At 66.5% G+C, this 57,671-nt stretch carries 45 protein-coding genes, 1 tRNA gene, 1 pseudogene and 1 riboswitch (2 of these 48 running past the window's edge); of the genes and pseudogenes, 27 read left to right on the forward strand and 20 right to left on the reverse strand.

Going from position 1 to position 57,671, the window contains the following annotated elements; all coding sequences use genetic code 11:
* From OJA40_RS13920 to OJA40_RS13930, 3 genes are all read left to right on the forward strand, one after another.
* Window positions 1–280, forward strand: partial view of a GHMP family kinase ATP-binding protein gene (locus OJA40_RS13920; RefSeq protein WP_208425950.1) — the final stretch only. 503 nt of this gene lie to the left of the window's left edge; only the last 280 of its 783 coding nucleotides appear in the window; the start codon falls outside the window, past its left edge; it ends in the stop codon at window positions 278–280.
* 60 nt (window positions 281–340) lie between these two features.
* Complete coding sequence (locus OJA40_RS13925) at window positions 341–2,422, forward strand: acylase (protein WP_263810921.1); 2,082 nt, start codon at window positions 341–343, stop codon at window positions 2,420–2,422.
* A 126-nt stretch (window positions 2,423–2,548) separates the two neighbouring features.
* Window positions 2,549–3,025, forward strand: a complete 477-nt coding sequence (locus OJA40_RS13930) for a DoxX family protein (protein ID WP_208425952.1) — start codon at window positions 2,549–2,551, stop codon at window positions 3,023–3,025.
* 37 nt (window positions 3,026–3,062) lie between these two features.
* Here OJA40_RS13930 and fdxA read toward each other — a convergent pair whose 3' ends face one another.
* From fdxA to OJA40_RS15635, 3 genes and pseudogenes are all read right to left on the reverse strand, one after another.
* Window positions 3,063–3,407 carry a ferredoxin FdxA gene (gene fdxA, locus OJA40_RS13935; protein WP_011403899.1) on the reverse strand — a complete coding sequence of 115 codons (345 nt, stop codon included), beginning with the start codon at window positions 3,405–3,407 and terminating at the stop codon, window positions 3,063–3,065.
* Window positions 3,408–3,613: 206 nt separating this feature from the next.
* A complete protein-coding gene (ruvB, locus tag OJA40_RS15420) occupies window positions 3,614–5,914 on the reverse strand; it encodes a Holliday junction branch migration DNA helicase RuvB (RefSeq protein ID WP_423816505.1) in 2,301 nt (766 codons plus the stop codon).
* A 57-nt stretch (window positions 5,915–5,971) separates the two neighbouring features.
* Window positions 5,972–6,178 (reverse strand): annotated as a pseudogene (locus OJA40_RS15635) (Holliday junction branch migration DNA helicase RuvB); the annotation flags it as partial.
* Window positions 6,179–6,485: 307 nt separating this feature from the next.
* On the opposite strand from OJA40_RS15635, the gene rpoN reads away from it, so the two are divergent.
* Window positions 6,486–8,000, forward strand: coding sequence for an RNA polymerase factor sigma-54 (gene rpoN, locus OJA40_RS13945; RefSeq protein WP_208425953.1), 1,515 nt, complete (start codon window positions 6,486–6,488; stop codon window positions 7,998–8,000).
* 42 nt (window positions 8,001–8,042) lie between these two features.
* Here rpoN and OJA40_RS13950 read toward each other — a convergent pair whose 3' ends face one another.
* Window positions 8,043–8,843: a hypothetical protein gene (locus OJA40_RS13950; RefSeq protein ID WP_208425954.1), complete on the reverse strand. Its 801-nt coding sequence runs from the start codon at window positions 8,841–8,843 to the stop codon at window positions 8,043–8,045.
* A gap of 163 nt (window positions 8,844–9,006) precedes the next feature.
* Here OJA40_RS13950 and OJA40_RS13955 point away from each other — a divergent pair, with 163 nt between their 5' ends.
* Window positions 9,007–10,521, forward strand: a complete 1,515-nt coding sequence (locus OJA40_RS13955) for an aminotransferase class V-fold PLP-dependent enzyme (RefSeq protein ID WP_208425955.1) — start codon at window positions 9,007–9,009, stop codon at window positions 10,519–10,521.
* A 14-nt stretch (window positions 10,522–10,535) separates the two neighbouring features.
* Here OJA40_RS13955 and OJA40_RS13960 read toward each other — a convergent pair whose 3' ends face one another.
* Window positions 10,536–12,656, reverse strand: a complete 2,121-nt coding sequence (locus OJA40_RS13960; protein ID WP_208425956.1) for an elongation factor G — start codon at window positions 12,654–12,656, stop codon at window positions 10,536–10,538.
* A 289-nt stretch (window positions 12,657–12,945) separates the two neighbouring features.
* Here OJA40_RS13960 and OJA40_RS13965 point away from each other — a divergent pair, with 289 nt between their 5' ends.
* The 8 genes from OJA40_RS13965 to OJA40_RS14000 all read left to right on the forward strand — a co-directional run bounded on the left by OJA40_RS13965 (window position 12,946) and on the right by OJA40_RS14000 (window position 22,540).
* A complete protein-coding gene (locus OJA40_RS13965) occupies window positions 12,946–13,437 on the forward strand; it encodes a DUF411 domain-containing protein (RefSeq protein ID WP_208425957.1) in 492 nt (163 codons plus the stop codon).
* A gap of 3 nt (window positions 13,438–13,440) precedes the next feature.
* Window positions 13,441–14,076 carry a DUF1684 domain-containing protein gene (locus OJA40_RS13970; RefSeq protein ID WP_208425958.1) on the forward strand — a complete coding sequence of 212 codons (636 nt, stop codon included), beginning with the start codon at window positions 13,441–13,443 and terminating at the stop codon, window positions 14,074–14,076.
* Between the two features lie 209 nt (window positions 14,077–14,285).
* Window positions 14,286–15,050, forward strand: a complete 765-nt coding sequence (locus OJA40_RS13975; protein ID WP_263792584.1) for a 3-oxoacyl-ACP reductase — start codon at window positions 14,286–14,288, stop codon at window positions 15,048–15,050.
* A gap of 42 nt (window positions 15,051–15,092) precedes the next feature.
* Window positions 15,093–15,794 (forward strand): tRNA (adenosine(37)-N6)-threonylcarbamoyltransferase complex dimerization subunit type 1 TsaB, encoded by a 702-nt coding sequence (tsaB, locus tag OJA40_RS13980; protein ID WP_208425960.1) that lies wholly within the window; start codon window positions 15,093–15,095, stop codon window positions 15,792–15,794.
* Window positions 15,795–15,907: 113 nt separating this feature from the next.
* The gene (gene accD / locus OJA40_RS13985) at window positions 15,908–16,753 is read left to right on the forward strand and encodes an acetyl-CoA carboxylase, carboxyltransferase subunit beta (RefSeq protein ID WP_013061687.1); all 846 of its coding nucleotides are present in this window, start codon (window positions 15,908–15,910) and stop codon (window positions 16,751–16,753) included.
* Between the two features lie 348 nt (window positions 16,754–17,101).
* On the forward strand, window positions 17,102–19,492 hold the full coding sequence (locus OJA40_RS13990) for a choice-of-anchor B family protein (protein WP_263810923.1): 2,391 nt from the start codon (window positions 17,102–17,104) through the stop codon (window positions 19,490–19,492).
* A gap of 84 nt (window positions 19,493–19,576) precedes the next feature.
* Window positions 19,577–20,650: a YncE family protein gene (locus OJA40_RS13995; protein WP_263810924.1), complete on the forward strand. Its 1,074-nt coding sequence runs from the start codon at window positions 19,577–19,579 to the stop codon at window positions 20,648–20,650.
* A 51-nt stretch (window positions 20,651–20,701) separates the two neighbouring features.
* A complete protein-coding gene (locus OJA40_RS14000; RefSeq protein WP_208425962.1) occupies window positions 20,702–22,540 on the forward strand; it encodes an FG-GAP repeat domain-containing protein in 1,839 nt (612 codons plus the stop codon).
* A gap of 30 nt (window positions 22,541–22,570) precedes the next feature.
* On the opposite strand, the gene OJA40_RS14005 is transcribed toward OJA40_RS14000, so the two are convergent.
* Complete coding sequence (locus tag OJA40_RS14005) at window positions 22,571–22,921, reverse strand: hypothetical protein (protein WP_263792579.1); 351 nt, start codon at window positions 22,919–22,921, stop codon at window positions 22,571–22,573.
* Between the two features lie 360 nt (window positions 22,922–23,281).
* Here OJA40_RS14005 and uvrB point away from each other — a divergent pair, with 360 nt between their 5' ends.
* Entirely contained in the window at window positions 23,282–25,357 is a 2,076-nt protein-coding gene (gene uvrB, locus OJA40_RS14010; protein ID WP_208425963.1) for an excinuclease ABC subunit UvrB, read from the forward strand.
* A 76-nt stretch (window positions 25,358–25,433) separates the two neighbouring features.
* On the opposite strand, the gene OJA40_RS14015 is transcribed toward uvrB, so the two are convergent.
* Window positions 25,434–26,657, reverse strand: a complete 1,224-nt coding sequence (locus tag OJA40_RS14015) for a trans-sulfuration enzyme family protein (protein ID WP_208425964.1) — start codon at window positions 26,655–26,657, stop codon at window positions 25,434–25,436.
* A gap of 93 nt (window positions 26,658–26,750) precedes the next feature.
* A riboswitch (SAM riboswitch) is annotated at window positions 26,751–26,874 on the reverse strand.
* A gap of 178 nt (window positions 26,875–27,052) precedes the next feature.
* Here OJA40_RS14015 and rpmE point away from each other — a divergent pair.
* From rpmE to OJA40_RS14040, 5 genes are all read left to right on the forward strand, one after another.
* A complete protein-coding gene (rpmE, locus tag OJA40_RS14020) occupies window positions 27,053–27,307 on the forward strand; it encodes a 50S ribosomal protein L31 (RefSeq protein WP_208425965.1) in 255 nt (84 codons plus the stop codon).
* Between the two features lie 148 nt (window positions 27,308–27,455).
* The gene (locus tag OJA40_RS14025; protein WP_208427466.1) at window positions 27,456–28,841 is read left to right on the forward strand and encodes a thymidine phosphorylase; all 1,386 of its coding nucleotides are present in this window, start codon (window positions 27,456–27,458) and stop codon (window positions 28,839–28,841) included.
* A gap of 67 nt (window positions 28,842–28,908) precedes the next feature.
* Window positions 28,909–29,697, forward strand: a complete 789-nt coding sequence (locus OJA40_RS14030) for a PspA/IM30 family protein (RefSeq protein ID WP_208427467.1) — start codon at window positions 28,909–28,911, stop codon at window positions 29,695–29,697.
* A gap of 76 nt (window positions 29,698–29,773) precedes the next feature.
* Complete coding sequence (locus tag OJA40_RS14035; protein ID WP_208427468.1) at window positions 29,774–30,241, forward strand: hypothetical protein; 468 nt, start codon at window positions 29,774–29,776, stop codon at window positions 30,239–30,241.
* Between the two features lie 36 nt (window positions 30,242–30,277).
* The gene (locus OJA40_RS14040; RefSeq protein WP_208427469.1) at window positions 30,278–31,228 is read left to right on the forward strand and encodes a hypothetical protein; all 951 of its coding nucleotides are present in this window, start codon (window positions 30,278–30,280) and stop codon (window positions 31,226–31,228) included.
* 25 nt (window positions 31,229–31,253) lie between these two features.
* Here the strand turns inward: OJA40_RS14040 and OJA40_RS14045 are convergent, their stop codons facing one another.
* The 3 genes from OJA40_RS14045 to OJA40_RS14055 all read right to left on the reverse strand — a co-directional run bounded on the left by OJA40_RS14045 (window position 31,254) and on the right by OJA40_RS14055 (window position 34,176).
* A complete protein-coding gene (locus OJA40_RS14045) occupies window positions 31,254–31,856 on the reverse strand; it encodes a hypothetical protein (RefSeq protein ID WP_208427470.1) in 603 nt (200 codons plus the stop codon).
* Window positions 31,857–31,904: 48 nt separating this feature from the next.
* Complete coding sequence (gene moaC / locus OJA40_RS14050; protein WP_208427471.1) at window positions 31,905–32,417, reverse strand: cyclic pyranopterin monophosphate synthase MoaC; 513 nt, start codon at window positions 32,415–32,417, stop codon at window positions 31,905–31,907.
* A 118-nt stretch (window positions 32,418–32,535) separates the two neighbouring features.
* Window positions 32,536–34,176 (reverse strand): amidohydrolase, encoded by a 1,641-nt coding sequence (locus OJA40_RS14055; protein WP_208427472.1) that lies wholly within the window; start codon window positions 34,174–34,176, stop codon window positions 32,536–32,538.
* Between the two features lie 246 nt (window positions 34,177–34,422).
* On the opposite strand from OJA40_RS14055, the gene gltB reads away from it, so the two are divergent.
* Complete coding sequence (gene gltB, locus OJA40_RS14060; RefSeq protein WP_263811025.1) at window positions 34,423–38,997, forward strand: glutamate synthase large subunit; 4,575 nt, start codon at window positions 34,423–34,425, stop codon at window positions 38,995–38,997.
* A 176-nt stretch (window positions 38,998–39,173) separates the two neighbouring features.
* A complete protein-coding gene (locus tag OJA40_RS14065) occupies window positions 39,174–40,652 on the forward strand; it encodes a glutamate synthase subunit beta (protein WP_263810926.1) in 1,479 nt (492 codons plus the stop codon).
* A gap of 45 nt (window positions 40,653–40,697) precedes the next feature.
* On the opposite strand, the gene dtd is transcribed toward OJA40_RS14065, so the two are convergent.
* Window positions 40,698–41,150 carry a D-aminoacyl-tRNA deacylase gene (dtd, locus tag OJA40_RS14070; protein WP_208427398.1) on the reverse strand — a complete coding sequence of 151 codons (453 nt, stop codon included), beginning with the start codon at window positions 41,148–41,150 and terminating at the stop codon, window positions 40,698–40,700.
* Window positions 41,151–41,195: 45 nt separating this feature from the next.
* Window positions 41,196–41,807 (reverse strand): RdgB/HAM1 family non-canonical purine NTP pyrophosphatase, encoded by a 612-nt coding sequence (gene rdgB, locus OJA40_RS14075; RefSeq protein ID WP_208427399.1) that lies wholly within the window; start codon window positions 41,805–41,807, stop codon window positions 41,196–41,198.
* A gap of 134 nt (window positions 41,808–41,941) precedes the next feature.
* Here rdgB and rpsU point away from each other — a divergent pair, with 134 nt between their 5' ends.
* Window positions 41,942–42,154 (forward strand): 30S ribosomal protein S21, encoded by a 213-nt coding sequence (rpsU, locus tag OJA40_RS14080; RefSeq protein ID WP_013061703.1) that lies wholly within the window; start codon window positions 41,942–41,944, stop codon window positions 42,152–42,154.
* A gap of 196 nt (window positions 42,155–42,350) precedes the next feature.
* Here the strand turns inward: rpsU and OJA40_RS14085 are convergent, their stop codons facing one another.
* From OJA40_RS14085 to OJA40_RS14095, 3 genes are all read right to left on the reverse strand, one after another.
* The gene (locus OJA40_RS14085) at window positions 42,351–46,082 is read right to left on the reverse strand and encodes a multifunctional oxoglutarate decarboxylase/oxoglutarate dehydrogenase thiamine pyrophosphate-binding subunit/dihydrolipoyllysine-residue succinyltransferase subunit (protein WP_208427400.1); all 3,732 of its coding nucleotides are present in this window, start codon (window positions 46,080–46,082) and stop codon (window positions 42,351–42,353) included.
* A 127-nt stretch (window positions 46,083–46,209) separates the two neighbouring features.
* On the reverse strand, window positions 46,210–47,229 hold the full coding sequence (locus OJA40_RS14090) for an NAD-dependent epimerase/dehydratase family protein (RefSeq protein WP_208427554.1): 1,020 nt from the start codon (window positions 47,227–47,229) through the stop codon (window positions 46,210–46,212).
* A 290-nt stretch (window positions 47,230–47,519) separates the two neighbouring features.
* Window positions 47,520–48,281: a response regulator transcription factor gene (locus OJA40_RS14095; protein WP_263810927.1), complete on the reverse strand. Its 762-nt coding sequence runs from the start codon at window positions 48,279–48,281 to the stop codon at window positions 47,520–47,522.
* Between the two features lie 178 nt (window positions 48,282–48,459).
* Between OJA40_RS14095 and OJA40_RS14100 the strand changes: the two genes are divergently transcribed.
* The gene (locus OJA40_RS14100) at window positions 48,460–48,726 is read left to right on the forward strand and encodes a hypothetical protein (RefSeq protein WP_263809114.1); all 267 of its coding nucleotides are present in this window, start codon (window positions 48,460–48,462) and stop codon (window positions 48,724–48,726) included.
* Between the two features lie 26 nt (window positions 48,727–48,752).
* On the opposite strand, the gene OJA40_RS14105 is transcribed toward OJA40_RS14100, so the two are convergent.
* A complete protein-coding gene (locus OJA40_RS14105) occupies window positions 48,753–49,190 on the reverse strand; it encodes a ComEA family DNA-binding protein (protein ID WP_263810928.1) in 438 nt (145 codons plus the stop codon).
* Between the two features lie 185 nt (window positions 49,191–49,375).
* On the opposite strand from OJA40_RS14105, the gene recO reads away from it, so the two are divergent.
* From recO to OJA40_RS14120, 3 genes are all read left to right on the forward strand, one after another.
* Entirely contained in the window at window positions 49,376–50,158 is a 783-nt protein-coding gene (gene recO / locus OJA40_RS14110; protein WP_208427551.1) for a DNA repair protein RecO, read from the forward strand.
* Window positions 50,159–50,267: 109 nt separating this feature from the next.
* The gene (gene lexA, locus OJA40_RS14115) at window positions 50,268–50,918 is read left to right on the forward strand and encodes a transcriptional repressor LexA (RefSeq protein WP_263810929.1); all 651 of its coding nucleotides are present in this window, start codon (window positions 50,268–50,270) and stop codon (window positions 50,916–50,918) included.
* Between the two features lie 57 nt (window positions 50,919–50,975).
* Window positions 50,976–51,602 carry a class I SAM-dependent methyltransferase gene (locus OJA40_RS14120; RefSeq protein ID WP_208427549.1) on the forward strand — a complete coding sequence of 209 codons (627 nt, stop codon included), beginning with the start codon at window positions 50,976–50,978 and terminating at the stop codon, window positions 51,600–51,602.
* 224 nt (window positions 51,603–51,826) lie between these two features.
* Here the strand turns inward: OJA40_RS14120 and OJA40_RS14125 are convergent, their stop codons facing one another.
* Window positions 51,827–53,278, reverse strand: coding sequence for a DASH family cryptochrome (locus OJA40_RS14125; protein ID WP_263809113.1), 1,452 nt, complete (start codon window positions 53,276–53,278; stop codon window positions 51,827–51,829).
* Between the two features lie 84 nt (window positions 53,279–53,362).
* Window positions 53,363–53,524, reverse strand: coding sequence for a DUF2256 domain-containing protein (locus tag OJA40_RS14130; protein WP_081580681.1), 162 nt, complete (start codon window positions 53,522–53,524; stop codon window positions 53,363–53,365).
* A gap of 246 nt (window positions 53,525–53,770) precedes the next feature.
* Here OJA40_RS14130 and OJA40_RS14135 point away from each other — a divergent pair.
* Window positions 53,771–53,843 (forward strand) — tRNA-Ala (locus OJA40_RS14135).
* Between the two features lie 122 nt (window positions 53,844–53,965).
* Here OJA40_RS14135 and OJA40_RS14140 read toward each other — a convergent pair.
* Window positions 53,966–54,637 (reverse strand): SAM-dependent methyltransferase, encoded by a 672-nt coding sequence (locus OJA40_RS14140; RefSeq protein ID WP_263810930.1) that lies wholly within the window; start codon window positions 54,635–54,637, stop codon window positions 53,966–53,968.
* A 39-nt stretch (window positions 54,638–54,676) separates the two neighbouring features.
* On the reverse strand, window positions 54,677–57,671 hold the 3' portion of the coding sequence (locus tag OJA40_RS14145; RefSeq protein ID WP_208427317.1) for an efflux RND transporter permease subunit. The gene runs 137 nt beyond the window's last position; 2,995 of the gene's 3,132 nt are visible here — the last part of the coding sequence; the start codon falls outside the window, past its right edge; it ends in the stop codon at window positions 54,677–54,679.

Consider the following 57,671-nt stretch of genomic DNA (forward strand, 5'->3'; position numbering starts at 1 on the left):
GGACGAGGGCACCCTGGGGCAGGTGACCGCCGCGGGCCGGGCCGCCCTGTTGGGCATCGATCCCGACGGGCCGATCGCAGACCTGCTCGAAGCGTCTTGGGAGTTTGCCCAGGCGACCGGCCTTGCCACCGACCGTGTGGCGGAGGCCGTCGCGTCGGTGCGGGCGGCGGGCGGCACGGCCACGATGGCGATGATCGGAGAAACGGTCGTCGCGGCCGGGGCCGAGGGCGGGCTCGACCACGACACGCACATCACGCCGGAGGGCGCGGCCCTTGCATAGTCGACACCACCCTCACGCATCTACTCCACCATGCGAGTTTTGACGGCTCAACGCGCGTCCTTGGCCCCCGCAATTGTCCTCGCCCTGCTCGTCGCGGCGGGGCTCTCGGGGTGTGGTACGGGGCAGGGGCCAGACGAGACGGAAATCCTGTGGGACACCTGGGGGGTGCCGCACGTGTACGGTTCGAACACCGACTCGCTGATGTACGCCTTCGGCTGGGCGCAGATGCGGGCCCACGGAGATCGCGTGCTTCGCCTGTACGGGGAGGCCCGAGGGCGGGCCGCTGAGTACTGGGGCGCAGAGCATCTCGCGTCGGACCGGCGGGTGCGCACCCTGGAGCTTCCGGAGCACGCGCGGCGGTGGGCCGGAAACCAAGACATGCCGTTCGGGGGCTACGTGGAGGCGTTCGTGGCCGGCATGAACGCGTACGCCGAGGCGCACCCGGACCGCATTTCCGAGTCCCGAACGGCCGTCCTGCCCGTGACGCCGAAAGATGTGTTTGCCCACACCCTGCGGACGGTCCACGCGACCTTCGTGGCCGGGCGGGACCTGCGGCAGGCCCAGCGCTGGCGGCGCGCCGGCTCCAACGCGTGGGCCGTGGGGCCGTCCCGGAGCGCAAGCGGCAATGCGATGCTCCTCACGAACCCACACTTGTCCTGGGGCGACCGGTTCACGTGGTTTGAGGCGCAGCTCACGGGGCCGGACATTGACGCGTACGGGGCGGCCCTCCTCGGCATGCCGTTTCCGGCCGTCGCGTTCAACGATCACCTCGGGTGGACGCACACCGTGAACCCCATTGACGCCTCGGACCTCTACCGCCTCCCGCTTGCCGGGGACGGGTACCGGTGGAACGGAGGGGAGCGCCCCTTCAACACGGACACCAAGGTGCTGAAGGTAAAGCAGCCCGACGGCTCCCTTCGGGCCGATACGCTAACGGTGCGCCGGTCGGTACACGGGCCGGTGGTGGGGCAGCGGGACGGCGCGGCGCTGGCCCTGCGCATTGCGGGCCTCACCCAGTCGAAGCTGTTCGAGCAGTACTGGCGCATGCTCCGGGCCACCAATCTGTCGCAGTTTGAGGCCGCCCTCCGTCGGCAGCAGATGCCGATGTTCAACACCGTCTACGCCGACGAAGACGGGCACATCCTGTACCACTTCGGTGGGCGGGTGCCCAAGCGCGACCGTGGGGGGTGGTCGTACTGGCAGGGTGTGGTGCCGGGCGACACGTCGGCCACGCTGTGGAACGCCGTCCACGACTACGAGGAGCTCCCCCGGGTGGTGGATCCCCCGAGCGGATGGGTGCAGAACGCCAACGAGCCGCCGTTTACGTCCACGCTGCCGTCGCGCGTAGACTCCGCCGAGGTGCCCGGCTACATGACGCCGCGCGCCCCCGCACGGCCGGCGTACATGTTCCGCCCCCAGCGCTCGATCGAGATGCTTGCGGGGGATTCCTCGATCACCTTTGCCGAGCTGCAGGCCTACAAGAACGACACCCGGATGCTTGCCGCCGACCGGCTCCTCGACGACCTGCTTCCGGCGGCGCGGGCCTCAGACCGCGAACGGGCCCGGCGTGCCGCGGACGTGCTCGCCGAGTGGGACCGGACCGCCGACGCGGCGAGTCAGGGGAGCGTGCTCTTTGCCCGCTGGCTGCGCGCGACGGTCGGCGGGGCGGAGGCCCCGTTTGCCACCCCGTACCGGCCCAGCGCCCCCCGCACGACGCCGGACGGGCTGGCCGATCCGGCGGCGGCCGTCCAGGCCCTCGCGGCGGCCGCCCGGACCGTCGAGGACCGTCACGATTCGCTCGATGTGCCGTGGGGGGCTGTGCACCGGCTGGTGGGCCCGGAGGGGTCGCATCCGGCGTCGGGGGGAGATGGGCTTTTTGGCCTCTTCCGGGTTCTCCGATTTGACGAGATGGAGGGGGGGCGGCGGCGTGCCACGTTTGGGGACTCCTACGTCGCCCTCACCGAGTTCACCGAGGACGGCCCACCACGGGCGAAGGCGGTGCTGCCCTACGGCAATGCGTCCCAGCCCGGCTCGCCGCACCGGGGCGATCAGCTCCAGCTGTACGCCGAGAAGAAGATGCGGCCGATCTGGCTGCGCCGGGATAGCGTACGCGCCCATCTTGAGCGCAGGGTGACGTTCTGAACGTCCCTCCCCGGTGGTTTGAGAAAAAGCGTCAACCGGGCGTGAATTAAAGAGGGAGTCGGGACGATCTGACGGCGCGCTGATACCACTACAAGCATCCCCTACGCATCGGCACCGGAGCACGCTATGTCCCTGGAAGATCGTCTCATCAAACGGCTCGGCCTCGAACCGCTGGACCGCCATATTGCGGGGTGGATGCAGCGCAATGGGCTGTTTGTGCTCCGGGTGGGACTGGCCGCGGTCTTTATCTGGTACGGGATCCTGAAGCCCTTCGGCATGAGTCCCGCCGCGGAGCTGGTGCGTCGGACGGTGTACTTCGTCCCGCCGGACCTCTTTATCCCCATCCTGGGCTGGTGGGAGGTGGCCATCGGGGTCGGCCTCCTGTACCGCCCCCTCAACCGGACCGCCATTTTCCTGCTGTTCCTGCAGATGCCGGGCACGCTCCTTCCGCTCGTGCTGCTGCCCGAGGTCTGCTTTACACACATCCCCTGGGGACTGACCCTGGAGGGCCAGTACATCGTGAAGAACGCCGTCTTGATCGGCGCGGCGCTCGTGGTGGGGGGCACCGTCCGGGAGCGTGCGGGGGAGCGGGAACGGGCGTGACGCGAGAAGGAGCGGCACGGCCCTACGGGCCCCGTGGCTACACGTCCCACGTCAGGATGTCTTCCTCGGACTTCTCCTCGTCCTCCCACTCCTCGGCGTCGTCCAGGGGGCCGGTCTTCTCGGTCACGTTGTAGCCCAGCTCGCGCCACTGGTTGGACAGGTACTCGTTCCACTGGATGTAGTGTTCGTACTCCTCCGGCAGCTGGTCGTCCGGATAGATGGCCTCCACGGGACACACCGGCACGCACGCGTTGCAGTCGATGCACTCGTCCGGCTGAATGGCGAGGAAATTGGGGCCCTCGTAAAAGCAGTCGACCGGGCAGACTTCCACGCAGTCGGTGTACTTGCAGTTGATGCAGGGCTCGGTGACGACGTAAGGCATACAGAAGGGAAAGGCCAGTAAGAGCGCGCGGATACAGCGGACGCCAAATTGCTACAGTGTGGTAGATCAGTTGGGGAGAGCGGTTCCGAGTGCGCCCGCCCGGGCCGGACGTTTCCGCAGACGTCACGGCCCCGTTGAGTCTTGTCCGTGTCGGCCGCCATTCGTCCCGTGCCCGGCGGGACGGGTCCTCGTTGGTTGCGATTGAGCTATTCCTGATCGAAGAGGTCCTGATCGGCGGCTGGGGAGGAGCGGTCGAAGTGGTCGTACGCCCGCTGGAGGGCGACGCGCCCCTGCGGCGTGCGCTCCATGAAGCCCTCCTGGATGAGATAGGGCTCGTAGACCTCTTCGAGCGTGCCGGACTCTTCGCCGACGGACACGGCCAGGTTCTTGAGGCCGGTGGGCCCGCCGTCGAAGTTGTCGATGAGGGTGAGGAGGATGCGTGTGTCCATGTCGTCGAGGCCCTCCTCGTCCACATCGAGGGCATTGAGGGCACGGTCGGCGATGGCCTTCGTAATCTCGCCGTCGCCCTCCACCTCCGCAAAGTCGCGGGTGCGGCGCAGCAGGCGGTTGGCGACGCGAGGGGTCCCGCGGCTGCGACGCGCAATCTCGTAGGCCCCGTCGGGGGTGGTCTCCACGTCGAGAATGCGGGCGGACCGTTGCGTGATCTCCTGGAGGAGGTCTGCGGTGTAGTAGTCGTAGCGGAAGTCGATCCCGAAGCGGGCCCGGAGGGGGGCGGTCAGGAGGCCCTTGCGCGTCGTCGCGCCCACCATCGTAAACGGGGGCAGGTCGATCTGTACCGTGCGGGCGTTCGGGCCCTGGTCGATGACGATGTCGATGCGGTAGTCCTCCATCGCCGAGTACAGGTACTCCTCCACGACGGAGCTCAACCGGTGGATCTCGTCGATGAACAGGAGGTCCCCCTCCTCCAGGTTCGTGAGCACACCCGCGATGTCGGCCGGCTTTTCGAGGACCGGGCCGCTGGAGGTGCGGATGCGGGCGCCCATCTCATTGGCGATGATGTGCGCGAGGGTTGTATTGTGGTTGTAGAAGCCGTTGGCGACGAACGAGTGCGTGCCGGGAACGACGAAATCGTACGTCTCGGCTTCCGATTCCTCCACCTCAGCTACAGGATCCCAAAATACATCAGGGCGCGTCAGGGCCTGAAGGGTCTCATACTCCGGTTCATCTTGAACGGTGTCTGGCAGCAGTGAGAGGCGCCGCTGGATCTTCTGCCGCGTCGGGGTTCGGTCCTTTTGTTTGACATGCTCGAAGGCCCGATGAACAGATCGCGAGTGGGGCGTGGTCTTCTCCAAGAGGGCGTGCATGAGATCGTTTGCGTGTGGCACGAGCTCGCTCCGCGACCACCCGCGGCTCCTCTCCGATAGTTCGTCGACCCGGTCCTGCTTGCGCTTCAGGCGGAACCCGACAGTATCGTAGAATTGGAGCGCATCCCGACTTCCAATGAACAACTGCCAGAAGGGGGTGCCGGCCCGCATCTTCTCGGATCGGTACGCGACAATGCCAAGGTTGGCCAGGAGAAGCTGGATCTGTCGACTAAGCGCCTCCGAACGTGTCCCCCACTCGACGCCGTCCGACCGAGCGTGTCCATCGGCGTCGAAGAGGCCCTGTAGAAATCCGATCACAACCTCGCGGGGGCTTCGGAGGACCCCAGAGGGAACTTCCTTTTCGTGGGCTCCTGCTCCTTCGAGGCCGAGGGACCGCAGCGCTTTTCCTTTATTCTGGCTGAGCCGGACGCGAGCCGAGCGGTTCTCGTACGTTTCTACGCGGGGTGTTTGCTGAAAATGGGTTTGAATAATGTCCTGCAACGTCCTCTGGAGCGCCGTTTCGTCGCAGGTGATGACAATGCCCGAAGACGCGTCGCCGCCCTCGAAATGCCCGTCCCCGGTGATTACGCCCATCAGGTAGGCGAGGTCGGTGTCTAAAACGAGTGGCTGCTCCCGTGACTGCCCGGGGGCGGTGACGAATGACTCGGGGTGATCCGTCGTGCTGATGGTCCGCCCATCGGTAAATGGGAGATCCAATCGGTGAGCCGTGTTTTCCGCCGCACACGAGTCCGTGATGCCTCGCAGGTCGCAGTACGCAGACCGCAGTTCAACGACAGCTGGAGAGCGCCCCAAAGCCTCAGAAAGTTCAGTGTGAATGTGCTTGACGAATCGCTCCGTCCGGCGGCGACGGTCACACGAGGCATCGGGAATCCAGGTCGTTTCTTGCCGCTTAGATCCCCACATCTCCATCCCGGACCCGATGGCGACGTGATCCTCAGTGGTGAGGTCATCAAGTTTCTTCCACTCGGGGCCGTCCGAGGATGCGACGAGAACGGGGTGATGGAGCGTTCCTTCAAGAACGAATCCGGAGCGTGTTTCCACCCGTCGCGTGGGAGTGTGGCCGCTCGAATACACATGAGAAGTCGATTCGGGACCCTCCAGGCCGTAAACGGTCGTCTCCTGAGGCTGAGTCGTGTCGGGCGAAAGATCGTCCGGGAGCACGTCGTCGAAGCGAAGGAGCCCCTCATCGGTAAAGACAAGACTATCGTGCGTGATGCACTTCCCGAGGCCCGGCGGCCCCGAGAGCAGCACGTGATCGAGCGTTTCGCCCCGCTGGAGCGCCGCTTTCATAAATACGCTCAGGTTCTCCTTAATCTTCTCCTGGCCGGCAAACTCATCGAGGGACTGTGGGCGCAGGAGCTTTTCGACGTCGTTGTCCGAGCGGTCGGCCTCGGCCTTAAGGGCGTCGGAGCGCGATGTGCTCATGGGCGGAAAGGGGGAGACAAGGGAGTGAAGAAGAGGGACCTACCGGACGGCTGTTGGGAGGAGAGGGTTTCATGTGTGCCCATTGTGTCCGAGGGCGTCTGGGCGAAGAAGGGACGAGGGGGAACGCCCGTCGCAAACTTCTGCCGGTCGTCTCAGTAGAAAGAGTCCGAACAATCGGAATGAATTTTGCTACGACGTATAGCCGAAAGCGAAAGGAGGCGCCCTGCGCCCGCGCACCCTCCAGCCCGCGCACCCTCCAGACGGCACTTCACGTTCGTCACACCAGGCCGGCCTCGCCCACAGACGTATGAGCAGCAACGTCCTCGAGCTCAAGCAAGAGCAAGACCTTCAGCAGAAGCTCTCGCCGCAGCAGATTCAGTACATCAAGCTGCTGCAACTGGATACCTTTGACCTGGAGCGGCGCATCGAAGAGGAGCTTGAAGAGAATCCCCTGCTCGAGGAGGGGCTCGGCGAAGAGGAGCAGCGGGAGGAGGACGAGATCGACGCCACGGCCGAAGAGATGGAAAACGAACTGGAGACGGAAGACGACGAGGAGAACTTTGACGTGGAGGACCTCCTCAACAATACCGACGACATGTACGGCTACAACGCCAGCCCGGGCTATCAGGGCGACGACGAAGACCGCGATCGCCCGATGCCGGCGGATCAGTCGCTGCCCGAGCAGCTCCAGGGACAGATCTCGTTCCTGAACCTCGACGAGACCGACGAGATCATCGCCGATCAGATTATCGGGTCGATCGATGAAGACGGATACCTGAAGCGAGAAATCAACTCGATCCTGGACGACATTCTGTTCAACCACGGCATCGAGATTGAGGAGGAGGACGTGCAGAAGGTGCTGCGGCAGGTGCAGTCGCTTGAACCGGCCGGCATCGCCGCCCGGGACCTGCAAGAGTGCCTGCTTTTGCAGCTCCGGCGCATGCCCGACGACGTGGACGGGCGCGACACGGCCATCGCCATGCTGGAGGACGAGTACGAGGCGTTCACGAAGAAGCACTTCGACAAGCTTCAGACGCGGCTCGACGTCGACGAGCGGGGGCTCAAGACGGCCTTTGACCTCATTCGACAGCGCCTCGACCCGAAGCCGGGCGAGGGCGAGTTCTCGGAAGAGACCAACTACATCACGCCCGATTTCTCGGTGCGGTACGTGGACGGGGAGTTCGTGATCACCCTCAACGGCCGCAATGCCCCGGACCTGCACGTCTCGCGCCACTACCGCAAGATGCTCGAAAAGCTAAAGGCGCAGAAGAAGTCGGACGACGTGGACGAGGTCGACGAGGAGACCGAGGAATTCCTCAAGGACAAGTTCAGCTCGGCGCAGTGGTTTATCGACTCCATCAACCAGCGGCGCCACACGATGTATCTGGTGATGGACGCCATCGTGCAGCTGCAGGAGGACTTCTTCCGGTACGGGGAGGGGCACCTGAAGCCGATGATCCTGAAGGACATCGCCGAGATCATCGACATGGACATCTCCACGGTCAGCCGCGTGGTGAACGGCAAGTACGTGCAGACCGAGTGGGGCGTCTACGAGCTCAAGTACTTCTTCTCGGAAGGGCTGGAGACCGTCGACGGGGAGGAGGTCTCCAACAAGGAAGTGAAGGCCGAGCTCCAGCGGATCGTAGACGCCGAGGACAAGACCGATCCGATGTCCGACCAGAACCTGGCCGACGCCCTCGAAGAGAAGGGCTTCAAGATTGCCCGTCGCACGGTGTCGAAGTACCGGAAACAACTGGGCATCCCCGTCGCACGCCTGCGCCGGGAGATCGTCCTCAGCGAGGAGGCGTCCTCGGAGGGCTGATTCGGGGCCGCAGCCCCTGTGAGGGGCGGGCTGTTCATCCCCCTAGCGGCCGTAGGAGAGCGAGACCGTGAGGCCGGCGACCGCCGCGAACCGGCCGTCCTGAACGAGCGGATCGAGACCCGTGCCCACCAAAAGCCCAGGCTGCACGCGGGCCCCATCGAGCATGACCGACACGACGGCGCGGTGGGTGGTCCGGTCCGGGCTTGAGCTGGAGAGGCGGGGCCGTCCCGCCACGCTCAGCCCCGTCATGAACCGCTCGCCGTTCCACCAGAGCTGGGCGCTGTAGGGAAGCCGCCAGCGGTTCTCCGTCCCGTCCGCGCCGGTGCGCTCGGCCGAGGCGTACGTAAGTCCGGAGCGGAGGCGGAGGGAGGCGCGTCGCCCGAGGGGAAGACGGCCGTTGAGAAGGACGGAGGGCGCGACGGATTCGTCGCGGAACGCCGCGGTGCGCCCCATGTCTGCGCGCTGCCCCGCCTGCAGGGCCTCGTTGGTGGGGGTGGCCGGAATGCGGAGGCCGAGCTCAAGCAGGATTGGCAGAGAGGAACTACTCAGACCGAACCCTACGTACGGGTTGCCCACGGCCGTGGAGGCGGCGGCATCGGTGGCGTAGCGGGCCACCGGCAGCTCGGCCGCCAGCTCCACGTTGTCGTTCAGAGAGCGGGTGGCCGTGAGGAACGCGGCGCCCGACGCCACCGACGCGTCGTCGGCTGGGAGGTCCGGAACGATCGCCTCCAGGGCGATCTGGTTGGGCTGATAGGGGCGAGACCAGATGGTCTGGCCCTGGGCCGGGACGGCGAGTACACTCATCCCGGCGATTGCGGTCAGAAGAACGAAAAGGTCGCGCATGGGAGCGTCGGCGGCGGTGAGGGAAACGAGAAGAGATGGAGGATCCTCCTTGAGGTGAGCGTATCTCTCGACGGGCAGACTGCATCTCTCGTTCGCAGTTCCTACATTATCGTGTGGAATTCAACCAACGACTCGGTCTTTTCGTCGCCCGCGACTGATTGCCATGCTCGATTCCGTTTCCACCTCCTCAATTGCCGCACGCGCGCCCCGTTCGGACCGGCAATCGCAGCTGGACGCCCTCCGCCGCGCTTTTACCGGGCTCGACACCGAGTACCCGCTGGCCGACGGCACGACGGCCCCGCGCACCTACCTCGACAGTGCCGCATCGACCCTGCGCTGCAGCGCGGCCGACGACATCGTCCGGCGGGCCCTCCGCCACTACGCCAACACACACTCGACGCTGCACGCCGGGGCCCGCATCATGACCCACCTCTACGAACAGGCGCACGAGATTGTGGGGCGCTTCGTGGACGCCCCGGACGACTACACAACGGTCTTCACCGGGAGTGGGGTGACGGGCGGCCTCAACCGCATGGCCCGCGTGCTGGCCGAGCGGCGGCCCGAGCGTGACCTCGTCATCACCACCCTCATGGAGCACCACGCCAACGACCTGCCCCACCGCAAGCACGTCGGCGAGGTGGTGCACGTGCCGTTGGAAAACGATCCGGACGGGGAGGCCGGACGCGTGGACCTTTCTGCGTTGCGGGCCGCCATCGACGAGCACGCCGACCGGCTGAACTACGTGGCCGTCACGGCGGCGTCGAACGTGACCGGCATCGTCAACCCGGTCCACGAGGTCGCCCGGCACGCCCACGCGGCGGGCGCCCTGTGTGTGGTCGACGCCGCCCAATCGGCCGCCCACGTGCCGATCAGCGTGCAGGGACCCGACGCGGCCGAGGCGCTCGACGTCGTGTGCATGAGCGGGCACAAACTCTACGCGCCCGGCAGCCCCGGTGTGATCGTGGCCCGGGAGGCCCTTTTCGAGGGGCTGGAGCCGCAGGTGGTGGGGGGCGGCATCGTGGATCGGGTGGAGACGGACCGCTACAAGATTACAGACGCGCTGCCGGAGCGGGAGGAGGCGGGCACGCCCAACCTGCCCGGGGCGCTGCGGCTGGCCGCTACGCTGCAGCTGCTGGGCCGCATTGGCATGGACCTCGTGGCGGAGGACGAGCGCGAGCTGGCCCAGTACGCGCTGGAGCGCTTCGCGGCGATCGACGGCCTCACGATCTACGGGTCCCACCGGCTGGAGGTGGCCGACCGGATCGGGGTCATCGCCTTCAACCTCGCGGACCTGCCGCACGGCCTCGTGGCCGCGGCGCTGAACGACTACTTCGGCGTCGCCGTGCGCAACGAATGCTTCTGTGCGCAGCCCTTCGTGCGCGACTTGTTGGGCCGAGCGAGCACTCCCGGAGGGGCCGCCGGCGGCGCGGAGTGTGGGCCCGAGACGCAGCCGGGCATGGTGCGGGCCTCCCTCGGCCTGTACAATACGGAGCAGGACATCGATGCGGCCGTCAAGGCGCTGTCCGACCTTGCCGCCCGGCCCGACTGGTACCGGGAGCAGTACCGCCCCCGCCTCGACGGCAGTGGCGACTGGGTCCACCGCTCGTTCGAGCACCCGCCCGGGCAGGCGTTCTCGTTGGAGGAGGAGGTGGACGCGTGGCTTCAGTCGGCCACCTAGCGCCCCGCCTCACCCTACGCTGCAGCCGCAGCGGTCGCCTCGTCGACGACCTTCTCCTGCACGTGGCCCGGCATCTGCTCGTAGTGGCTGAACTTCGTATGGTGCAGGCCCCGGCCCTGGGTGAGTGAGCGCAGCGTGGTGGAGTACTGGTGGAGCTCTGCCTCCGGCACCTCGGCAGTGATTTTTTGGAACGCCCCCTGCGTGTCGATGCCCTGCACGCGTCCCCGCCGCGTGTTGAGGTCGCTGATAATGTCGCCCGTGTAGTCGTCCGGGGTGGTGATGGTAACCGTGCGGATGGGCTCCAGGAGGACCGGGCCGGCCTTCTGAAAGGCCTGGCGGAAGCACTCGAAGGCGGCGCGCTTGAAGGCCGCCTCGTTCGAATCGACCGGGTGCATGTCGCCGTCGTGGATGACGATCCGCACGTTTCCGACGGGAAACCCGGCCACCGGCCCCTCCTCCATGGTGTTCAGGACGCCCTTCCGGATGGAGGAGAAGAACTTGTTCATGTCGATAACCCCGCCGACGATGGCGTCGACGAAGTGGATCTCGGCGCCCCACTCGGTTTCGACCGTCTCCTCCCCCCGCACCTCAATCGCGTCCGGCGGGTCGAACGCGCCGTCGAGGGGCTCGACGAGCATCGAGATGTCGGCAAACTCCCCGGCGCCGCCCGACTGCTTCTTGTGGCGGTGCTCGGCGGCCGCCCGGTTCTGGATCGCCTCGCGGTAGGAGATGCGGGGGGCTACGAACGCGACCTCCACGCCGGCCTGCCGCTCGAGGCGCGACTTGGCGATCTGGAGGTGCATCTCGCCCACGCCGCTAAGGGTAAGCTGGTTGAGCAGCGCATCGTGGTTGAAGACCAGCGACGGGTCTTCGTCGGTGATTTGATGGAGGCCCCGGGCGAGCTTGTCCTCCTGCCCCTCCTGCACCGGCCGCACGGCCATCCGGTAGCGGGGGGCGGGAAACTGGATGGACGGGATGACGACGTCGGACGTCGGGGCCCGGAGGGTATCGTTCGTGGTGGTGTCCTCCAGCTTCACGAGCGCGCCAAGGTCGCCGGCAATGAGGCGGGGGACGTTGTTGCGCTCCTCCCCGTTGAGCGCGTAGATCTGACCGACGCGTTCGGTGGCGCCGGTGCGCGCGTTTTCGAGGTCCTGGCCCGACTGGAGGGTCCCGTCGAACACGCGGACGTACGAGTATTCACCGACGTGCTCCTGGGCCATCGTGCGGTAGACGAAGGCCACCGGGTCGTCGTCGGGGTCGGCCGTCAGCTCCTGGCCGCCCTCGGTCTGCAGCAGCCGGCTGGCGGGGGAGGGGCACACCGACCCGATGAAGTCGAGAAGGCGGGAGACGCCGACCTCCTCCGTCGCGCTCGTGACGAAGACGGGATATAAGTCCCGCTCAATGATGGCCGCCCGGAGCCCGTTCCGCATCTGGTCGTCCGTCAGCTCGCCCTGTTCGAAGTAAGCCTCCATGAGCCGGTCGTCACTGGCGGCGATGTCCTCGACGAGCGTCTCGTGGAGCGTGCGGGCCTCGTCCTCAAAGGCGCCGTCGATCGGCTGCACCTCCGGCTCGGTCTCGCCCTCCGGGTAGTACAGCTGGCGTATGCGCAGCACGTCGATCAGGGTGCGGGTGCCCTCCCCCGCGGGCAATTGGACCACCGTCGCCCCCGGCCCGAACCGGTCCTCAATCTCGTCGACGATGCTCCGAAAATCGGCGCTCGCCTGGTCGATGTGGTTGAGGACGAACAGGGAGGGGGTCTCGGTCTGCTCCCCGTAGGACCAGGCCATTTCGGTCCCGACCTCGACGCCCGAGCGGGCGTCCATTACGTAAAGCGCCGTGTCGGCCACCCGGACGGAGGCGATCACCTCGCTGGCGAAGTCGGGGTAGCCCGGCGTGTCGAGGATGTTGATCTTCGTGTCGTCCCACGAGGCGTGAAGCAGCGTCGCAAAAATCGACATCTGCCGCTCCTTTTCGCTCTCGTGGTAGTCGCTCTGGGTCGTGCCGTCGGGCACGGAGCCGACGCGCGAGATGGCGCCGCTGGCGTGGAGCAGGGCCTCGGTCAGGGCGGTTTTGCCGCTGCCCTGGTGGCCGACCAGGGCAATGTTGCGGATCTGTTGGGCGTCGGAAACGGTCATGGGGACTGGGGGGATTTCCGCAGAACGGCTGAGAAGAGACGGCGGGGCAGAAGCGGCTGATCCACATTCGGACTTCCCCGATTCTTTAAGTTCAAAAAAAGAAAAGGCGGAATCAAGATGGGGACCGGGGCAGAACGGGGCATCCCCGACTGCCAAACGCATGAACCCAGAAGCATGGCCCTCGGCGGCCGAATGGACGTGAAGAACAACCGGGGCCCATTGCGAAACACGGGTTTGGGGGTTGGGGTTCTGAAATTGTCCATTCCCCACAGACTGTGCCCTCACCGCCATGGCTTCGTTCGCATCGTATCAGACTCACCTCAAGGCGTTTGGGATTGGCATCGTCCTCGCCGCGCTGGGCGTGGGGGCCTACCTGCAGTTTGGCCCGTCGGCATCGGCGGGCCTGCCGACAGTGACGGTGTACAAGAGCCCCTCGTGTCAGTGCTGTTCGGAGTGGGTCGCCCACATGAAGGAGGAGGGCTTCGAGGTCGAGGTGCAGTCGAAACTACGCATGAAGCCTGTGAAGAAGCAGGTGGGGCTTCCCGCCTCGCTTGCGGCCTGCCACACGTCCGTGGTGGGCAACTATGTGGTCGAGGGGCACGTGCCGGCGCAGGAGGTGAAGCAACTGCTCCGGGAGCAGCCGGACGTCCGAGGCCTCAGCGTGCCGGGCATGCCCGTCGGGTCCCCGGGCATGGAGCGGGGGAATCGGGTGGAACCGTACGAGGTTGTGACGTTCACCCCATCGGGGGAGACCACGGTGTTTGCCCAATACGGACAGTAGGCCATGTCTCGTCCCCCTTCCCGCCGCCGGATGATGTGCGCTCGGGTTCTGCTACTGCTGTCCGTGACCGGGCTCGTCCTGGCCTGCGGGACGGGGCCATCGTCGGGGGGCTACGAGCAGGCCGTCATGCAGGACCGCGTGCAGCGGGACATGCAGATGCGGGAGAAGGAGAGCGTACTGCCCCCCGGCCGCCGGGAGGCCTTCCGAGGGCTCAACTTCTACGAGGTGGACCCGGCCTACCGGTACACAGTGCCGCTCCGGCGGTTCGAGACGCCCGACACGGTGATGATCCCCGAGAGCACGGGCGATCTGCGCCCCCAGCAGCGGGTCGGGGAGGTCACGGTGCCGCTCCCGGAGGGGCCGGAAGAGCTGGTCGTGTTTCGCGGCGAGGGCGATATGCCGCGCGGGCGACTGTGGATTCCGTTTGCCGACTCCACCAACCGCCACGCCACGTACAAGGGAGGGCGCTATGTGGACCTGCGCCCGACCGATTCGGACTCGGTCGTGGTCGACTTCAACCGGGCGTACAATCCCACCTGCGCCTACAATCCGGACTTCGCGTGCCCGCTGCCGCCCCCGAAGAACCGAATCGCCGTGCCGGTGGGGGCGGGGGAGAAGCGCCCCACCTTCGGAGGATAGGGCGAATTGCATCTGCGAGCCGAGGCAAATACCTTGCAGGCCTGGCCAGGGGTACCCGTTGCTCGTCGAGCACGGGCTGAGACATACCCTTCGAACCTGATCCGGCTCGCACCGGCGCAGGAAGTGCTTCGGCACCGTCCGGAGACGCGTGCATGAGCGACGTACCGTCTGGCTCTACCGTATTCCTCGTACCAGGAAGCCAGTCTCTCATGCGTGATCTCGACTCGCAAGTTGTCGTCATCACCGGGGCCAGCCGTGGGCTCGGCGCCGCCATTGCCCGGGCCTTCGGGCGGGAGGGCGCCCGCGTGGTGGTCAACTACTACCAGAGCCCGGATCGGGCCGAGGCCGTCGCCGCCGACATCGGCGACCGGGCCCTGCCCGTCCAGGCCGATGTGCGCGACCCGGACGCCGTGCAGGCGATGATCGACACCGCCACGGGCCACTTCGGGGCGCCCGTCACGACCGCCGTCCACAATGCCCTGATCGACTACCAGTTCGACGCGGCACATCGGGAGACCGCCGATACCATCGACTGGGCGGACTATCAGGCGCAGGTGGAGGGGTCGGTGAAGGGGGCCCTGCACCTGCTCCAGGCCTGCCTTCCCGAGATGCGGGCGGCGGGGGAGGGGCGGTTTGTGGGCATCAGCTCCAACCTCGTACAGGCCCCGGCCGTCCCGTACCACGACTACACCACCGGCAAGGCGGCCCTTCTCGGGTTCACGCGCAACATGGCGGGCGAGCTCGGAGCGGAGGGCATCACCGTGAACCTGGTGTCGGGCGGGCTGCTCGACGAGACGGACGCCAGCGCGGCCTCGTCGGACGCCGTGTTCGACGCCATCCGCCAGAACACCCCGCGCGGCACGGTGACCACCCCGGAGGAGGTGGCCGACGCGGTGCTCTTCTTCGCGTCCCCCTGGGCCCGGGCCGTCACGGGGCAGAACCTGATCGTGGACGGCGGCCTCGTGATGCAGTAGCCCCCGCCCGAATCGTGCTCCCCTCACCTCCATCCCGCGCTCGTGATTCTTCTTGCCCTCGAAACCGCAACTTCCACCTGTGGCGCGGCCGTCCTGGACGGCGACACGGTGGTTGCGGAGGCCCACCTCCACCGCCCCCGTGTGCACGCCGAGCGCCTGACCCCGCTGGTCGAAGATGTGCTCGACCACGCCGACGCGACGCCGGCGGCCCTGGATGCCGTGGCCGCATCGATGGGGCCGGGGTCGTACACGGGCCTCCGCATCGGGGTGAGCACGGCAAAGGGATGGGCGCTGTCCACCGACGCGGCGTTCGTGGGGGTGCCGACGCTGGCGGCCTACGCCGCCCAACTGCGTCCGGTCGCCGCGCCCGGAGATGTAGTGTGCGCACTGCTCGACGCCCGTCGGGACGAGGTGTACGCCGGGGCGTACCGGCGAACGATCGAGGGAATGGAGGAGCACGCGTCCCCGACGGCGCTGCCGGTCGACGACCTGTCCGGCTGGGTGGGGAGGGTGGACGGGCGGCTGTGGCTCGTCGGGGACGGGGCGCCGAAGAGTCGGGCGGCTCTCGGCGACGCGTTCACGTGCACGGTGCTCCCCGCCGACGAGAGGCCCCCGTCGGCGGGGGGGGTGGCCCGCTGCGGCCGCCGGCAGCTTGCGATGCACGGCCCCGACGACATGGCGACGGTCGAACCGTTGTACGTAAAAGACGTGCATGCCACCCCGGCCCCGTCCCCCTTCGACTGAGTTTCGTTTGGACTTTACGGGCGGCGTTTCTGATTTTCTGCTAGGGCGATCCCCGCCCCCTGGGCCCCCTGCTGGTTCGCACACGATTTTTCCCACTCGTCACCTCCCCTGCTATGCCCTGGTTTCGGCGCGAGAAGGCCGGCATTCGTACCACCCGCGAAGAACAGAATGAAATGCCGGAGGGGCAGTGGGTGAAGTGCCCGGAGACCGGCGAAATCACCAACCGGCGCGAACTGGAAGAAAACCTGCTCGTCTTCCCCGGGTCGGGGTACCACTTCGGGATGGACAGCCACCAGTACTTCGGCTTCCTGTTTGACGACGGCGACTACGACCTGCACGACACCGACCTCCGCTCGGTGGACGCCCTCAATTTTGAGGACCGCAAGCCCTACAGCCAGCGGCTGGAGAGCGCCGTGGAGGAGACGGGCCAAAACGAGGCCGTTCAGGCGGCCACCGGCTCCGTTGGGGGACATCCCGTGTCGATGGCGGGCATGGACTTTAGCTTCATTGGGGGATCGATGGGATCGGTCGTTGGGGAAACTGTGGCCCGGGCGATCAAGCGCGCCTACACGGAGGGCATGCCGCTTATTACCATTGCCCAGAGCGGCGGGGCCCGCATGATGGAAGGGGCCCTCAGCCTCATGCAGATGGCCAAGACGAGTGCGCACCTTACCCGGCTCGACGAGGCGGGGCTGCCGTTCATCTCCATCCTAACGCACCCCACCACGGGCGGCGTCACGGCCTCCTTCGCAATGCTCGGGGACATCCACATCGCCGAGCCGGACGCGCTGATCGGGTTTGCCGGGCCGCGCGTGATCCGGGAAACGATTGGGTCCGATCTGCCGGAGGGGTTCCAGAAGTCGGAGTTTTTGCAGGAGCACGGGTTCGTCGACATGATCGTGGACCGGCGTCGCCTCCGCCGTCGCATCATCCGGCTGCTCAACCTCCTGATGGAGTAGGCTGCCCCCTCCATTTTCGCCCCGTCTTGGTGCCGGCCTCCGCTCGTTGAGACCGGCCCTTTATTTTTTTGTGCGGCGAAACGTTATCCTTCCCGACGGGCAGAGAAGATTGGTCGGGTCCCGTCCCGACCCGCCACCTCCAGACCGGGAGGCCCTCTGCGTGGGGGCCGGACATCAGGCCACGATCGGACCGTGAAAGGCCTTCCCGAGCGCCCAGGTCTCATTACGAGGGTGTGAAGAATGCCTGGTGGCATCTCCGAAACCCCATCGACGGAGATGGCTATCATGGAATGTCGTTCGGTCTTGATTCTCGCTTCGTACTTTCCGCGGATACCTCCTCCGATCCTCATGAAACGAATATCGCTCCTCCTCAGCATCGCACTTTGTCTCGTGGTCTGGGGCCTCCCCGCTTCGGCCCAGACGACGCCCACCGGTTCGGCCGTTCAGATGAACGGCTTTAGCCGTGCCCTGGATGTGGAGGGCGACCGGGTGTTCGTTGGGGAATCGCAGAACATCCACACCCCTGGGCGGGTGTACGTCTACGAAGACGAAATGGACGGCTGGACGGAAGCCGCCTACTTCGAGGCGACCGACGGTGAAGTCGGCGACAGCTTTGGCTCGGCCCTCGACGCGGCGGGCGATCAGGTCGTTGTGGGGGCCCCGTCGGCCAACGCTGCCTACGTGTTTGAACCGGGCGCGGACGGGTGGGCCCAGAGCGCCCGCCTGACGGCTGCCGACAGCACCTCGGACTTCGGGCAGAGCGTGGTGCTGGACGGCGATCGGCTCTTCGTCGGTACCTCCGCGACCGTGTCGATGACGGAGGGGGACACGCTGACGACTGGTGCCGTCCACGTCTTCGAGCGGCAGGACGGGACTTGGCAACAGACCGAAACGCTCCGGAGTGAGAAGGTGGGGGCGGACGCCGGGTTTGCGAGTGCCCTGCTCACGTCCGGGGACCACCTGCTCGCCACGGCGCCGCAGCACGAGGGAGGGGCCGTCGTGGCCTTCCACCAGGGCACCGACGGCTGGACGGAGCTCCAGACCATCACGCCCGGAGAGCTAAGCAGCAACGCCCGATTTGGTACGGCGATCGAGGCGGTCGGGGATCAGGTGCTCGTCGGCGCCCCGCGGGCCTACGACGCAACGGGGCTGGCGTACACCCTCTCGTTCGACGCGGAGGCGGAGAGCTGGACCGTCGACGGCCGGCTTCTTCCGTTCGACGGTGCATCCCGTCACCTCTTCGGGGCGGCCTTCGCCTACAACGGCACGGACCTGTGGGTCGGGGCGCCGGGCGCGTCGGACCGGAGCGGGGCCCTCTACCGCTACGGACACAGCGAGGGGGCCTGGACCGGCGTCACCCGGGTGACGCACCCCGGGACGGAATCCGGCAATGGACTGGGGGCTACGCTCGCAGGCAATGAGGACGTGCTTGCGACGGGGCTGCCAGGGGACGACCACGGAGCCGGCACGATGGGGCTCTACGCCATCGCGTCCGGCGAGTGGACTCGCACGACCCCCATTGCCCCCTCGACCGGACAGGCCCTCAGTGCCATGACGGGCGAGGAGCGAGACTGCACGGACGGCAGCGTCGCCCAGTTCTCCTGTGAAGGCGTCGACATGAAATCCTTCCTCCCCATCAAGGCCATTGGCGGTGAGCGCGGCATCAGCCTGAACGACATCTGGGGCTGGACCGACCCGGAGACGGGAACGGAGTACGCCCTCGTAGGCCGGACCGACGGAACGGCCTTCGTGGACGTGAGCAACCCAACCAATCCGCGATTCGTGGGCGAACTGCCGCTGACGGAGGGCGCCCGGATTAACTCCTGGCGGGACATCAAGGTCTACGACAACCACGCGTTCGTGGTGGCGGACAACGCCGGGGATCACGGCATGCAGGTCTTCGACCTGACCCGTCTCCGCGACGTGGACGCCGACCAGATGCCCGTGACGTTCGACCACGACACCCTCTACGATCAGGTCAACAGCGTCCACAACGTGGTCATCAACGAGCAGACGGGCTACGCCTACGCCGTGGGCAGTAGCGGCGGCGGCAAGACCTGTGGCGGCGGGCTCCACATGATCAACATTCAGGACCCACTCAATCCCACCTTTGAGGGCTGCTTCTCCGACCCCTCCACGGGCCGCTCCGGCACCGGCTACAGCCACGATGCCCAGTGTGTCGTCTACGAAGGCCCGGATCCCGAGTATCAGGGCCGCGAGATCTGCGTCGGCTCCAACGAGACGGCGATCAGCGTCGCGGACGTCACCAACAAGGACAGCACCTCGGCCATCTCGACGGCCTCGTACCCGGATTACGGCTACGTTCACCAGGGCTGGTTCGACGAACAGCAGCGCTACTTTTACCAGAACGACGAGCTGGACGAGCTGCAGGGCAAGGCGGGTCAGACCCGGACGCTGGTGTGGGACATGAAGGACCTCGACAACCCGAAGCTGGTGAACCAGCTGTACCTGTCCAACGAGTCCTCCGACCACAACCTTTACGTGCGGGGCACCACGATGTACCAGTCCAACTACAAAAGTGGACTGCGCATCCTCGACATCAGCGACCGCGAAAGCCCAGAAGAGGTGGCCCACTTCGACACGCAGCCGTACGACAGCAATGAGGCGGGCTTCCAGGGCTCCTGGAGCAACTACCCGTACTTCGAAAGCGGCATCATCATCGTGTCGAGCATTGGCGAGGGCCTGTTCGTGTTGGAGGAATCACAGCAGGAGCTCTAGAACAGGGTGTCGGGGCCCGCGGCGGCATCGTCCGCGCGGCCGCACTGGTTTGATTTTCCCGAACCGATATTCTCACGCGTGATCATGCGTCGTTTCCTTTCGCTTTTGATCGTCGGCATGCTCCTGTGCGCCACACTTCCGGCGTGGGGGCAGGCCTCAAGCCCGAAGCTGTACGTGTGCAATCAGGGCGAGGCCACCGTCTCGGTGATCGACATGGCGTCGATGGCCGTCGAGACGACCGTTGACCTCAAGGAACGCGGGTTCTCGGAGAACGCGAAGCCGCACCACGTCGTGGCCGAGCCCGACGGGAGCCACTGGTACGTGAGCCTGATCGGGGCGAACACGATCCTCAAGATAAACCGGCAGAATGAGATCGTTGCGCGCCTCGACGACTTCGAGGTGCCGGGGCTTCTGGCCCTCGATCCGTCGAAGGACGTGCTGTACGCGGGCCGATCGATGAGCGCCGTGAACCCGCCGAAGAGCCTGGGCATGATTCAGCGGTCCGACATGGAGATCATGGAACGGGTCGGGACGTTTTTTCCGCGTCCTCATCCCCTGGCCGTGACGCCAAACGGGGAGCACGCCTTCATTGCGAGCCTGGGCACCAACCAGTTGATGGGCATCAACACGGACACGCGCGAGACGCAGCTGACGCGGCTGGAGGGGACGACCCAAACCCCGGTCCAGTTTGCGGCGACGGCCGACGGGGCAACGCTCATTGCCGGGGGCCAGAAGACGGGCCAGCTCCTCGTGTTCGACGCCAGTGAAGCCCCGTCCCTGTCCGTGACCGACACCCTCGCGGTGGGGAGCCAGCCGTGGCATCCCGTCATCGGTCGCCAAAGCGGCCTGGCTTACGTCCCGAACAAGATGTCGAACTCGATTAGTGTGGTGGACGTCGACAACGCGTCGGTGCAGGCTACGATTCGGGGGGACGGCCTCGCCCAGCCCCACGGCACGGTCCTCTCGGCCGACGGACGGCATCTCTTCGTGTCCAACAACAACCGCGAGGGCACCTACGAGCCCCGTGGAGACAATCCCGAGGCCGGAACGGTGACGGTGATCGACACGCGAACCAACGAGATCGTGAAGGTAATCGAGGTGGGGACTTATCCCACCGGGGTTGGCACCTTTGGCGGGGCGCAGCCCACTGGCTCCTAGCGGCCGGTCGAATCCTCGTGCTCCGCTGACGTGACTGCCCTTGTCGTCTCGATGCCACATGCTCGTGCCTTCCTCGTCGGCCTCATCGGAATCTTCCTGGTGGGCTGTGCCGGGTCCTCGCAATCGGTGTCTCCGGACGCCTCGTCGGCCTCGTTTCCGGACGACTACCAGCGCGTAGTGGCGCCGTCCATTGAGGTCGCCGACACCGACGGCGCCCTCATTTCGAACCCGTTCTACGGCGGCTTCAACGCGCCGCGCCCGCAGTTTGTGGACATTGACGGGGACGAGGACTCGGATCTCTTTGTCCAGGAACGTCCCGGCCAGCTCGCGTTTTTCGAGCACGTCACCGAGGGGGACTCCTCGCGCCTCGTGTGGCGCACGGACCACTACCGGGACCTGCAAATCGGCGAATGGTACCGGTTTGCGGACCTTGACCAGGACGGGGTGCCCGATCTGCTCACGGAAGAGCCGTACAGCCATCTCCGCGCCTATCGGAACGTCGGCTCGGCCACGGCGCCGACGTTTGAGCTGTACGCCGACACGTTGCGGACCGTGGAGGGGGAGCCCATCTTCTCGGACCGTCAGAACATCCCGAACGTCACGGACCTTGGCTGCAACGGTCGGCTGGACCTCTTCCTGGGGCGGCTCGACGGGACCATCACCCGCTACGAGTCGGTCGACGGGACGGAAGGCATGCCCCAGTTCGCCCACGTGACGGACGAGTTTGAGGGCATTAGGATTGTCGGGGGGACGGGCCAGAAGGGGCCGTCGCTTCACGGGGCCAACACCCTCACCTTTGCGGACGTGGACGGCGACGGCGATTCCGACTTGTTCTGGGGCGACTTCTTCGAGCCTGGACTGCTCCTCATCGAGAACACGGGGACCTGCGGCAACCCCGTTCTCAGTGGACAGCCGGAGCGCTTTCCGTCGTCGAATCCGCTTTTGACCAGCGGGTACAACGCCCCCGCCTTTACCGACTGGTCCGGCAACGGACGCCCGGATTTGTTCGTGGGGGTCCTCGGGGGATCGAGCGGGTCCAACAGCAGTCTCGCGGACAACTTCTACTTCTACGAGCACACGGCGGACGGATATCAGCTCCGGACGCGCCAGTTTGCGGGGGGAATCGACGTGGGGAGCGAAAGCACCGTCGCCCTCGGGGACATTCAGGGAGACGGCCAGACCGACGTGCTCGTGGCAAACAAAATCGACCCGACCCAGGGCGAGACTTCTCTGGTGTACCCGCTGACCCCCACCGGTGACGACGGCCCCCCTCGCCTCCGGAAACGTTCGCCCCTGGACCTGCCGGACGCGTACCGTTACGCCCCGGCCCTCGCTGACCTGAACGGCGACGGGACCGACGACCTCATTCTCGGGACCTGGCAGGGCGCCCTCTCCTACCACGAGAACCAGGGCGACGGCACGTTTGACGCGGTCGATGGGGCCCTGGAAGGCCTGTCGGGCGGGAGCAACGTCGTGCCGGCCCTGGGAGACGTGACGGACAATGGCGCGCCGGACCTCGTGCTGGGCACTGCCAGCGGGACCCTCACGCTCCACCGCAACACGGGGGGGGAGGCGTCCCCGAATTTCGCCTCGGAGGGCGTCACGCTCGCAGAGCTGAACGGACGGGCCGCCCCCACGCTCCACGACGCGACCGGCGATGGGCGGTTGGACCTGCTGGTCGGGACGAAGACGGGGCTGGTCCTGCTTCGCAACCAGGGCGGCACCGATGGCTTGAAGTTCGGGCCGCCCACCTCAGTTAACCTCGACGGCATTCCCCGAAATGCTACGCCAGCCTGGGGGGACCTGGACGGGGATCGCAGAACGGACCTCGTCGTGGGGGGGAAGCGTGGCGGGCTTGTCCTCTTCCAGCCCTCGTCCGCCACGGAGTAGAGGGACTTGGGGCGCTCGTGCCCGGGATCATCACCACAGCCCCGTGAGCACATCCCCGAGCGAGGTCGACGAGGAGGTGCCGTCGTCCGGGGGGGACGCCCCTGCCTCGTCCAGTGCCTGATTCAAGGCGCGCAGGCCAGAGCGGAACTGATTCGTAAGCCGATCGCGCGTCTCCTCCGATAGGGCCTCGTACGCCCCGTCCCGAAGGGCCGTCAGGGCGCGGCGGTGGTGTTTCCGGGCCCGTTGCAGTTCCTCCTCGGGCCGGCCCTGCAACTGCTCGACCGCCTCCTCAAGACTCGATGCGGGACGGTCGAGAGGCAGCTTGGCGGGCGAAAACGAGCCCTCGGAATCGGGAGACGCCTCGTCAGACTGAGCGGACACCGTGGGGGCAAGCATATTGGAAAGAGCGCAGGCGATGGGCGACGTACCGACGGGCATGCGAATTCGCGCCGGCCTGCTGACTTAGGCCGACACAGAATAGAAATAGGCATCCTTTAAATATGGAACCGCTTCCAAACTAGGAGTGCGCCCACATCTTTTTGTCAGAAACCGGTCAAGATTCAGCGACGAGTTCTGGAATGTACGGTACCTCTCCGTTGAACCGCCTGATAGAGCCCCCGACTGGACCGTGACGCGGACGATGACGTCGGTGAAATTTCTGAAGGACCGGTCAAAACCCAACAGATGCGAGCGGATTCAATTCCTTTGTGACTCTTCTCTGCAAACAATCGCGATGCGGACATGACGGAGGTCCTGAACGACCGGACGGATCAGTTTCAGCTCGAGTCGGACTTTGAGCCCATGGGCGACCAGCCGCAGGCGATCCGCGAGCTCGTGGACGGGGTTGGGCGGGGCGACGAGCACCAGACCCTGCTCGGGGCCACGGGGACGGGCAAGACCTTCACCGTGGCAAACGTGATCGAGGAGGTGAACAAGCCGACCCTCGTCATGAGTCACAACAAAACCCTGGCGGCCCAGCTCTACGGGGAGCTGAAGCAGTTCTTCCCCGATAATGCTGTTGAGTATTTTATCTCGTACTACGACTACTACCAGCCGGAGTCGTACATCGTCCCCAACGACACCTACATCGAGAAGGACGTGGCCATCAACGACCGCATCGAGCGGCTGCGGCTCCGGGCCACGTCCGAACTCGTCAGCGGGCGGGACGACGTGATCGTGGTGGCGAGCGTGTCGTGCATCTACGGCCTCGGTTCGCCCGCGGAATTCCAGAAAGAGATCCTGCCGCTGGAGCGGGGCCTGGAGGTGGAGCGCAACGACCTGCTGCGCCGTTTCATCGACCTGTTCTACGAGCGCAACGACATCGAATTCACGCCCGGCACCTTTCGGGTCCGTGGGGACGTGGTGGACATCTTCCCGGCCTACCGCGAGGAGATCGCCCTTCGAATCGAGTTCTGGGGCGACGAGATCGACCGCCTGGCCCTGTTCGAGCCGGAGAGCGGGCGCGAACTGGAGGAGGTGAACCAGTTTACCCTGTACCCGGCGCAGATCTTCGTCACCCCGGACGATCGCCTGGAACGGGCCATCGAGGACATCAAGGAGGAGCTGCGCTGGCGGCTGGCGGTGCTGCGGGAGGAAGGCAAGATGGTGGAGGCCCAGCGCCTGGAGCAGCGCACCATGTTCGACCTTGAGATGATGCAGGAGGTCGGCTACTGCTCGGGCATTGAGAACTACTCGCGGCACCTGACCGGCCGCGAGCCGGGCGAGCGCCCCTACTGCCTGCTCGACTACTTCCCCGACGACTTCATGCTGGTGGTGGACGAGAGCCACGTCACGATCCCGCAGGTGCGGGCCATGTACAACGGCGACCGGCAGCGCAAGCTGAAGCTGGTGGAGCACGGCTTTCGCCTCCCGTCGGCCCTCGACAACCGCCCCCTCACGTTCGAGGAGTTCGAGGAGCTGACGCCGCAGACCATCTACATGAGCGCCACCCCGGCCGACTACGAGCTGGAGCAGAGTGGGGGCGTCTTCGTCGAACAGGTGGTGCGCCCCACCGGCATTCCCGACCCCGAGGTCGACGTCCGGCCGACCGGGAATCAGGTGGACGACCTGATGGAGGAGATTCGCAAACGCGCCGAGAAGGGCGAGCGCGTGCTCGTAACGACCCTTACGAAGCGGATGACCGAGGACCTGGCCGACTACCTCGACAGCTACGGGGTGGACGTCCGCTGGATGCACTCCGACATCGACGCCCTCGAACGGGTGGACATCATTCGCGGGCTGCGCCTGGGGGAGTACGACGTGCTCGTGGGCGTGAATCTCCTGCGGGAGGGGCTGGACCTGCCGGAGGTATCGCTCGTGGCCATCCTCGACGCGGACCAGCAGGGCTTTCTGCGCTCGGAGACCTCGCTGATCCAGACGGCCGGCCGTGCCGCCCGCAACGTGAACGGGGAGGTGATTCTGTACGCCGACGAAATCACCGACGCGATGCAGAAAATGATCGACGAGACCGAGCGGCGGCGCGAGCGGCAGCTTGAGTACAACGAGACACACGACGTAACGCCGGAACCGATCCGGAAGTCCCCCGACGAGATCAAGATGGGCACGGCGATCGCCGACGAGAAGAGCGAGGGAGAAGAGTCCGGCTCCCGGCACCACTACGGCAGCCCGGATCAGCTCTCCAGCGAGGTGGCCGACCCGGTGGTCGAGTACCTCTCGGAGGACCAGAAGGAGGACCTCGTCGACCAGATGCGAGAAGAAATGGAAGAGGCCGCCGAGAACCTCGAGTTTGAGCGGGCCGCCGAGCTCCGAGACAGCATCGAAGAGCTGGAGGAGGAGCTCGCCGAGAGCGGAGAGTAGAATGTCGAGGCGGGGGAGCAGGGAGGGCAACGGCCGCTCGCTTCCGACCCCCCGCCGGGACCGTGGATGCAGCCTCTCAGCACGCTCCCTCTGAGGACGGGACTTGGGCCTCTGCGGGAGCGGGCGTGTCGTGCCCGCTCGCCGCCGCCTCGGCGCCTGCCGTGAGGGCCTGACTCAGGTCCGCCCGGAGGTCGTCGGTCGACTCGATGCCCACGGAGAGGCGGATGAGCCCGTCGGTGATGCCCGCGTCCTCGCGCTGCTCGGGGGCCATGGAGGCGTGGCTCATGGTGGCGGGGTGCTCGATGAGCGACTCCACGCCGCCTAGCGATTCGGCAAGCGCAAAGACGTCGGTGGAGCGCAGCAGTTCGTTCACGTCGACCTGCTCCTCGTCCACGAAAAAAGAGACCATGCCGCCGTATCCGTTCTGCTGGGCGCGTGCGAGCTCGTGGCTGGGATGGGTGCGGAGGCCGGGGTAGCAGACGCGGTCCACCGCCGAGTGGTCGTCCAAGAAGTGGGCGAGGGCTCGGGCGTTGGTCTCGTGCTGGCGCAGGCGGACCGGCAGCGTCTTCGCCCCGCGCTGCACGAGCCAGCTGTCGAACGGGGCGGCGACGGTGCCGTGCGCGTTTGCGGTGAAGTCGAGTTGGTCGGCCAGAGCCTCCGTGCGGGCGATGATGGCGCCGCCCACCACGTCCGAGTGGCCGTTCAGGTACTTCGTCGTCGAGTACACCACGAGGTCGGCCCCGTAGTCGAGGGGCCGCTGCAGGAGCGGGGAGAGGAACGTGTTGTCGACGATGAGGCGCAGGCCATGCGCGTCGGCAAACTCGGCGAGCGCCTCCAGATCGACGATGCGAAGGAGGGGATTAGAGGGCGTTTCCACCCAGAGGGCTTCCGTTTCGGGGCGCACGGCGTCCGCCAGCGCGTCGTGGTCGGACAGGTCCTCGTACGAGACCGAGAGCTTGCCCTGGTCGTCGAGGTGGGAGAAAAGGCGCTCCGTGCCGCCGTAACAGTCGTGGGCACAGATCAGGTGCGCATCGGCGCCGAAGAGCGAGGTGACCGTCGACACGGCGGCCATGCCCGTGGCACAGGCCACGGCGCCCGCCCCGCCGTCGAGCTCGGCGAGGGTCTCTTCCAGGGAGGCACGTGTCGGGTTGCCGCTGCGCGTGTAGTCGTAGCCTTTCGTCTCGCCGACGTCCTCGAACTGAAAGATTGCCGACTGATAGAGGGGCGGGACGACGCTGTTGTAGGAATCGTCGACGTCTTGGCCCGCCAGGGAGAGAATGGTTTCCGGGTCCAGGTCCATAAGAAAAGTCGTCTCGGTGAGCAGAAGCGTGGAGCCTCACCAAGACGACAGAGGACGAGCCCTGGAACGCAGATGGCCGCGGCCGAAGCACTCCTCTCATCTGTCCCCAGAGGCGTTCGGGGCAGGAGTTGGCACCAGGACGATCGCTCCGATGGGCGAAGCGATCCGGTTGCCACGACGTCGACGGGCCTGTTCCCTCGGTCGTTCTTGATGAGACACCATAACTCTAAGGAACGGGAGGCGGGGTGTCAAGAAGCCGATGCGTTGGGGCGCGTGGCCCTCGCTCGTTCTTCACGCACGGGCGACACGTCCCCGAAACTTTCGGGGGACAATGTCGTGCACCAATGTCGACGATGCTTCTTGACTGACTGAGCGAGTCCACCGACGGCCCCATTATGCAAAACGACCTGCATCCTGAGTACAGCGAAGTCACCATCCAACTCGCGGACGGAACCGAGATGACGACCCGGTCCACCATGGAAACCGACTCGTACGAGACCGAGGTCGACTCGACAAACCACCCCTTTTACACCGGCCGCCGTCAGTTCGTCGACACGGCCGGCCGCGTCGAGAAGTTCAACCGCCGGTACGGGCTTACCGATGACGACGAGGGAGACGACGAAGAGACGGAAGACACCGCCGACGAGTAGGCCACGGGTCCCATTTCGAATGGCGAAGGTCACCTGCGCCCAGCGGGTGGCCTTTTCGTTTTTCAGGGGAGAGCCTGTCGGAGGCCGGCGGTCGGAATCCAGGCATGCCCCCGCCCCTCGTTCCACCCACCCACCATTCTCCAGTCGTATGAGCAGTGTCAACCCCGTCCCCCTCATCGCGGCCAAACGTGACGACGAGTCGCTGTCGAAGGCCGATCTCAGGGCCCTCGTGGACGGCTACACCGAAGGCACCGTCCCCGATTATCAGATGAGCGCGTTTTTGATGGCGGCGTACCTCAACGGGCTCTCCGCCGCGGAGGCGGCCGCCCTGACCGACGCGATGCTCCACTCGGGCACCCACATCGACCTCTCCTCGGTGCCGGGCACCAAGGTGGGCAAGCACTCGACGGGCGGGGTGGGCGACAAGGTGTCCCCGATTCTCGTGCCCCTCGTCGCCAGTTGCGGCGTGCCGGTGGCCAAGCTCAGCGGGCGCGGGCTCGGCCACACCGGCGGCACCATCGACAAGCTCGAATCCATTCCCGGCTTCGGTACGGACCTGGGCGTGGAGCGGTATCGGCGGCAGGTGGAAGAGGTGGGCGGGGTCATTGCCGGGCAGACCGGGGCGGTGGCCCCCGCCGACAAGAAGATTTACGCGCTCCGCGACGTCACGGCCACCGTCGACTCGATCCCGCTCATTGCCGCCTCGATCATGAGCAAGAAGCTCGCGGAGGGCAACGACGCCCTCGTGCTCGACGTGAAGTGCGGGCGCGGGGCCTTCATGAAGACGGACGCCGACGCGCGAACGCTGGCCGAGACGCTGGTTGCCATCGGGGCCGAGCACGACACGCCCGTCGTGGCGGTCATGACGAACATGGACGTGCCGCTGGGGCGGGCCGTGGGAAACTGGCCCGAGATTCGAGAGGCGATTGCCTGCCTGCAGGGGGAGCACGCCGACTCCGCCCTCATGGAAATTGTCCGCGGCCTGGCCGGCGAGATGATTGTTCTGGGCGGCGCCGCGGAGACGCCGGCGGAGGGCCGGGAGAGGGCCCGCGCGGCCATCGCGAGCGGGGCGGCGCTGGATCAGTTCCGGTCCCTCGTTGAGGCACAGGGAGGAGACCCAATGGTCCTCGACGATCCGGACGGGCGGCCTGACAGTGCATCGGTGGCCGAAGTAACCGCGCCGCCCGAGGCGGGGGGCTACGTCGCGGATCTCGACGCCCTGTCGATCGGACAGGCCGCCGTAAGGCTCGGGGCCGGACGCCAGACGAAAGAGGCGTCGGTCGACCCGATCGCCGGCCTGAGCCGGCTCAAGAAGCCGGGAGATCCGGTCGACGACGGGGACGTGCTCGCCCGGCTCCACGCCGGCGGAACGCCCGACCTGGAGGCCGTTCGGGCCGCCGTGCGTAGCGCGTACACCTTCTCCGACACACCTCCGTCCGCCGCCCCGGCCCTGCAGGCCCGCTACGACGCCGAGGGCTGGACCCGTCTGTCGGAGGGCGCCGCGGAATCGGAGGGCGCCGCGGAAGAGGTGTAACAATCCACTTCCGTGCAAAGTATATGAACTGCACATTCGCCGATCCTTCGATACCGCTCCCCGTGCCATGTCTATCTGGTCCCGATTCAAGCGTGCAGTAAAGTCGCTCTTCGGCGGCGCCGTCTCGGCGATGGAGGATCCGCGGACGATTCTCGAACAAAACATCCGGGAGCTCAACGATCAGGTCCCGGAGATGAACGAGAACATCGCCACGGTGAAGGCGAACAAGATCATGCTCGAGAAGGAGGTCAAGAAGACAAGAGACCGGGTCGAGCAGCTTTCCAACCGCATCAAGACCGCCCTCAAGTCCGACCGCGAAGACATTGCCAAAAAGTACGCGAAGCGGCTGGAGGACCAGAAGGAAAGCCTCGAGCGGACGGAGGAACAGCTCACGGGCGCCGAGCGGGCCTACGAGAAAGCCCTTAAGGTCAAAAAGGCCTTCATGCGCGAGAAGGAGCAGAAAATTCAGGAGGCGAAGGATGCCCTCCGCCAGCACGAGCGGGCGCAGTGGCAGGCCGAGATTGCCGACACGATGGAGCAGTTTGAGGTGTCGGGGCTGGACCAGACCCACGACGAGATGGTGCGGCGCCTGGATGAGGAATCCGCCAAGAACGAGGCCCGGATGGAGATGGCCCTCGATTCGGTGGACACCGAGGCCCTCCAGATTGAGGAAGACGCCGAGGAGCTGCGGGCCCAGCAGGTCGTCGACGAGTTCAAGGCCGACATGGGCATGGTCGAGGAGGAGGAGTCGCTGGACTCGGAGTCCGTGGAGGAAGAGACGATCGACCTGCCCGAGGACGAAGAACTTGAGGAGCCGTCGAAGACCATCGGCAAGCAGCGCAACAAGTCGGAGTAGTTCGGTTTCGGGCGATTGCTGATTGACAAGTCTGAACGCCCCGACCCAGCGCGCACAACCCGCCCTCGACCTAGCCATGACCGACGACGAATTTCAGCGGCTGAAGGAGACCGAGAAGCGGCACCTGCGGGCCAAAAAACGCCTCCAAGCGACCCTCGACCAACTGAAGCAGCAAGAGGAGGTCCAGGGCGTCGTGCGGCGCATGACGCAGGGCGCCCGGCGCCTGCTGGCCGAGACCGAGTCGCTCGTGGATCGGCTCCGGGGGGCAGTCGCGGAGCAGGAGGCCCGCTTCGAGGTGGCTCTCGACGACGAGTGGGAGGAGGATGAAGGGCTCCGCGAGGCCGAAGAGGCCCTCCGGGACGAGCGCGCCGAGCAGCTCGTCCGTCGGATGAAGGCGGAGGAGACCGAATCGTCCACGCGTCCGGGGGCGGCGCCCGATGCCGACGAATCGGCTGCCTCCGAGGCGGCAGACGAGCCGCATCCGGAGGGGCCCGACAAAACCATCGGCCGCATGGGCGACCTCCGTGCCGACGACGCTTCGTAGCCCGAACAGCTTCGTAGCCCGAACAACTGCCCCGTCATGGACGACGACATCAACTACACGAAGGAGGCCCTCTTCAACACCTGGAATTTGGTGTTTCTGATCACGGTCGTGGCCGTGGCGGCGGGCCTCGGGTTGATCGGGGTTCTTCCCGCCTGGCTGCCGGAGCTCCTCCTGTTGCTGGGGGGCGGGGCGGAGCTCCTCTACCTGGGGGTGATGCCGCGGCACGACCGGTTCCAGCGGTACGTTCGCGCCGAGAAGCGCTCCGAGCAGCACCAGGCCCCGTCCCAGCGCGAAATTTTCAGCCAGCTCCGCAACCAGAGCCAGCGCCGCTACGCCAAGCTCCGGAAGCTCAAAGAGCAAATCCAGGCGAACTACCAAAAGCTCAGCTACGCCTCGCAGGGCCTTTTGGGGAGTCACGTCGACAAGATTGACGGCCTGCTGGACTCGTACCTCGATCTGCTTCACCAGCGGGAGCGGTATCGGGCCTTTATGGACAGCGCCACGGAGGCGCAGATCCTCGAGTCCATCGATGCGCTGAAGAAGGACATGGCCGATGACGCCGAGCGGGTGCGGGCCGTCAAGCAGCGACGGCTGAAGGTACTGGAGCGCCGGCTGGCGCGCCTCCGCAAGGCCCACGAAAACCTGGAGATCATCGGTGCGCAGCTCAGCACCATCGAGGACGTGGTGCGGTACATCCACGAGCAGTCCTGGACGCTGCAGAACCCGGAGGAGGTGACGGCCCAGCTCGACACCCTGCTGCAGGAGGTGGAGGAAACCCAGAGCTCCATCCGCGAGATCGAAGACGTATTCGCCGCCCCCACCGACTACCTCGACGACGAGATGGCGGAGGACCTGGATGCGCTTGACGCGGAGCTGGATGGGGCCACGGACGGGGCACTTGACGTGCCCGACAGCGCCACTGGGGCCCCGTCCGATCCCGAAGACACGGCGACGGAGCGGGCGTCCCAGTCCCGAGTCCGGGAGTAGCCGTTACGGGGGGCTACTGGCAGCCTCATTCAGACGATTCGGCTGCGGACCCGAGGGGCGGTACCCCTCGTCGCCCGTAGGCGAGCACAAGCTTGAGGTGAGCGACCGTCGGGTCGACCAGGCCGAGCGAATCCAATCGTTCTTGAGGGGTCTCTGGAAGCTTTGGGGGACTCACGCGCCCCATCCACAGCTCCATCTTGTCGCCCAGTGCGTGGGGCCCGGGAAATTGGCCGTCGGGCAAGTGCGTGGTGTAGAAGGCACGCTTTTCCTCAAGCCGGGCGCGCACCTCCTCGGCCACCTCCGAGAGCTCCGGCCGCTCCTCGGCCACCATTGCCTTCCCGAGGAGGTAGTTCCGGTACGTGAACGGAAGGTCGAGCAGCGTTTCGATGATCGTTGGGGCCCGGTCGGGCTCCTCTTCGAGCCCGACTTCGGCGGCCCGCGCGGTGGCCGTGGCGATGAGGCAGAGCGTCTCCTCGGCCACGAGCTCCGGGTCGGCCCCCTCCATGTCGCCGATGCTTTCGAGCACGGCGTGGGTCAGGTCCTGCGTGAGGCCCAGGGTGCCAACCGTGGCGAACGACGTGAAGCGGGCCACGCGGTTGAGGGCGGCGTCAGGGGCGTCGGAAGACATGGGGCGGCCGGCTGAGGGAAAGGAAACCGTGGTCGGGCGGAGACAGGGCTAGGATTCGGCGGGGGACGTGTCCTCAGACTTGCTCTTCCAGTTCCCACTTTGTCCGCCGGTCTTGGCGCGCAGGTGCACGTCGCCGATGCGGATGTTCTTGGTGACCGACTTGCACATGTCGTAGATCGTAAGGGAGGCGACCGAAACCGCCGTCAGCGCCTCCATCTCGACCCCCGTTACGCCGAAGGACTTCGTAAAGGCCCGGACATCGATGGCCTGCTCGTCCTCGTTGAACGTAAAGTCGACCTCCACGCCGTTGATGGTGGCATCGTGGCAGAGGGGAATGAGCTTGTCGGTCTGTTTGGCCCCCATGATGCCGGCGATCTGGGCGGTCGTGAGGACGTCGCCCTTCTCGATGTCGTGCTCCCGAACGCGCCGGAACGCCTCCTCGCCCAGGTGAACCCGTCCGGCGGCGACGGCCGTCCGGGCGGAATCCGACTTCTGGGACGCGTCCATCATGCGGACGCCTCCTTCGGGATCGGGGTGGGTAAGTGTAGAAGGATCGGCCATAGGTCAGTCAGCAAAAGCGAAATGAATGCGTACACACGGAGCAAGACCCGGGGAGGATGCTCCGTCCGTTCGAATCGGGAGGGGGCCCGTTGGTTTCAAAACGCGAGAGGGGGAGTGATTAGTGTGCGTCCGGCCAGTCGGGGGTTGTGTGCACCGGAGTGCCCCCCAGATACGTCGCCACGACGTCCGTGTCCAGTAGATGGTCGGACGGCACCGTCATGAGGTCCTGAGAGAGTACCACGAAGTCGGCGCGTTTGCCTACGGATATGGATCCGATCTCGCCCTCCTGAAACGCAGCGTACGCGGCGCCCTGGGTGTGGGCGTAAAGGGCCGTGGCGCGGGACAGCCGCTCGTCGGGCTGCCAGCCCCCGTTGGGCGCTCCGCCGGCGTCCCGGCGCGTGACGGCGGCGTAAAAGCCCCGGATCGGGTCGGGGGGCTCGACCGGCGCATCGGACCCGAAGGCGAGGCGGGCGCCCGCCTCCTGCAGGCTTCGCCACGCGTAGGCGTCGGTGAGTCGGTCTGGGCCGAGCCGCGCCGGGGCCCAGCCGTGATCGCTCGGCGCAAATGCCGGCTGGACGGAGGCGATCACGCCGAGGCGGCCGAAGCGGGGGCGGTCGTCGGGGGCCACGACCTGGGCGTGTTCGATCCGAGGCCGGCGGAGCGGACGGGTGCTCTCCCGGGCGACGTGTTCGTACGCGTCCAGCACCTGACGGTTGGCCCGGTCGCCGATGGCGTGGGTGTTGACCTGAAACCCACACTCGTGCGCCACCCGCACGTGCTCCCGGAACGCGTCGCTGTCGTGGAGAAGAAAGCCGCGGGTGCCCGGCGCATCGGCGTAGTCGTCAAGGAGGGCGGCGCCGCGGCTGCCGAGCGCGCCGTCGGCGAAGAACTTGACCGACTCCACGTCGAGGCGGCCGGACGCGTGGTGCAGCGGGCCCCGATCACAGAAATGCTCGAGCGTCTCCCCGCCCCCATTGATCATGGCGTACAGCCGGAGCGGGAAGCGATCCTCCTCAAGGAAGTCCTGAACCCGCTGGAGGGCCGAGAGCCCTACCCCGGCGTCGTGCAGGCTCGTGATGCCGCGTCGGGCAGTATGGCGGAGGGCGGCAGAGAGGGCGCGGTCCTGTTGTGTCTCGCTGGGGGGCGGGATGTGGTCCTCAACGAGGGCCATCGCGGCATCGATCAGCACGCCCGTAGGGGTGCCGGTGCGGTCGCGGTGGATGTGCCCGCCGCCGGGGTCGCTCATCTCGTAGAGGCGGTCGAGGCCCACGGTGGCCTCCAGGGCAGCCGTGTTGGCCCACCCGGCATGAACGTCCGTGCGCGTGAGCCAGACGGGACGCTCCGGAAACGCGGCATCCAGAACGTCACGGGTGGGGAGGCGAGCGGGCGTCCACTCGGTCTGGTCCCACCCGTGGCCCCGCAGCCACGTGGCGGACGGAGGGTCGTGCTCGGCGACGAATGCTTGGAGCTCTTCAACAACCGCGTCGGGAGAAGCGGCGGTGGTGAGGTCGGCCCGCCGAAGGGCCAGCCCGAGCTCTTGCAGGTGGGCGTGGGCGTCGACGAAGCCGGGCACGATGGTCCGTCCCTCGGCGTCAATGCGCCGGGCCTCCGGAACGGCCGTCGAGGCCTCTGCGGGCGAGCCCACCCCGGCAATACGGCCGTCGCGGACGGCCAGGGCCGAGGCGGGGACGGGCCCGCCATCACCGCCATTAACGGGGTACACGCGGGCATTCGTGATCAGGAACTCGGAAGGGGACATCGGAAGAAAAGCGAGCAGTAGGAGGTATCAAAAGACGATAGGTCCAAATCAGGTGATTTTATGAAAGCGCTTTTCGTAAAGAACGGGTGACTGAAAGCGCTTTACACAAAATCATGATTTGATACTCACAGTTCTTTCACTGACATAAAGATTCCCTTTACACGGAATATAAAAAAAGAGGCCGTTCCGGACGGCTGCCCGGTCCGCATGGGCAGCTCCCATTGCGGCGCGACCCGCGACACGACCATGGGCTCCTCCCTCCCACCCCCATCCCTCGTGCCATCCCCAGACCGTCCGTCACTAGGCCCCCGGCGAGAGCGATCCAACTGTGGCGTCGGGGTCCTTATGGACCTCAACGGCACGAAGAGCCACGCAATGGTCGACGAGGCGCTCGGCCTGCTTCGCCGGCTGGACCACCGTGGGGCGCGCGGCGCCGAAGAAAACACGGGGGACGGGGCGGGTGTCCTGATTCAGAAGCCCCACGCGTTCTACCAAGACGTCGTGCCGCGCCTGGGTCCTGCGGACTCCTACGGGGTCGGCCAGTTTTTTCTCCCGACCGACAAGCACGTCCAATCGGCGCTCCGCGACTTCGTCGATCAGCAGGTACGGGCCGAAGGCTTTGAATCTATTGCGTGGCGCTCTGTGCCGACCGACGCCTCCGACCTCGGCCCCACGGCCCGCGCCACGGAGCCCGACGTGTGGCAGCTCTTCGTCCGGCCCACCGAGTCGCTTTCGCCCGAGGCCCTGGACGCCCGGCTGTACGTCCTGCGTCGTCTCCTCGAATCGGCGGTGGCGAACAGCGGCTTCGACGACAATGAGACGTTCTACGTCTGTTCGTTGGATCGGCGCAGGGTGGTCTACAAGGGACTCCTGACCAATGCGCAGGTCGCCAGCTACTACCCGGAGCTGACCGACGATCGGGTGCAATCGACCCTGGCCCTCGTCCACTCGCGCTTCTCCACGAACACGCTGGGCGCGTGGCGGCTCGCCCACCCCTACCGCACCGTCGTCCACAATGGAGAGGTCAATACGCTCCGTGGCAACTTCAACTGGATGCGGGCCCGGGCGGCAGACCTGCACACCGACGCCTTTGGGGAGGACCTGGAGCGAATCCGGCCCATCACCACGGCGGCGCAGAGCGATACGGCGGTGCTCGACAATGTCCTGGAGCTGCTCGTGGAGAGCGGCCGCTCCCTGCCCCACGCCCTGCGGATGCTCATCCCGGAGGCCTGGACCAAGGACGCCCGCATGAGCGCGGCCCGGCGGGCCTGGTACGAGTACCATTCGACCCTCATCGAGCCCTGGGACGGGCCGCTCCTCGTGGCCTTTACCGACGGGGACAGCGTGGGGGCAGTGCTCGACCGCAACGGCCTGCGGCCGTGCCGCTACTGGGTCACCCACGACGACCGGATCGTGATGGCCAGCGAAGCGGGCGTCGTGGACCTGCCGCCCGACCGGGTGGCCCGGAAGGACCGCCTCCAGCCCGGCCAGCTTTTCCTCGCGGACGCGGCGGCGGAGCGCATTGTGCCGGAGGACGAGGTGTTCGGGCGACTGACCGACGAAAAGTACGGGCGGTGGCTCGGCGAGGCGCGCGTGCGGCTCCGCACACTGGTGTCCGCCGATCCGTCCTCGGGCGGTGCGATGGCGTCAGGGGCGCCAGGCTCCCTGGACGGAGAGTCGGATGCCGTGCCCCGGCGACAGCGGGCCTTCGGCTACACGCGGGAGCACGTCCGGCGCCTCGTGCAGCCGATGGTAGACGACGGCACGGACCCGGTGGGCGCGATGGGCAACGACACCCCGCCCGCCGTGCTCTCGGACCAGAGCAAGACGCTCTTTACCTACTTTAAGCAGCTGTTTGCGCAGGTCTCCAATCCGCCCCTCGACTACATCCGCGAGGAGCTGGTCACCTCGCTCGAAAGCCACATCGGGCGCAAGGGCAACCTGCTGACGGAGGGCCCCGAGCACTGCCGACAGGTGCACCTCAACTCGCCCCTCCTGAGCGACGCGGAGCGGGATGCCCTTCACGACATCGACACGAACGGCATCCGGTCGACAACGATCGACACGACGTTCGGGGATGAGACCGGCCTGGAGGCCGCCGTCGAGCAGATGTGTCGGGACGCGCGGGAGGCCGTAGCGGCGGGCGACGAAATTCTCCTCCTGTCGGACCGCGGCACGGGGCCGGATCGCCTCCCAATCCCGAGTTTGCTCGCCGTGGGGGCCGTGCACCACGACCTGATTCGGGCGGGCCGCCGGACGCACGCGGCGCTCGTGGTCGAAAGCGGGCAGCCCTGTGCGGTGCATCACGTCTGTACGCTCCTGGGCTACGGGGCCGACGCCATACATCCTTATCTGGCCTACGCCACTGTGCGCGACTGGGCGGGGCGCAGCGACGCGGTCCCCGACGCCGAAACGGCCATCGAGCGATACGTCGGGGCCCTCGAACAGGGCCTGCTCAAAGTGATGGCCAAAATGGGCATCTCCACCCTCGAAAGCTACAAGGGGGCGCAGGTCTTCGAGGCGGTTGGCCTCGACTCGGAATTTGTAGAAACGTACTTCTGCGGCACTCCCTCACGAATTGAGGGGGCGGGCATCGACGAGCTGGAGGCCGACCTGCGCGATCGTCACGAGAAGGCGTTTGGGAACGCGTTGCCGGGCGCGACGGACCTGGAGAGCGGGGGCGAGCTGTACTGGCGACGGGATGGGGAGCACCATCAGTGGAACCCGCAGACGATCGGCAGGCTCCAACATGCGGTGCGGCAAAACGACCGCGCGAGCTACGACCAGTTTGCGGCCCTCGTGAACGAGCAGGCGAACCGCCATCAGACGCTCCGGGGCCTGCTCGACTTCGACACGGACCCCGACGGGGCCATTCCGCTCTCCGAGGTGGAGCCCGCCGAGTCCATCGTCCAGCGCTTCTTCACGGCCTCCATGTCGTTTGGCTCCCTCAGTCCGGAGGCCCACGAGACGCTCGCCGTCGCGATGAATCGGATTGGCGGGCGGGCCAGCACCGGCGAGGGCGGCGAGCAGGTCGACCGCTTCGGCACCGAGCGCGAATGTGCGATCAAGCAGGTGGCCAGTGGGCGCTTCGGGGTGACGAGCACCTACCTCAACAGTGCCGACGCCATCGAAATCAAGATGGCGCAGGGCTCGAAGCCGGGGGAGGGCGGCCACCTGCCGGGGGAGAAGGTCAACGACCTCATCGCCGAGACGCGCTACACGACCCCGGGGGTGTCGCTCATTTCGCCGCCGCCCCACCACGACATTTACTCGATTGAGGACCTCGCGCAGCTCATCCACGACCTCAAGAGCGCCAACTCGGCGGCGGACATGCACGTGAAGCTCGTGGCGGCGGCCGGCATTGGGGTCATCGCCGCGGGCGTGTCCAAGGCGAAGGCCGATGCCCTCCTCATCAGCGGACAGTCCGGCGGGACGGGCGCGTCGCCGAAGACCTCCATCAAGTCGGCGGGCCTCCCGTGGGAGCTGGGCGTGTCGGAGGCGCAGCAGGTGCTTCTCGAAAACAACCTCCGCTCCCGCATCCGCCTCCGGGTGGACGGCGGCCTCAAAACCGGGCGGGACGTGGCCGTGGCGGCGTTGTTGGGAGGCGAAGAATTTGGCTTTGGCACCGCGGCCCTCGTCTGTCTGGGGTGCATTATGCTGCGGAAGTGTCACTGCAACACCTGCTCGGTGGGCATCGCCACGCAGGACCCGGAGTTGCGCGAGCAGTTCGTGGGCGAGCCCGAGCACGTGATGCGCTACATGCACTTTGTGGCGGAGGAGCTGCGCGAGATCATGGCGGATCTTGGGGTGCGCACCGTTGACGAGATGGTGGGGCGTACCGACTTGCTTCGGCAGCGAGACACTGACCCCCCGAAGGCCCGTCGGCTGGACCTGGGATCGATTTTGCACCGCCCGGCCAGCGACGACGATCCGCGGAAGACGACAGAACAGGACCACAAGCTGGACGACAAGTTGGACCACGCCCTCATCGAAGAGGCCCGCCCGGCCCTCGATCAGCAAACCCCGGTCCAGATTGCCCACGACGTTCACAACTGGGACCGGGCAGTCGGGGCCATGATCAGTGCCGAGGTGACCGGTCGCTACGGGCCGGACGGGCTCCCCGACGGCACCATCGAGATCGATCTGGAGGGGGGGGCGGGGCAGAGCTTTGGGGCCTTCCTGGCCTCCGGGGTGACCCTGCGGCTCGTGGGAGAGGCCAACGACTACGTCGGGAAAGGCCTGTCCGGGGGCCGGATCATTCTGCGCACCCCAGAGACGGCGGGCTTCGAGGCGGACGAGAACATCATCCTGGGCAACGTGGCCCTCTACGGCGCAACCCGGGGGGAGGCGTACGTCAACGGCCAGGCCGGTGAGCGCTTTGCGGTCCGCAACTCCGGCGTACAGGCGGTCGTGGAGGGCGTGGGCGACCACGGGTGCGAGTACATGACCGGCGGTGTGGTCGTCGTGCTTGGAGGCACAGGCCGCAACTTCGGGGCGGGCATGAGTGGGGGGGAGGCGTACGTGCTCGACGAGGACGGGACCTTCGAGGACACGGTCAACCGCGGGATGGTGTACGTTGAGGCGCTGTCCGACGAGCGGGACCGCCGCCTCGTTCGCCGCCTCGTGGAGCACCACCTGCACCACACGGGCAGCGCCAAGGCGGCCCGCGTGCTGGACGCGTGGGACACGCGCGTCGACCAGTTTCGCAAGGCCATGCCCGACGCCTTTGCCCGACAGGTGGAGGCCCATTTGGAGAACGGGGAGGACATCCGGCCCTCCGTGCCGCCCGCACCGGGGGCCTCCTCCACTGTTTTGGCCTAGCTCCCTTGGTTGAGCCGTTCCCCCGTGAAGCGCATTGCGTAGTGCGTATCGCGTAGGTTCGTCATCGACCTCGTGTGACGATACGCAACACGAAATACGCAATCCCCCGAGTCCGGCGTGGCGCTCCCTGCACGTAGCCCACCAGCGAACCTCTCCTCACCGACCCCATCTGCCCTATGCCCCGCGAACATCACCCCGACGGATACCGGAAGCACCCGCGCCGTCCCATCGGCAAGCGGCCGGCCCCCGAGCGCACGGCCGACTTTCGCGAAATTTGGGCGCCGGAGTGGAGCCCCGAGGCCCTGCAGGATCAGGGCGAGCGCTGTGTCGACTGCGGCGTGCCTACCTGCATGAGCGGCTGCCCCATCGGCAACCGCATCCCGGAATGGAACGACCTCGTCCACAAGGCGGACTGGAAGGAGGCCCTGCGGCAGCTCCACGCCACAAACAACTTTCCGGAGTTTACGGGCTACACGTGCCCGGCCCCGTGCGAGGACGCCTGTGTCCTGGCCGTCAACGACGATGCCGTGGCCATCAAGAGCATCGAGCGGGCCATCGTGGACAAGGGGTGGGAGGAGGGCTGGATTCAGCCGGAGCCGCCGGCCGAGCGGACGGGCTTTCGGGTGGCCGTGGTGGGGAGCGGGCCGGCCGGCCTTGCCGCCGCGCAACAGCTCAATCGGGCCGGCCACCGCGTGACGGTCTACGAGCGGGACGACGCCCTCGGCGGCCTCATGACGTACGGCATTCCGGACTTCAAATTCGCGAAGCGGCGGGTCGACCAGCGGATCGATCAGCTCCGGCAGGAGGGCATCACGTTCGAGATGAGCACGGAGGTCGGGACCGACCTCGCGGCGGATCGGCTCCACGACGCGTACGACGCCACCTGCCTCGCCCTCGGTGCCCAGAAGCACCGCGAGCTTCCGGTGCCGGGCACCGACCTGGACGGCGTACGGCCGGCCATGGAGTTCCTCCCGCAGGAAAACCGTCGCCAGCAAGGCCAGGCCGCCCCCGGCGGGGGCACGGCCGCCCATAAGAACGTCGTCGTGTTAGGGGGTGGGAGCACCGGGGCCGACTGCGTCGCCACGGCCCACCGGCAGGGCGCGAAGCAGGTCGTCCAGATCGGCATCAACGAGCGCGGCCCGACTGAGCGGACGGCGGACAACCCCTGGCCGGAGGCCGCGCAGGTGTACACCAAGACCTACGCGCAGGAGGAGGGCGGGGCGCAGGAGTTTGCGGTCAATACCCAGGCGCTGGTCGACCTCGACGGCGACGGCCGCGTCGACGAGCTGCGGGCCGAGCGCGTGGACTGGACCTACGAAAATGGCGCCCGCGCCGACAAGACGGTCGTGGACCCCGACGTTCGGGTGCCGGCCGACCTCGTCCTCGTGGTCATCGGGTTCGTGGGGCCGGAGCGCAATCCGTTTGTAGACCTCGGCGTCCGGCAGGCCGACGACGGCACGGTCGCGACCGACGACCGCCTCATGACCGATGTCGAGGGCGTCTTCGCCGCGGGGGACGCCCGGATGGGGGCCTCGCTCGTCGTGTGGGCCATTGGGGAGGGGCGCGATGCGGCCCGCCAGGTCGACCGGTACCTTACCGGCGATACAGCGCTTCCGGCGAGCCTCCAGACCGCCAACCCGCCGCTCGGGCGGTAGGACGGACCGACACGACCGATCGCCGCTTGTCAACGATCTGCCCAGCTACTCGTCCGCCCGGCGCTCCACCCAGAGCGTCACCGGGCCGTCGTTTGTGAGGCGGACGTCCATCATCGCGCCAAACTTGCCGGTGGGGACGTCTTGACCGAGGTGCCCTTCGAGCTCGCGAACGAAGTGCTCGTAGAGCCGGTCGGCCCGGTCGGGCGGCGCGGCCTCCGTAAAGGAGGGCCGGTTCCCCGCACTCGTGTCGCCGTAGAGCGTGAACTGGGGCACCACCAGGGCGTCGCCTCCGGTGTCGAGGAGCGACTCGTCCATCTTGCCGTCGGCGTCGGGAAAGACGCGGAGGCGTGCGCACTTCTCGGCGCACCAGGCGCTTTCGGTGCGGGTGTCGTCCTCGTGCACACCGAGCAGGATCAGCAGGCCGTGTTCGATGGCCCCAACCGGGGTGCCGTCGATCTCGACGGCGGCCTCGGAGACGCGCTGGACGAGGGCAACCATACGGAATGACGTGTAAGCGTGACAGACAGAGACGAACGGCGGGGGTCAGTGGCCCCGGTCGGATTTCAGGCCCGAAAGGAAGGTCCGAAGGGCGTCGAGGGCCTTTCGGCGGTGGCTAATCTCGTTCTTCTCTTCCGCCGGCATCTCGGCGAACGTCTGGTCGGAGCCGTCCGGGCGGAAGAGGGGGTCGTACCCAAAGCCCCCGTCGCCGTGGGACGCAGTCGTGATGGCGCCTGCACAGCGGCCCTCGAAGGTGTGTGCGGTTCCGTCCGCGTCGATGAGGGCCACCACGGTGCGAAAGCGCGCCCGTCGGTCGTCCACCTCCTCCAGGACTCTCAATAGCTTCTGCTTGTTGTCTTCCGGGGTGGCGTCGGCACCGGCGAATCGGGCCGTATGGACGCCCGGCCCGCCGTTGAGTGCCGCCACCTCCAGGCCCGTATCGTCGGCGAGGGCGGCATGGCCGGTGTGTTCGTGGTACGCCCGGGCTTTCTTCTGGGCGTTGCCGGCGAGGGTGTCGGCGTCCTCCACCACGGTGAAGGAGTCGTCGAGGTCGCTGGCGGGGAGGAGCGTCAGGTCGAGGTCGGCCAGCAGGGCGCGGAGCTCCTCGACCTTTCCGGCGTTGCCGGTTGCCAGCACCAGGGGAGAGCGGGTCGTCATGCGGAAAAGGGATTGGGGGGAAGTGACACCGGAACACGGAAAAGAAACATGCCTCTCACATTCGCGTTTCCACTTCGCAGTTTGATTAACATCCACTCTATTTCAAAACCAAACTCCCTACGGAGGGATCTACCTTGGCTGTTGGTGTAAAAGTCCGAAACAACGAAGACATTGATCGTGCGCTCAAGCGCTTCCGGCGTCAGGTGAACCGGAGTCGTGTGCTGCAGGAGTATCGGCAGAACATGACCTACATGAAGCCCTCGGAGGAGAAGCGGCTCGAAGAGAAGCGGTCCCGCCGGCGGCGCCACCGCCAACGGAAGCGGGGCGACAACCGGAAGCGCAAGTAGAGCGCCGCCCATTTGGCCGCCGGCGTCGGTGAATCGGCGTCCGGCACCGTTGTTGGGGACGGGCCCGAGCGGGTCCGTCCCTTTTTCTTTTGGGACTTCTTCGGGCCCCTCAAGCCAAAGGGCCCCGTCAACACAAAAGCCCCACCGCACGGGGTGGGGCTTTCGCTGTTGACAAGAGAGTGACAAGAGGGGGGTGTTAGAGGCCAAGGGCATCCCCAACCAGTTGCTCCTGTTCCCGGTCGTGCACCTTGGCCGATCCGGTGGCGGGACTGGCACTGGCGGGCCGCCCCACGTACTGGATGCGCTGCTCGCAGGGGCCGTGAATCTCGTCCAGGAGCGTCTCGAAGCGGGGAGACACGAACGACCAGGCGCCCATGTTCTGAGGCTCCTCCTGCACCCACACCGTCTCGTCCGCCTCAGAGTAGCGTTCCAGCTCCTCCTGCAGGTCCGATGCGGGGAAGGGATAGAACTGCTCCAGGCGCGTGATGGCGATCGCGTCGCGCCGATCGGAGTCCTCCAACGCCGTCACGAGGTCGTAGTACACCTTGCCACTGCAGAGAATGTGCCGCGTGGTGCCTGCAGGGTCCGCCTCGGCCGGAATGATCTCCTGCACACCGCCCGCCATGAGGTCCTCGGGCGTCGAGACGCACTTCGGGTGGCGCAGCAGGCTCTTGGGCGTCATGATGATGAGCGGCTTCTTCACGTCGCGCTTCACCTGCCGGCGCAGGGCGTGAAAGTAGTTGGCCGGCGTGGAGAAGTTGGCGACGATCATGTTCTGCTCCGCACAGAGCTGCAGAAAGCGCTCCAGGCGGGCCGAGGAGTGCTCCGGGCCCTGTCCTTCGTAGGCGTGGGGCAGCAGGGCCACGAGGCCGGAGGTCTGGCCCCACTTCTCCTCGGCGGCGCTTACGAACTGGTCCCACACGATCTCCGCTCCGTTCGCGAAGTCCCCAAACTGGGCCTCCCAACAGGTGAGGGCGTTTTTGTCCACCACCGAGTAGCCGTACTCGAACCCGGCCACGGCGTACTCCGAAAGGAGGCTGTCGTAGATGAGGAGCCGCTCCTGGTCGTCGCTCAGGTTGTTGAGGGGCGTGTACTCCTCGCCGGTCTCCTGGTCGATGAGGACGGCGTGCCGCTGGCTAAAGGTGGCGCGGCGCGAGTCCTGGCCGCTCAGCCGGACGCGCGTGCCCTCCTGCAGCAGCGAGCCGAACGCCAGGGTTTCGGAGAAGGCCCAGTCGATGCGCTTCTCGTCGTAGAAGAGGTCGTCGCGCTTGCCGAACAGCCGCTCGAGCTTCCGGTGGACGTTGAAATCGTCCGGAAAGTCGGTGAGGACCGCCACGACCCGTTCCAGGTGCTCGCGCTGGGCCGTGGTGTCGACCGTGGGCAGGCGATCGTCGGCCGTGCGCTGGACCCGCTCCTCCAGCGCCTCGTCGGCGTCCTTTTCTTCCAGGTCCTTGGTGCGCTCGAAGGCTTCCTGCAGCCGGCCCCGGTAGTCGTCGAGCATCTGCTCGGCCTCGTCCGGCTCAATCTCGCCGCGCCGGAGCAGCATCTCGGTGTAGAGCTTGCGCGGCGAGCGCTTCTCTTCAATTTTCTCGTAGAGGAGCGGCTGCGTGAAGGTCGGCTCGTCGCCCTCGTTGTGCCCGTGAACGCGGTAGCACATCATGTCGATCACCACGTCCTTGTTGAAGCGCTGGCGGTACTCGAACGCCAGCCGCGCGATGCGGACGCAGGTCTCGGGGTCGTCGCCGTTGACGTGGAAGATCGGCGCCTCGATGGCGCGGGCGAGGTCGGTGGCGTAGGTCGAGCTGCGGGCGTCGCCGGGCGGCGTGGTAAAGCCGATCTGGTTGTTGATGACCAGGTGGACGGTGCCGCCGGTCGTGTAGCCGCGCAGCTTGCTGAGGTTGAGGGTCTCCGCCACCACGCCCTGTCCGGCGAAGCCGGCGTCGCCGTGGATCAGGAGCGGCATCACGGCGTCGTGGTAGTCGTCCTCCGCCGCCTCGGGGTGTTCGTCGCGCAGCAGATTCTGCTTGGCGCGGGACATGCCCTCCACGACCGGGTTGACGGCCTCCAGGTGACTGGGGTTCGAGGCGAGCGTCACGGAAATCTCGTTGCCGTCGGGCGAGGTCACGTCCCCTTCGGCCCCCAGGTGGTACTTCACGTCGCCCGAGCCCTGGGTCGTGTTGGGGTCGATGTTGCCCTCGAATTTGGAGAAGATCTCCTCATAGGGCTTGCCGATGATGTTGGCCAACACGTTGAGGCGACCGCGGTGGGCCATGCCCATCACCACCTCCTCCACGCCCTCGTCGGCGGCGTCGGAGAGGAGGGTATCGATGAGGGGGATCATGGTCTCCGACCCCTCCAAGGAAAAGCGCTTGTGGCCGATGTACTTGGTGTGCAGGAAGCGCTCGAACGCCTCGGCCGCGTTGAGCTTCTGGACAATCCGGTGGCGCTCCTCCTCCGACGGCGACCCGGCGTTCCGCATCGGCTCGATCCGGTTCTGGATCCACGTCTTCTCTTCGGGGTCGGAGATGTGCATGAAGGCCGTCCCCACCTTGCTGGTGTAGGACTTCCGCAGGATGGAGAGAATCTCGCGCAGGGGCAGCTTGTCCTCGCCCCCGAGGCCGCCGGTGATGAATTCCCGGTCCAGGTCCCAAACCGTAAGGCCGTAGGTGGCGGGGTCGAGCTCCTCGTGGTACTGCCACTCGTAGCCGAGCGGGTTGATGTCCGCCTGCAGGTGGCCGCGCACCCGGTAGGCCCGAATCAGCTGAAGGACGGCCGCCTGCTTCTCGGTCATGTCGAGCTCGTCCTGGGGCCGCGACCGCCCGAGCTGCGGGGTGGAGTCGGTGGCCATCCGGAACGGCTGATAGGGCACGCCCAGGTCGGAGAAGATCCGCTGGTAAAAGTCGTGGGTGCCCATCAGGAGCTCCTCAATGTGGTTGAGGAAGGCCCCGCTGGTGGCGCCCTGAATGACGCGGTGGTCGTAGGTGGAGGTCAACGTCATGACCGGGGAGACCCCAGCCTTGCTCGCCACTTCCGAGTCGTACCCGCGGTACTCGGGCGGGAAGTCGATGGCCCCGGCCCCCATGATGACGCCCTGTCCGGGCATCAGGCGCGCCACGCTCATCGACGTGCCGATCATGCCCGGGTTGGTGAGGGTGGCCGTGGTGCCCTGAAAGTCGGACAGGTCGAGGTCGCCCTCCAGCGCGCGGCCAACGATGTTGTTGTAGGTCCCGAGGAACTCGGCGAAGTTGAGGCTGCCCGCGTCCTTGAGGTTGGGAACCAGGAGCGTGCGCTCGCCCCGCCGCTCCACGTCAATGGCGAGTCCCAGGTTGATCTGGTCGGGCTTGACGTGCTCCGGCGTGCCGTCCTCATTTCGCCGAAACGTGGTGTTCATGTCGGGGTGCTTCTGCATCGCCTGGACCATCGCGTAGGCGATGATGTGGGTGTACGACACCTTCTCGCCACCGACCTGCTTCTGATAGTCGTTCAGGAGATTGCGATTCTCGTCGAGCAGCTTGACCGGAATCGTACGGGCGGAGGTGGCCGTCGGGATGCCGAGGCTGTCTTCCATGTTCTCGACGACCTTGGCCGACGGGCCGGTCATGGCCGTCACGTCGGCCTGGTCCTCGTCGACCGCCGGGGCCGAGGCGGGGCGCAGGGGCTCCACGACGCCGTCGTCGGCCTCCGCCGGCGGGGCCGGGGACGCGTCGGGCGAGGAGTCGCGATCTGTCGGCTCCGGTTCCGTGGGTTCTTCGGGGGGGGTGGTGGCCTCCCCGTCGCCCGCGGTGGTCCGGTCGACCGGGATGAAGGAGGCGTCCGGGTCGTAATCGGCAAAGAACTCGCGCCAGCTTTCGCTTACGCTGTCGGGATTGTCCTGATACTGCTTGTAGAGCTCTTCGATATAGCCCGTGTTGAATCCGAGGCTGCTCACGGTGGAACGAGTGCATTTGGTCGTAAAAGAGACGTGGGCTCCCCGCCTGGAGCGACTACCATGTACGACGCATTCGCGACGAGGATTCGCGGGGGGCTGGGGCGGGGACTGGGGCGGGGGGCCCGTGCTACAGCCACCCGTGCTCCTCGTACCAGCGAAGGGTGCGGGCCACCCCATCGTCGAGGGGGATCGACGGGTCGTAGTCGAAGTCGTGCGCGGCCTTCTCGCTGGAGCAGGCCGTACAGGCGTGCCGAATTTCGCGGGTCTTATCGCGGTTGAGGGGCGGGTGGGTGCCGGTGGCCCAGCCCCAGGCCTCGGCCATCGTCCCCACGGCGCCGAGTAGGGGCCCCGGCACTGGGAGGGGGACCGCCCAGGTGTCGAGGGCCGCGGTCGCGGCCCGCTTCACCTCGTTCCAGGCGTGGGGCCGCGTGCTGCCGAGGAAGTAGGTCTTCCCGCGCGCGCCGGGATGGCGGGCGGCGTCGACCATGCCGGTGGCGAGGTCCCGCACGTGAACGAGGCTCAGGGTGCGAGCGGAGCCCCCGCCCACGATGGGGCACACGTGCCGCTTGACGGCCCGGAAGAAGTCGAGGATGTCGCGGTCGCGGGGCCCGTAGACGGCGGGGGGGCGCACGACGGTGAGGGGAAGGGTCTCCGCGTACGATTCCGGGGTCGTCTCGGGCCGTTCACGGAGCGCCTGTTCCATCTGCGCCTTGCTCCGCCCGTACAGGCTGACGGGCCGGAGCGGCACCTCCTCCGTCGCCACGTCGTCGTGGCACCGCCCCACGGCGGCCAGGCTGCTCGTCACCAGCACGCGGTCGAGATCCGGCGCGGCGTGCTGGACGGCGCCCAGGAGGTTGAGGGTGGCCTGCACGTTGGCCTCGTAAAACGCGTCCTCGGTCGGGGCGCGGGTCCGGCCCGCCACGTGGTACACCTCGTCCACGCCATCGAGCGCCTCCCAGAGCACCTCCACGTCCGAGAGGTCCCCGCGGACGGGCGTCACGTTCAGGTCCGAGAGCCACTTCGGGTCGGTGCGGACCAGGCATCGCACCTCGTCCATGCCACGGTGCAGGAGTTCCTCCACGAGGTGACTCCCAACGAAGCCGGTGCCGCCGGTGACAAACGCTGTTCGTTCTGCGTACGAGGCCATCAGTTACAAACGGAGAGGGCAATGGGAACGAAAAACGAGGGGGAGAATGGGTGCGGCCCCCTTCTGGGAAGGGCGAATCTGCGACGAAATCGTCCGCATGTCCGCCCGTCTCGACAGGCGCGCTGGGGGCATGCCTGGATGCCGACGGGACTGTCCACACGGGCCACACGGGCGTCGCTATCGGGGGGCTGCGTGTGGCAGCCACGGCGTCCCCCGCCAACTCCAGGGCGCCTTTTCTCTTCGGGAAGGGCCGACCGGTGGCGTCGTAGGTTCTCTGGGGGGGATAGGTATTAGTCCGTCTGCGAGGCGGACGGGGAGGGGCCGGGGGCATCGTCCGTGACGAACTTGTACCCGATGCCGTAGACCGTCTGCAGGTAGGCGGGCTCGTCCGGCGTGGGCTCAATTTTCTTGCGCAGCGACGCCACGTGGCGGTCGATGGTGCGGGTGGTAATGTCGCCACTGATGCCCCACACGTCCCGGAGCAGCTGCTCGCGGCTCACCGTGCGGCCCCGGTGCTCGATGAAGTAGGTTAGGATGTCGAACTCCAGGTCGGTCAGACCGATCCGTTTACTGTCCCTCGTGACGGTTTCGTCCGGAAAGTGGACGCTCACCTTTCCAAACGCAAATACGTCTCCGGTATCGGGGAGGGTCGATTGGCTCCGGGACAAGACCGCCTCGACGCGGGCCGCGAGCTCCTTCGCATCGAAGGGCTTGGTGACGTAGTCGTCCGCCCCGAGGTCGAAGGCCCGCAGTTTGTGCTCGTGTTCGTCCTTGACTGTGAGCACAATCACAGGGGAGTCCACCCCGGACTGCCGCGCCTCCCGCAACACTTCAAACCCGTCCTTCTGCGGCAGTCGCACGTCGAGGAGCACGAGATCGTAGGGGGGGAGGGTCGTCATCTCTTGGAGGGCATCCTCGCCCTCCACGGTGTGATGCACCTCGTAGCCGTGCCGGGCAAAAAACGACGCCAGGCTGCTTCCCAGGTCCGGATCGTCCTCCGCAATGAGGAGCCGAGCCCCAGAGGCCCCTGTTATGTTACTGGAGCAAGGCATGACGGTGCCTGTGGCTTACGAGAATTGCAAGTGGAGTGAGGCACTCCAAAAAATTACCCTTCCGGTGTTCAAAGTGCAAGATGCGCGAGGGCACACCGGAAGGCGGGGATGCAGAACGGCCAAGCAGATTGCACGTACACGGAAGCACATAGAATTTCCTTGGTACGTGCCTTCACGCATGGACGCATCGCCGCTCTTCGATCCCGAATACCTTCCTATCATCGCCGGAACGCTCATCGGGTTCGCGTTGCTAGCCGCCCTGCTCCTCGTGCCGATTTGGCGGTTTCTCGACCGGGAGGAGGAAGTGGCGGAGGAATGGACCCCGGAGGCCGTTGCGGAACGGATGCGTGAGCACGAAGCCTCGACAAGCGCACCAGAGAGCGCGGAGGAGACCGATCCGTCCCCCGAGCGGGGCGAAGCGGCCCCGCGCCCCCCCGGGGCGTAAGCGTACAGGAGGGCGCGCCCGGGTCGCTATTTGGAGGCGCTGTCGGGGGCGGTGACGCGGACCATTGGGCGGAGGGTCGAAAGGGTCTCCGGGCCAATGCCACTGACGCGCTCCAGCTCGTCGACGCGTTGGAACGGGCGCTGGGTCGACCGATACGTCACGATCCGCTCTGACAGGGCCGGTCCAATTCCCGGAAGGGCGTCCAAGGCCTTCGGCGGTGCCGTATTCACATTGAGGGGCTGCTCCGCGGAGGGGGACCGTGGCCCCGGAGACGCCAACGACGGGGGAATCGAGTCTGTTGGGGACGGGGCGACGAGCGAGTCGGCGGCCACGGGGGGAACCTGTTGCTGCTGCAGGTGGCGCACCGCGAGGCCGAGCAGAAACAGCACCGCCAGGGTGAGAATGGCAAGCCCCTCCTGACGGGTAATGGAGAGCCGCTGTTGCAGTCGGTAGAGCCAAACCATGGCGGCGACGAACCTGTGGGGACATGCACCACGCCGTGCCCGTTCGGGGAGGAAGACACATGCGGAGGCGGAACGTAACGTGTGTGGCTCGGGAGGGGCGGGGCGTCAGCCCGGATTCTGCCGCCGACGCGCGGTCGTTCCCCGAACAGGGATCGTGCCCCCGAACCTGTCAGCATCTCACGACCATGGCACAGCGTTCAATCGTCCGGACGAAGGCCGTCGTCCTCCGGAGCATCGACTACGGCGAGACGAGCCAGATTGTGACCCTCTTCACGCAGGCGAAGGGCAAGCTCGGCGTGATGGCGAAGGGGGCCCGGCGCCCCAAAAGTTCGTTCGGGGCGACCCTGCAGCCGATGGCCTACACGCAGGTGGTGTTCTACCACAAGCCCTCCCGCACGCTACAGACCCTCAGCGAGAGCAGTCACGTGCAGTCGTTCCACCGCCTTCGCGAGACCCTGCCGACCATCACGGTGGGGCTGCGCATCGTCGAGCTGGTCGACGCCCTGATGGAGGAGGAGGACCCGCAGCCCGCCGCGTTTGCGCTGGTCGTCCGGTCCCTTCATCGACTCAATACTGCGGAGGCCCGGGTGAGCAACCTCTGGCCGTATGTGCAGCTCCAACTGGCTCAGATCTTGGGGGTGGCACCGGCCGTCGACCGGACACGGGTGGAGGCCGTGACCGGGGACGAGGGGCTCCTCTCCCTCGCGGACGGAGGGGTGTACCCGGCGGACGGGACGCCGGAACAGCCGAAGCGAGCCTCCCGGGCTGCCCTCCGGGCCTACGCCGTCTGCGCCCGTGCCGACCTCGACACCGTGATGCGCCTAACCATGTCCCCCGCCGTTCGGCGCGAGGTGGAGGCCCTCGTGCGTGACTTTCTGCGGTACCAGTTCGACGACGCCTACCCGGATCGGAGCCGCTCGGTCATTGCGCAGATTGAGGGGGCGAAGCCGACCGACCGGGCCACTTGACCTTTTCCGGCGTTCTGGATACCCTACTGTGTGGAATATGTGGCCGTCTCTGCTTCCGTAGAGTACACCGGCACGCCATTCATCAGCTGAGTGCCACCGCCTCTCCGCCATGGGTCGGAAGAAGCTCACTGCCAAGCAACACGAATTTCTGCAATTCCTGATCGATCACACCCGGAAGACGGGGGTGTGGCCGACCTACCGGGAGATCATCGATCACTTCGGTTACAGCTCCCCCAACAGCGTCACCCAGAACCTGAAGGCGCTTCACCGCAAGGGGCACCTCACACGGGACGATCAGGGCTACCACCTCGCCACGCGCTACCAGGAGCAGGAGGAACCGGGCATCCCGGTCAAGGGCATCATCTCGGCCGGTACGCTCCAGGAAGCCGTGGAGGCGGATCTGGGAACCATCACGCTCGACATGCTCTTCCCGAACCTGGACCAGATCTTCGCGATTCGAGTGTCGGGGCAGTCCATGCGGGGGGCGAACATCCGTGATGGCGACTACGTGCTGCTCATTGACGAGGACATTCCGGAGGGGGGGATCGGTGCGGTGCTGTACGACGGAGAGACCTCCCTAAAACGCGTGCACCACGACGACGAAGGCCTCCGCCTGGAGCCCTGTAATCCGGAGTACGACGACATCCACATCCAGCCCGACGTGTTCGAAGAAGTGACCATCCTCGGGCGCTACGTGGGCCACATCAACGACGAGGGCATTCATAAAAAGAGCGGCCAAGGGGCTCCGGCAGTCCGCTAGCGCCCCGCGAGTGCCCGTGCACGCCTCCGATTGCTTCGATCTCACCCCTTTGCGCTTATGAGTGACCTGCCGAATTGGAGAGACAATCTGCGCCGTGAGGGGGGGCACTGGAACGACGGCCGCTGGTACGACATCCATCTTGAGCGGCGGCTTCCGCAGGCCGTCCCGATGCTCGAAGAGTTGGCCATGGCCCTTCCGCCCCTGCCGCCCGGCGCCACCGTCTGCGACCTTGCGTGCGGCACCGGCAATGCGGCCGCGACTGTGCTCGATGCGTATCCGCAGGTGGAGCTCGTGCTGCTGGACGAAGACCCGGACCTGCTCTCCATCGCCCACGAGAAGGTGGGGCAACTCACGCGCAACGCCGAGCCGCTGCAGGTGGCCGTGCCCTCCGACGGGGCGCCGCTCCCCGGTGGGCCCTACGACCTCGTCGTGGCCTCGCTGGCCCTTCACGCCATCGTGGGGCACGAGGTGGACCCGGCAGAGGCGGAGTCGCGCTACGAGCTGCTCTTCCGCAGCGTCCTTGAGCCCCTACGCCCCGGCGGGCACTGCCTCATCGGCGACCACGTGGGTACCCTGCCGCTCTATCCGCAGCTCAAGGCCATGGAGCGCGCCGGCTTTACGGAGGTCGATTGTGCGTGGCGCCAGGACGACTTCTTCGTAGCGGGCGGCCGAAAGAGCCCCTGAGTCGGTGAGCAGGCCACGGTGGGCGGCGCAGGTGTTTCCTGCAGGTCGCCGTTCGCGGGGCTCGCCGGGCTCGGGGGGGCTGCCTCCGTTCGGAGGCTGCCGTGCGAAGGGGGGGATGCAGCGAGGGACGACGGGGGGCGGCCGCGGCCCCTGTCGGTGTGGGGCCCGTGGCTTCCCGGAACGAGACGTGGAGGCGAAGCGCGCGACGTGCGAGGACTCTGTGCTCAACCGCGCTCGTTCCGAATTCGCTGGTACGTCTTGTCCAGGTCCACGACGGGCTTCGGGTAGTCGGCCCCGAGGACGCAGCCGTACTTCTTCTGCTGCTCGTGACTCATGCGGTGGGGCTCGTGCACGTACTTGTCGGGCACGTCCGCCAGCTCGGGGAGCCAGTAGCGGACGTACTCCCCGTTCTCGTCGTAGCGCTTCGCCTGCTTCACGATGTTGAAGTATCGGGCCCGCGGGTCGTTGCCCACCCGGGAGTTGTAGGCCCAGTTGCCCCAGTTGGAGGCCACGTCGTAGTCCACGAGGCGCGACTCGAAGTAGGCCGCCCCCATCCGCCAATCCAGCTTCAGGCTCTGGGAGAGCATGCTGGCGACATTCTGGCGGCCCCGGTTGGACATGTAGCCGGTTCGGTTGAGCTCCCGCATGTTGGCGTCGACGAACGGAATGCCGGTCGTGCCGGCGGCCCACCGCTCGAAGGACTTGTCGTAGTAGCGCCAGTCGATGTCGTTGCCGTTGATGCCACCGGGACGGAAGAGGCGCTCGCCGGCCTTCCACGTGACGTAGCTGAAGAAGTCGCGCCAGATCAGCTCAAACTTCATCCAGTACGTCGACTTGTTGTCGACCCGTTGGTCCTCGTAGCGCTCCACCGCCTCGTGGATCTGCCGGGGCGTAATGCAACCGTGGGCGAGCCAGGCACTGAACTTCGCGGAGTAGTTGGCCCCGAGCAGGCCGTTGCGTGTGGCCTTGTACTTCTTCAAAAAGTCCCCGCGCCAGATGTACTCGTCGATGCGGTCGTGCCCGCGGGTCTCGCCGCCACGAAAGGGGAGCACGCCCCGCTCGTCGACGGTCCCGTCGTCGTCGAAGCCGAGTTCGTCGAGGGTCGGGATCGCCCCTGGATTGAGGTCTTCGGGCAGGGGGAGCAGCGAGTCCGGCGCGTCCAGGGTGGGCCGGACCGTGCTCTTTTTTTCTACGGCCTTTCGAAAGTTCGTGTAGACCTTCGGAATGTCATCGGGGCCGTCGAAGGGAACGTCGTCGATGTGGTAGAGCGTCTTTCCCCAGAAGAAGCCGGGCGTGGCGCCGGTGTCCCGGAGCGCATCCTCCACGGCCGTCTCTACGTCCTCCTCCTCGCCCCCGATCTCCTGGAACTGAAGCACCTCGTTGGCGCCGGTTTGCCGCACGAGCTCCGGCAGGATGTCTTCGGGACGCCCCCGGCGGACCACGAGGTCCGCCCCGAGGTCCTGAACCGAGTCGCGGAGGTCCTGCACGCTTTCGCGGAGAAAACGGGCCCGGATGGGGCTCATCTTCGGCAGGTCGAACATCGTCGTGCCGAAGTGACGCGGATCGAAGCAGTAGACCGGAATGACCTGGTCGTAGTGGTCGGCCGCGTAGCGGAGGGGGGCGTGGTCGCGCACGCGGAGGTCATTCCGAATCCAAACGAGGGCGGTTGAAAGCACGGTGTCGGTACGGTGGACTGGTGAGGAGCGGGGCGACGCACGCCGAAAGAAGAACGGGCAGGGACGTCTCGGTTTGTCTACGGGTTATTCCTCCTTGGCCCAGGGGATGTGGTCGCGGTCCTTGTTGCGGCGGCAGCGTTCGCTGCAGTACTTCACGTTTTCCCAGTCGTCCTCCCACTTCTTGCGCCACTCAAACTCGCGATTGCACACGGGACATGTTTTCGTGGGGAGATTTTGGTGGCTCATGGCACGCGGACGCTTATGTCTGAGAATGTCGTTCGGGCATACGGTCCCGGCGAAGGGGCGTGCCTGAGCGGTGGGGCTTCTTACACGCTCGTCAAGACCGGCCGACTTCGCACGGTTCTCACGACATTTCGGCCGATGAGCGGACGCAGGCACGCGCCGCGCAGGAACAGACGCAAAAAAGGGACCGTATTTCCTGTGTCATACAAAAGAGGCCAGCAGCAATTGTAGCTGGTTGCCTATCTGTCTGGGGCCATAGCTCAGTTGGTAGAGCGCTGGAATCGCACTCCAGAGGTCCTGGGTTCGAATCCCAGTGGCTCCACTCTTCCGGCCGATCGGATCCACGACACGAAACCCCCGCTCTTGCCCTTCGGCAGGAGCGGGGGTTTGGTGTTGAAACGGGTTGGTATTGAACTGGGTTGGTATTGAACCGAGAAAGGAGGCCTATTCCCGTAGGTGGTCGGGAACCTCTTCCGGAATGGTCCACAGGTACAGCACGTCCCCGTCCACGGTGACCGTCGAGTCGGGCTCCCAGCCGTTCATGTCGAAGCTGTGGGAGACCACCCGCGTGCCCGGGTCGAGCTGCTCGAAGAGCATTGGACGAAGCCTCAGGTTGACCTCTGGGAAGAGGTACATCGTCACGACGGTCGCGTCGCTGAAGTCCGCTTCGAAGAGGTCCTGGCGCCGGAATTCCACCCGGTCGCTCACCCCGGCGAGTTTGGCCCGCTTCCGGGCCCGCTGGACGAGGTCGGGCTTGATCTCGATTCCGACACCGCGGGCGCCGTGCTGCTCGGCGGCCGCGATGGGGACCCGCCCGTCGCCACTGCCGAGGTCGTACACCGTGTCGGACCCCGTGACGCCGGCGAGCTGCAGCATGCCCTCGACCGTCTTCTCGGGACTCACGACGAAGGGGACGTCGGCGTTGACCGTCGAGTCCACGATTGAGGGGGACGTCGCGGGCGCAGGGCCCTGCACGGCCGCGGTGTCCGGCCCACGGGTCGACGATGGGTCCGGGTCCTGCGCACAGCCGGCGAGGGGAAGGAGGCCGGCCCCCACGAGACTGCACACGAGGAGCGGAGCGACCAGTGTGTGCGTGAAACAGCGGGGGGGACGCATGGTCAGGGCTCAGACGAGCGAAGGGAAGCGAGTGGGGGGCTACGCCCGCCGCGGCTGCACCGTCGAGTCGGGAAGCCAGGACCAGTCCGGAAGCTTCGACCGCACGGTGCGGGCCGTCAGCTCGAGGCTCACGTACGCCGTGGGGATGAGCACAAGGGTGATCAGGGTTGAGGCCAGGAGGCCGCCGATTACGACCCGGGCGAGCGCCGCCTGGATTTCGGCCCCGGCCCCGATCCCCAGGGCCAGCGGCACCAGGCCCAGCACGGTCGTGAGCGTGGTCATCAGGATCGGCCGCAGGCGCAGGCGCCCGGCCTCGGCCACCGCGGGGAGGAGGTCCATCCCGTGCTCGCGCCGCATCAGGTTGATGTAGTCGACCAGCACGATGGCGTTGTTCACCACGATGCCGATGAGCATCACGAGGCCCATCACGCTCTGGATGTTGACGGTGGTGCCCGTGAGCACGAGCGTCGGCAGGACGCCGATGAGCACCAGGGGCACGCTAAACATGACGACGAACGGGTCGAGGAAGCGCTCGAACTGACCGGCCATCACCATGTAGATGAGCACCAGGGCCATGATGATCGCAATGAGGAAGTCGGTCTGGGCCTTTTGCTGCTCGCGGTACTCCCCGCCGAAGGTGACGGAGAAGCCCTCCGGCAGATTGAGGTCGGCCAGGTCGCCGCGGGCGCGCTGCACAACCTCGCCGAGCACCGCGTCGCTGTTGAGGGTGGCCGAAATGTAGGTTACCCGCTGGCCGTTGATGCGCTGGATCTCCGTGGGCCCCCGTCCGCGATTCGTCTCGACGAGGGTAGAAAGGGGGACCGATCCGCCCTCGGGGGGCTGGATCGACACGTTGTCCAGGTCGTCCACCGACAGTCGGTCCTCGGGGCGGAGGCGGACAGTAATGGGAAATTGCTCGCCGCCGGACCGGTAGGACGCCGCGCGGCTCCCGCCCACATTGGTCTGCACGGCGGCGGCGACCTCCCGGACCGTGAGGCCGAGCGAGGAAATCTTGTCGCGCAGGAAGCGAATGTTTTGCTCGGGGCGCCCCTCCCGGCGGCCGGTCCGGGCGGAGGCGATCCCCGCGACGCCCTCCAGGCGCGACTCAATGCGTTCGGAAATGGAGCGGGCCCGGTCCAGGTCGTACCCGCGGAGTTCCACCTGGAGCGCCTCGTTGCCCCCGCCGGTGCTAAAGACGCGCCGCAGGATCCAGAGGCCCGACTGGGCCCCGACGCGGATGTCGGCGCCGGGAACGGACCCGAGCACCTCCGAACGGATGCTGTCGGCCAGCGCGAACGTGTTGACCGACCGCTCGCTGGCCGACTTGAGCCGGATCTCGACCTCCGCCCCCCACGGCTGCACCTGCTTGGCGAAGTTCTCCATGTCCTCTTCCGGAAGGTGCGGCTTCACGTTTTGCTCCAGCTCGTCGAGGTACTCCATGACGACGGCGATATTGGTCCCCTGCGCCATTTGCAGGTCGATGTCGATCTGGTTGGCGTCGGTCTGGGGGGCCAGTTCGACCGACACCAGGGGCCAGAGCGCTACGGCACCGCCGAGCAGAACCACGGTCGTCCCAAATACCAGCCAGCGACGCCCAAGGAGCAACTCGATCAGCCTCGAGTAGCGATTTTCCAGTCGGGCGAACGCACGCTGAAACCACGACTTCGACGCGTCCTGGTCGATGGCCTGCTCCCCGGCGTCCACCGTCAGGAAGCGGCTCGCCATCATCGGCACGAGCGTGAGCGCCACGAGCAGCGAACACACCAGGGCGAAGACCACAACCAGCGCCAGGGACTGAAAGAGCGCCGCCGTGGTGGTCCGGGCAAAGACCAGGGGCAGGAAGATGACCGAGGTGGTCAGGGTGGAGGCGACGATGGCGCCGGCCACCTCGCGGGTCCCGATGGAGGCGGCCTCCTTCAGCGATCGGCCGTTCTCCTCCCGTTGTCGGATAATGTTCTCCAAGACCACGATTGCATTGTCGACGATCAGGCCCACCCCCAGGGCCAGCCCCCCGAACGTCATTTGGTTCAACGTGAGGTCGTTGAAGAACAGCAGGGCGAACGTCGCGATGATCGAGATGGGAATCGACAGCGCGATGATGAACGTCGTCGATCCGTTCCGGAGAAACAGGTACAGCACCAGGATGGCCAGGAGGGAGCCCCAGATGGCCGAGTTCTGGACGTTGTTGATCGACTTGCGGATAAAGTCGCTCTGGTCGCTGACGACGGTCAGCCTCACGTCGGAGCGCGCCTTGTTGATGCGCTCCACCTCGGCACGAATGTTGTCCGCCACGGTGACCGTATTGGCCCCGCTTTGCTTCTGGATGTCGAGGCGAACCACCGGAACGCCGTTCAGCTCCGCGATGCGGTCAAGGTCTTCGTAGCCGTCCACGACCTCGGCCACGTCGTCCACGCGGATGGGGGTCTGCCCGGCCGTCGTGACGACCGTGCGCCGGATCTCCCTGAGCGACTCGTACTCCCCCTGCGTCCGGACGTACAGGTCCTTTAGGCCCTCCTTCACGTTGCCGCCGGGCAGGGCCACGTTCGACTGGGAAATGGCCTGCTGCACCTGTGCGGCGGAGAGGTTGTAGGACTTCAGGCGGTCCCGGTCGATGTTGACGCGGACCTGCCGGTAGATGCCGCCTTGGATGTTGAGGGTGCCCACGCCCGGGATTTGTTCAAACTGCTTGCCAAGGTTGCGCTCCAGCAGCCGCGTGAGCGACTCCATGTCGCGGCTCGACTCCACCGCGATGGTCACGATCTCCTGACTGTTGGGGTCGAACTTCCAGATGCCCGGCGGTTCGGCCTCGACCGGCAGGTCGTCGCGAATGCGGTCGAGCGCGGCCCGCACGTCGTTGGCCGCCGCATTGAGGTCGGTGCCCTGGGCGAATTCCAGGTTTACGCGGCTCTCGCCTTCCTCGGAGCTGGACGTCATGCGCTCCACGTTGGGGACGCTGGAGACGGCATTCGACACCGGGTCGGTGACAATGGTCTCCATCTCCTCGGGCCCCACGTTCGCGTAGTTCGTGTAGACC

Source organism: Salinibacter pepae (assembly GCF_947077775.1).
Classification (GTDB): Bacteria; Bacteroidota; Rhodothermia; order Rhodothermales; family Salinibacteraceae; genus Salinibacter; species Salinibacter pepae.

Bases quoted from the DNA above. Each gene is read 5' to 3' on its own strand.
- rpoN (WP_208425953.1), top strand. From the start codon at position 6,486: ATGAGCAGCAACGTCCTCGAGCTCAAGCAAGAGCAAGACCTTCAGCAG.
- OJA40_RS14105 (WP_263810928.1), bottom strand. From the start codon at position 49,190: ATGGTTTGGCTCTACCGACTGCAACAGCGGCTCTCCATTACCCGTCAG.
- uvrB (WP_208425963.1), top strand. From the start codon at position 23,282: ATGACGGAGGTCCTGAACGACCGGACGGATCAGTTTCAGCTCGAGTCG.
- OJA40_RS14055 (WP_208427472.1), bottom strand. From the start codon at position 34,176: ATGTCCCCTTCCGAGTTCCTGATCACGAATGCCCGCGTGTACCCCGTT.
- rdgB (WP_208427399.1), bottom strand. From the start codon at position 41,807: ATGACGACCCGCTCTCCCCTGGTGCTGGCAACCGGCAACGCCGGAAAG.
- dtd (WP_208427398.1), bottom strand. From the start codon at position 41,150: ATGGTTGCCCTCGTCCAGCGCGTCTCCGAGGCCGCCGTCGAGATCGAC.
- OJA40_RS14095 (WP_263810927.1), bottom strand. From the start codon at position 48,281: ATGCCTTGCTCCAGTAACATAACAGGGGCCTCTGGGGCTCGGCTCCTC.
- accD (WP_013061687.1), top strand. From the start codon at position 15,908: ATGCCCTGGTTTCGGCGCGAGAAGGCCGGCATTCGTACCACCCGCGAA.
- OJA40_RS14045 (WP_208427470.1), bottom strand. From the start codon at position 31,856: ATGTCTTCCGACGCCCCTGACGCCGCCCTCAACCGCGTGGCCCGCTTC.
- OJA40_RS13970 (WP_208425958.1), top strand. From the start codon at position 13,441: ATGTCTCGTCCCCCTTCCCGCCGCCGGATGATGTGCGCTCGGGTTCTG.
- OJA40_RS14090 (WP_208427554.1), bottom strand. From the start codon at position 47,229: ATGGCCTCGTACGCAGAACGAACAGCGTTTGTCACCGGCGGCACCGGC.
- OJA40_RS14065 (WP_263810926.1), top strand. From the start codon at position 39,174: ATGCCCCGCGAACATCACCCCGACGGATACCGGAAGCACCCGCGCCGT.
- OJA40_RS14035 (WP_208427468.1), top strand. From the start codon at position 29,774: ATGACCGACGACGAATTTCAGCGGCTGAAGGAGACCGAGAAGCGGCAC.
- OJA40_RS14100 (WP_263809114.1), top strand. From the start codon at position 48,460: ATGGACGCATCGCCGCTCTTCGATCCCGAATACCTTCCTATCATCGCC.
- OJA40_RS13995 (WP_263810924.1), top strand. From the start codon at position 19,577: ATGCGTCGTTTCCTTTCGCTTTTGATCGTCGGCATGCTCCTGTGCGCC.
- OJA40_RS14000 (WP_208425962.1), top strand. From the start codon at position 20,702: ATGCCACATGCTCGTGCCTTCCTCGTCGGCCTCATCGGAATCTTCCTG.
- lexA (WP_263810929.1), top strand. From the start codon at position 50,268: ATGGGTCGGAAGAAGCTCACTGCCAAGCAACACGAATTTCTGCAATTC.
- OJA40_RS13975 (WP_263792584.1), top strand. From the start codon at position 14,286: ATGCGTGATCTCGACTCGCAAGTTGTCGTCATCACCGGGGCCAGCCGT.
- recO (WP_208427551.1), top strand. From the start codon at position 49,376: ATGGCACAGCGTTCAATCGTCCGGACGAAGGCCGTCGTCCTCCGGAGC.
- OJA40_RS14015 (WP_208425964.1), bottom strand. From the start codon at position 26,657: ATGGACCTGGACCCGGAAACCATTCTCTCCCTGGCGGGCCAAGACGTC.
- fdxA (WP_011403899.1), bottom strand. From the start codon at position 3,407: ATGCCTTACGTCGTCACCGAGCCCTGCATCAACTGCAAGTACACCGAC.
- OJA40_RS13960 (WP_208425956.1), bottom strand. From the start codon at position 12,656: ATGACCGTTTCCGACGCCCAACAGATCCGCAACATTGCCCTGGTCGGC.
- OJA40_RS14120 (WP_208427549.1), top strand. From the start codon at position 50,976: ATGAGTGACCTGCCGAATTGGAGAGACAATCTGCGCCGTGAGGGGGGG.
- OJA40_RS14025 (WP_208427466.1), top strand. From the start codon at position 27,456: ATGAGCAGTGTCAACCCCGTCCCCCTCATCGCGGCCAAACGTGACGAC.
- OJA40_RS13955 (WP_208425955.1), top strand. From the start codon at position 9,007: ATGCTCGATTCCGTTTCCACCTCCTCAATTGCCGCACGCGCGCCCCGT.
- OJA40_RS13990 (WP_263810923.1), top strand. From the start codon at position 17,102: ATGAAACGAATATCGCTCCTCCTCAGCATCGCACTTTGTCTCGTGGTC.
- OJA40_RS14030 (WP_208427467.1), top strand. From the start codon at position 28,909: ATGTCTATCTGGTCCCGATTCAAGCGTGCAGTAAAGTCGCTCTTCGGC.
- moaC (WP_208427471.1), bottom strand. From the start codon at position 32,417: ATGGCCGATCCTTCTACACTTACCCACCCCGATCCCGAAGGAGGCGTC.
- OJA40_RS14130 (WP_081580681.1), bottom strand. From the start codon at position 53,524: ATGAGCCACCAAAATCTCCCCACGAAAACATGTCCCGTGTGCAATCGC.
- OJA40_RS14140 (WP_263810930.1), bottom strand. From the start codon at position 54,637: ATGCGTCCCCCCCGCTGTTTCACGCACACACTGGTCGCTCCGCTCCTC.
- OJA40_RS13950 (WP_208425954.1), bottom strand. From the start codon at position 8,843: ATGCGCGACCTTTTCGTTCTTCTGACCGCAATCGCCGGGATGAGTGTA.
- OJA40_RS13965 (WP_208425957.1), top strand. From the start codon at position 12,946: ATGGCTTCGTTCGCATCGTATCAGACTCACCTCAAGGCGTTTGGGATT.
- gltB (WP_263811025.1), top strand. From the start codon at position 34,423: ATGGGCTCCTCCCTCCCACCCCCATCCCTCGTGCCATCCCCAGACCGT.
- rpmE (WP_208425965.1), top strand. From the start codon at position 27,053: ATGCAAAACGACCTGCATCCTGAGTACAGCGAAGTCACCATCCAACTC.
- OJA40_RS13930 (WP_208425952.1), top strand. From the start codon at position 2,549: ATGTCCCTGGAAGATCGTCTCATCAAACGGCTCGGCCTCGAACCGCTG.
- OJA40_RS14040 (WP_208427469.1), top strand. From the start codon at position 30,278: ATGGACGACGACATCAACTACACGAAGGAGGCCCTCTTCAACACCTGG.